The 57,671-nt window shown below is 64.8% G+C and carries 49 protein-coding genes; 24 read left to right on the top strand and 25 right to left on the bottom strand.

Annotation, left to right across the window (positions count from 1 at the left end; all coding sequences use genetic code 11):
* Positions 1-247: 247 nt before the first annotated feature.
* From QSV46_RS34280 to garD, 8 genes are all read left to right on the top strand, one after another.
* A complete protein-coding gene (locus tag QSV46_RS34280; protein WP_314962080.1) occupies positions 248-1,330 on the top strand; it encodes a YbhN family protein in 1,083 nt (360 codons plus the stop codon).
* Between the two features lie 77 nt (positions 1,331-1,407).
* The gene (locus QSV46_RS34275) at positions 1,408-3,360 is read left to right on the top strand and encodes a hypothetical protein (RefSeq protein WP_314962079.1); all 1,953 of its coding nucleotides are present in this window, start codon (positions 1,408-1,410) and stop codon (positions 3,358-3,360) included.
* A 337-nt stretch (positions 3,361-3,697) separates the two neighbouring features.
* Positions 3,698-5,038, top strand: coding sequence for an MFS transporter (locus QSV46_RS34270; protein ID WP_314962077.1), 1,341 nt, complete (start codon positions 3,698-3,700; stop codon positions 5,036-5,038).
* Between the two features lie 125 nt (positions 5,039-5,163).
* Positions 5,164-6,069, top strand: a complete 906-nt coding sequence (locus tag QSV46_RS34265) for a LysR substrate-binding domain-containing protein (RefSeq protein ID WP_314962075.1) — start codon at positions 5,164-5,166, stop codon at positions 6,067-6,069.
* A gap of 129 nt (positions 6,070-6,198) precedes the next feature.
* Complete coding sequence (gene kdgD, locus QSV46_RS34260) at positions 6,199-7,143, top strand: 5-dehydro-4-deoxyglucarate dehydratase (RefSeq protein WP_314962072.1); 945 nt, start codon at positions 6,199-6,201, stop codon at positions 7,141-7,143.
* A 26-nt stretch (positions 7,144-7,169) separates the two neighbouring features.
* Positions 7,170-8,513 carry a glucarate dehydratase gene (gene gudD / locus QSV46_RS34255; protein ID WP_314962070.1) on the top strand — a complete coding sequence of 448 codons (1,344 nt, stop codon included), beginning with the start codon at positions 7,170-7,172 and terminating at the stop codon, positions 8,511-8,513.
* Between the two features lie 19 nt (positions 8,514-8,532).
* Positions 8,533-9,981, top strand: a complete 1,449-nt coding sequence (locus tag QSV46_RS34250; RefSeq protein WP_314962068.1) for an aldehyde dehydrogenase family protein — start codon at positions 8,533-8,535, stop codon at positions 9,979-9,981.
* A 121-nt stretch (positions 9,982-10,102) separates the two neighbouring features.
* Entirely contained in the window at positions 10,103-11,644 is a 1,542-nt protein-coding gene (garD, locus tag QSV46_RS34245; protein WP_314962065.1) for a galactarate dehydratase, read from the top strand.
* 12 nt (positions 11,645-11,656) lie between these two features.
* Here the strand turns inward: garD and QSV46_RS34240 are convergent, their stop codons facing one another.
* Complete coding sequence (locus QSV46_RS34240; protein ID WP_314962064.1) at positions 11,657-12,400, bottom strand: hypothetical protein; 744 nt, start codon at positions 12,398-12,400, stop codon at positions 11,657-11,659.
* Between the two features lie 6 nt (positions 12,401-12,406).
* Positions 12,407-13,300 (bottom strand): MipA/OmpV family protein, encoded by an 894-nt coding sequence (locus tag QSV46_RS34235; RefSeq protein WP_314962062.1) that lies wholly within the window; start codon positions 13,298-13,300, stop codon positions 12,407-12,409.
* 350 nt (positions 13,301-13,650) lie between these two features.
* On the opposite strand from QSV46_RS34235, the gene QSV46_RS34230 reads away from it, so the two are divergent.
* The 3 genes from QSV46_RS34230 to QSV46_RS34220 all read left to right on the top strand — a co-directional run bounded on the left by QSV46_RS34230 (position 13,651) and on the right by QSV46_RS34220 (position 16,153).
* Complete coding sequence (locus tag QSV46_RS34230) at positions 13,651-14,331, top strand: response regulator transcription factor (protein WP_314962060.1); 681 nt, start codon at positions 13,651-13,653, stop codon at positions 14,329-14,331.
* A 62-nt stretch (positions 14,332-14,393) separates the two neighbouring features.
* A complete protein-coding gene (locus QSV46_RS34225; RefSeq protein ID WP_314962057.1) occupies positions 14,394-15,692 on the top strand; it encodes a HAMP domain-containing sensor histidine kinase in 1,299 nt (432 codons plus the stop codon).
* 191 nt (positions 15,693-15,883) lie between these two features.
* Entirely contained in the window at positions 15,884-16,153 is a 270-nt protein-coding gene (locus QSV46_RS34220) for a hypothetical protein (protein WP_314962054.1), read from the top strand.
* A gap of 42 nt (positions 16,154-16,195) precedes the next feature.
* On the opposite strand, the gene QSV46_RS34215 is transcribed toward QSV46_RS34220, so the two are convergent.
* The gene (locus tag QSV46_RS34215; protein WP_314962051.1) at positions 16,196-16,552 is read right to left on the bottom strand and encodes a hypothetical protein; all 357 of its coding nucleotides are present in this window, start codon (positions 16,550-16,552) and stop codon (positions 16,196-16,198) included.
* Between the two features lie 352 nt (positions 16,553-16,904).
* Here QSV46_RS34215 and QSV46_RS34210 point away from each other — a divergent pair, with 352 nt between their 5' ends.
* A complete protein-coding gene (locus QSV46_RS34210) occupies positions 16,905-18,035 on the top strand; it encodes a hypothetical protein (protein ID WP_314962049.1) in 1,131 nt (376 codons plus the stop codon).
* An 84-nt stretch (positions 18,036-18,119) separates the two neighbouring features.
* Here QSV46_RS34210 and QSV46_RS34205 read toward each other — a convergent pair whose 3' ends face one another.
* Positions 18,120-18,725: a DUF2147 domain-containing protein gene (locus QSV46_RS34205; RefSeq protein ID WP_314962047.1), complete on the bottom strand. Its 606-nt coding sequence runs from the start codon at positions 18,723-18,725 to the stop codon at positions 18,120-18,122.
* A 103-nt stretch (positions 18,726-18,828) separates the two neighbouring features.
* Entirely contained in the window at positions 18,829-19,857 is a 1,029-nt protein-coding gene (locus QSV46_RS34200) for an NAD(P)/FAD-dependent oxidoreductase (protein WP_314962045.1), read from the bottom strand.
* A 183-nt stretch (positions 19,858-20,040) separates the two neighbouring features.
* Between QSV46_RS34200 and QSV46_RS34195 the strand changes: the two genes are divergently transcribed.
* Positions 20,041-20,508, top strand: a complete 468-nt coding sequence (locus QSV46_RS34195; RefSeq protein WP_314962043.1) for a thioesterase family protein — start codon at positions 20,041-20,043, stop codon at positions 20,506-20,508.
* Positions 20,509-20,551: 43 nt separating this feature from the next.
* Here QSV46_RS34195 and QSV46_RS34190 read toward each other — a convergent pair whose 3' ends face one another.
* Positions 20,552-20,872 (bottom strand): 2Fe-2S iron-sulfur cluster-binding protein, encoded by a 321-nt coding sequence (locus tag QSV46_RS34190; protein ID WP_314962041.1) that lies wholly within the window; start codon positions 20,870-20,872, stop codon positions 20,552-20,554.
* Between the two features lie 168 nt (positions 20,873-21,040).
* Complete coding sequence (locus QSV46_RS34185) at positions 21,041-21,415, bottom strand: Hpt domain-containing protein (protein ID WP_314962038.1); 375 nt, start codon at positions 21,413-21,415, stop codon at positions 21,041-21,043.
* Positions 21,416-21,809: 394 nt separating this feature from the next.
* Here QSV46_RS34185 and QSV46_RS34180 point away from each other — a divergent pair, with 394 nt between their 5' ends.
* The gene (locus tag QSV46_RS34180) at positions 21,810-27,587 is read left to right on the top strand and encodes a negative regulator of septation ring formation (RefSeq protein ID WP_314962035.1); all 5,778 of its coding nucleotides are present in this window, start codon (positions 21,810-21,812) and stop codon (positions 27,585-27,587) included.
* 296 nt (positions 27,588-27,883) lie between these two features.
* On the opposite strand, the gene QSV46_RS34175 is transcribed toward QSV46_RS34180, so the two are convergent.
* From QSV46_RS34175 to QSV46_RS34165, 3 genes are read right to left on the bottom strand one after another with little or no spacing between them, the layout of a single operon-like run.
* Positions 27,884-28,762: an MlaD family protein gene (locus tag QSV46_RS34175; protein ID WP_314962032.1), complete on the bottom strand. Its 879-nt coding sequence runs from the start codon at positions 28,760-28,762 to the stop codon at positions 27,884-27,886.
* Positions 28,763-28,783: 21 nt separating this feature from the next.
* On the bottom strand, positions 28,784-29,566 hold the full coding sequence (locus QSV46_RS34170) for an ABC transporter ATP-binding protein (RefSeq protein WP_314962029.1): 783 nt from the start codon (positions 29,564-29,566) through the stop codon (positions 28,784-28,786).
* Positions 29,567-29,568: 2 nt separating this feature from the next.
* Positions 29,569-30,702 carry an ABC transporter permease gene (locus tag QSV46_RS34165; protein ID WP_314962026.1) on the bottom strand — a complete coding sequence of 378 codons (1,134 nt, stop codon included), beginning with the start codon at positions 30,700-30,702 and terminating at the stop codon, positions 29,569-29,571.
* A 134-nt stretch (positions 30,703-30,836) separates the two neighbouring features.
* On the opposite strand from QSV46_RS34165, the gene dgcA reads away from it, so the two are divergent.
* Entirely contained in the window at positions 30,837-31,832 is a 996-nt protein-coding gene (gene dgcA / locus QSV46_RS34160) for an N-acetyl-D-Glu racemase DgcA (protein WP_314962023.1), read from the top strand.
* On the opposite strand, the gene QSV46_RS34155 is transcribed toward dgcA, so the two are convergent.
* A complete protein-coding gene (locus QSV46_RS34155) occupies positions 31,802-32,998 on the bottom strand; it encodes an MFS transporter (protein WP_314962020.1) in 1,197 nt (398 codons plus the stop codon). The two genes, dgcA and QSV46_RS34155, sit on opposite strands and share 31 nt — an antisense overlap.
* A gap of 75 nt (positions 32,999-33,073) precedes the next feature.
* Between QSV46_RS34155 and QSV46_RS34150 the strand changes: the two genes are divergently transcribed.
* On the top strand, positions 33,074-34,465 hold the full coding sequence (locus QSV46_RS34150) for a hypothetical protein (RefSeq protein WP_314962017.1): 1,392 nt from the start codon (positions 33,074-33,076) through the stop codon (positions 34,463-34,465).
* A 211-nt stretch (positions 34,466-34,676) separates the two neighbouring features.
* Here QSV46_RS34150 and QSV46_RS34145 read toward each other — a convergent pair whose 3' ends face one another.
* Both QSV46_RS34145 and QSV46_RS34140 read right to left on the bottom strand, forming a co-directional pair.
* On the bottom strand, positions 34,677-35,036 hold the full coding sequence (locus QSV46_RS34145; RefSeq protein ID WP_314962015.1) for a hypothetical protein: 360 nt from the start codon (positions 35,034-35,036) through the stop codon (positions 34,677-34,679).
* A 97-nt stretch (positions 35,037-35,133) separates the two neighbouring features.
* Positions 35,134-35,577: an RbsD/FucU family protein gene (locus QSV46_RS34140; RefSeq protein ID WP_314962013.1), complete on the bottom strand. Its 444-nt coding sequence runs from the start codon at positions 35,575-35,577 to the stop codon at positions 35,134-35,136.
* Positions 35,578-35,741: 164 nt separating this feature from the next.
* Between QSV46_RS34140 and QSV46_RS34135 the strand changes: the two genes are divergently transcribed.
* Positions 35,742-37,562: a caspase family protein gene (locus QSV46_RS34135; protein ID WP_314962011.1), complete on the top strand. Its 1,821-nt coding sequence runs from the start codon at positions 35,742-35,744 to the stop codon at positions 37,560-37,562.
* Positions 37,563-37,798: 236 nt separating this feature from the next.
* Here QSV46_RS34135 and QSV46_RS34130 read toward each other — a convergent pair whose 3' ends face one another.
* From QSV46_RS34130 to thiD, 4 genes are all read right to left on the bottom strand, one after another.
* Positions 37,799-38,782: a threonine/serine dehydratase gene (locus QSV46_RS34130; protein ID WP_314962009.1), complete on the bottom strand. Its 984-nt coding sequence runs from the start codon at positions 38,780-38,782 to the stop codon at positions 37,799-37,801.
* A gap of 62 nt (positions 38,783-38,844) precedes the next feature.
* Positions 38,845-39,765, bottom strand: a complete 921-nt coding sequence (locus tag QSV46_RS34125; protein WP_409997246.1) for a glycosyltransferase family 4 protein — start codon at positions 39,763-39,765, stop codon at positions 38,845-38,847.
* Between the two features lie 121 nt (positions 39,766-39,886).
* Positions 39,887-40,699, bottom strand: coding sequence for a UDP-2,3-diacylglucosamine diphosphatase (locus tag QSV46_RS34120; RefSeq protein WP_314962007.1), 813 nt, complete (start codon positions 40,697-40,699; stop codon positions 39,887-39,889).
* Between the two features lie 216 nt (positions 40,700-40,915).
* The gene (thiD, locus tag QSV46_RS34115; protein WP_314962006.1) at positions 40,916-41,716 is read right to left on the bottom strand and encodes a bifunctional hydroxymethylpyrimidine kinase/phosphomethylpyrimidine kinase; all 801 of its coding nucleotides are present in this window, start codon (positions 41,714-41,716) and stop codon (positions 40,916-40,918) included.
* Between the two features lie 337 nt (positions 41,717-42,053).
* Between thiD and QSV46_RS34110 the strand changes: the two genes are divergently transcribed.
* From QSV46_RS34110 to QSV46_RS34100, 3 genes are all read left to right on the top strand, one after another.
* Positions 42,054-43,997 carry a PAS domain S-box protein gene (locus QSV46_RS34110; RefSeq protein WP_314962004.1) on the top strand — a complete coding sequence of 648 codons (1,944 nt, stop codon included), beginning with the start codon at positions 42,054-42,056 and terminating at the stop codon, positions 43,995-43,997.
* A 95-nt stretch (positions 43,998-44,092) separates the two neighbouring features.
* Positions 44,093-44,338 carry an Lrp/AsnC ligand binding domain-containing protein gene (locus tag QSV46_RS34105; RefSeq protein ID WP_148744076.1) on the top strand — a complete coding sequence of 82 codons (246 nt, stop codon included), beginning with the start codon at positions 44,093-44,095 and terminating at the stop codon, positions 44,336-44,338.
* Positions 44,339-44,431: 93 nt separating this feature from the next.
* The gene (locus QSV46_RS34100; RefSeq protein ID WP_314961999.1) at positions 44,432-44,866 is read left to right on the top strand and encodes a PqqD family protein; all 435 of its coding nucleotides are present in this window, start codon (positions 44,432-44,434) and stop codon (positions 44,864-44,866) included.
* A gap of 258 nt (positions 44,867-45,124) precedes the next feature.
* On the opposite strand, the gene QSV46_RS34095 is transcribed toward QSV46_RS34100, so the two are convergent.
* Both QSV46_RS34095 and QSV46_RS34090 read right to left on the bottom strand, forming a co-directional pair.
* Positions 45,125-45,265 carry a hypothetical protein gene (locus tag QSV46_RS34095; RefSeq protein ID WP_314961997.1) on the bottom strand — a complete coding sequence of 47 codons (141 nt, stop codon included), beginning with the start codon at positions 45,263-45,265 and terminating at the stop codon, positions 45,125-45,127.
* Between the two features lie 434 nt (positions 45,266-45,699).
* On the bottom strand, positions 45,700-45,849 hold the full coding sequence (locus QSV46_RS34090) for a hypothetical protein (RefSeq protein ID WP_314961994.1): 150 nt from the start codon (positions 45,847-45,849) through the stop codon (positions 45,700-45,702).
* On the opposite strand from QSV46_RS34090, the gene QSV46_RS34085 reads away from it, so the two are divergent.
* Entirely contained in the window at positions 45,848-46,528 is a 681-nt protein-coding gene (locus tag QSV46_RS34085; RefSeq protein WP_314961992.1) for a glycosyltransferase family A protein, read from the top strand. The genes QSV46_RS34090 and QSV46_RS34085 overlap by 2 nt on opposite strands.
* Here QSV46_RS34085 and QSV46_RS34080 read toward each other — a convergent pair.
* Together QSV46_RS34080 and QSV46_RS34075 are read right to left on the bottom strand one after the other, a co-directional pair.
* Entirely contained in the window at positions 46,503-48,086 is a 1,584-nt protein-coding gene (locus QSV46_RS34080; protein ID WP_314961989.1) for a nucleotidyltransferase family protein, read from the bottom strand. The two genes, QSV46_RS34085 and QSV46_RS34080, sit on opposite strands and share 26 nt — an antisense overlap.
* Positions 48,087-48,261: 175 nt before the next feature.
* Complete coding sequence (locus QSV46_RS34075; RefSeq protein ID WP_314961986.1) at positions 48,262-49,191, bottom strand: cytochrome c; 930 nt, start codon at positions 49,189-49,191, stop codon at positions 48,262-48,264.
* A gap of 153 nt (positions 49,192-49,344) precedes the next feature.
* Here QSV46_RS34075 and QSV46_RS34070 point away from each other — a divergent pair, with 153 nt between their 5' ends.
* Entirely contained in the window at positions 49,345-49,761 is a 417-nt protein-coding gene (locus QSV46_RS34070; protein ID WP_314961985.1) for a CHRD domain-containing protein, read from the top strand.
* Between the two features lie 67 nt (positions 49,762-49,828).
* Here QSV46_RS34070 and QSV46_RS34065 read toward each other — a convergent pair whose 3' ends face one another.
* The 4 genes from QSV46_RS34065 to QSV46_RS34050 form a co-directional block, all read right to left on the bottom strand.
* Positions 49,829-51,112 (bottom strand): cystathionine gamma-synthase family protein, encoded by a 1,284-nt coding sequence (locus QSV46_RS34065; RefSeq protein ID WP_314961982.1) that lies wholly within the window; start codon positions 51,110-51,112, stop codon positions 49,829-49,831.
* A 329-nt stretch (positions 51,113-51,441) separates the two neighbouring features.
* On the bottom strand, positions 51,442-51,891 hold the full coding sequence (locus tag QSV46_RS34060) for a c-type cytochrome (RefSeq protein ID WP_314961980.1): 450 nt from the start codon (positions 51,889-51,891) through the stop codon (positions 51,442-51,444).
* Positions 51,892-51,983: 92 nt separating this feature from the next.
* Complete coding sequence (locus tag QSV46_RS34055; protein ID WP_314961977.1) at positions 51,984-54,293, bottom strand: xanthine dehydrogenase family protein molybdopterin-binding subunit; 2,310 nt, start codon at positions 54,291-54,293, stop codon at positions 51,984-51,986.
* A 283-nt stretch (positions 54,294-54,576) separates the two neighbouring features.
* On the bottom strand, positions 54,577-54,852 hold the full coding sequence (locus QSV46_RS34050; protein WP_314961976.1) for a DUF1127 domain-containing protein: 276 nt from the start codon (positions 54,850-54,852) through the stop codon (positions 54,577-54,579).
* 431 nt (positions 54,853-55,283) lie between these two features.
* Between QSV46_RS34050 and QSV46_RS34045 the strand changes: the two genes are divergently transcribed.
* Positions 55,284-55,661: a hypothetical protein gene (locus tag QSV46_RS34045; protein WP_314961974.1), complete on the top strand. Its 378-nt coding sequence runs from the start codon at positions 55,284-55,286 to the stop codon at positions 55,659-55,661.
* A gap of 546 nt (positions 55,662-56,207) precedes the next feature.
* Complete coding sequence (locus QSV46_RS34040) at positions 56,208-57,563, top strand: serine hydrolase (RefSeq protein WP_314961973.1); 1,356 nt, start codon at positions 56,208-56,210, stop codon at positions 57,561-57,563.
* The last annotated feature ends 108 nt before the right edge of the window (positions 57,564-57,671 follow it).

Genomic DNA, 57,671 nt, shown 5'->3' with positions numbered 1-57,671 from the left:
AACCACATACCGGCGCGCGAGCCGGGCGGAGGTCTCGACTCATATGCTTAACGCGCCCGATGTGAACCGCATATGACAAAGACGGCCGTCGAACGCACAAGCTATCGTTGTCAAGGGCTGCACAAGTCGGTGTTTTTGCCTTAAATGAGCTACATCATGCCTAGCGATCGAAGCCCATTTCGGGCAGTGATCGCACCGACCGGCCAATGTCTGGCTCGTTGGTTCTTGCCCCCCGCCGGGAGGATGAATGCACGGACTGCTGCCCGCGTTGAAACGCGGCTTCAAGAGATGGATTGGCTGGCGACGGCTCGGCGTAGCCGCGAGCGTCTTCATCATCGCCTTCGCGATCACCACCCTGGTGCGGACCCTCAAGGGCATCGATACCGGTGTCATCCTGACCGCACTGACCGAGATTCCCCGCGGCAATATCGGGCTGGCGGCGATCTGCGTCTTCTTCGCGTTCTGTACGCTGACCTTCTACGACTTTTTTGCACTGCGAACGATCGGCAAGAAGCACGTGCCCTATCGCATCGCGGCGCTCTCCAGCTTCACGTCCTATTCGATCGGCCACAACATCGGCGCCACCGTCTTCACCGGGGGGGCGATCCGCTTCCGGATCTATTCGGATTACGGGCTGAACGCGATCGACGTCGCCAAGATCTGTTTTCTGTCGGGCCTGACCTTCTGGCTCGGTAACATCTTCGTGCTCTCGATCGGAATGGTCATCCATCCGGATGCCGCCTCCGCGATGAACCAGCTTCCAAACGCGATCAACAGGCTGATCGCCTTGGGCGGCCTCGCCGCGATCGGCGCCTATCTGGTCTGGCTCTGCATGGGCGAGAAGCGCCGCGAACTCGGCCAGAAAGGCTGGAAGGTGGTTCTGCCGTCAGCGCCGCTGACGCTGGTGCAGATCCTGATCGGCGTGGTCGATCTCGGCTTCTGCGCACTGGCGATGTACCTGCTGGTGCCGGCCAGTCCGCATATCGATTTCCTGTCGCTCGCCGTCGTCTTCATCCTGGCGACGCTGCTCGGCTTTGCCAGCCACGCCCCGGGCTCACTCGGCGTGTTCGATGCCGCCATGCTGGTGGCGCTGCCCGAATTCGGCCGCGAGGAGCTGCTGGCGACGCTGCTGGTGTTCCGCATCCTCTATTTCGTGATCCCGTTCGGCCTTGCCATCTCCATCATGGGCGCGCGTGAGCTCTGGATGAACGTCGTCGAGCCGTGGCAGGAGCGGCGGCGGCTGGCCGAGGCCTGCGCGCAGGCCAATTTGCCCAAACAGGTGGCGGCGATGGAGCGCGAGCGGTCATTGCGGCAGGCCAACAAGCGGTAAAGGCGGTCAGACAAAGGTTGCAGGCGGAGCAATGCTCTCTTATTTCCGCCTCAACTTTGCCGTTGAACACGCAGGCCATGATCCCTCCATCCCTTCGTACCTTCTCCGCAGGCGCCCTGCTGCTCGTCGGGATTCTGAGCGCTTTGCCGTCCGAGCGCGCAGCCGCGCAGGACGCCGGCGCCATGCAAATCTCCTGGGAGGTACGCAACCGCTTCCGGCTGTTCCGCGAGGAGCGCGACTTCCTGCTCCATGTCGAGAACGCGCGTAACCGCAGCATCCTCGCCGCCGAGCAGTCGCTGGAGCTTCAGAGCGAGGGTCGCGGCTGGGCCCGCAACATGGTCAATCGGCTCTGCATCGACCTTCAGGGCCGGGTCAACCAGCCCTGCACCCGCGACAATGTCAATGAGAACTACCTCACCCCGATCGACCACCCCGTCACCGTGCGCCTGACCGGCTCGGTGCCGGTCGGCGCCACCTGTGCCTGGTCGTTCGACGATGGCGACGGGCCGCAGACCTCCACCTTCGACTGCGCCGAGCCGATCAATCTGCGCGTTCGCTACGGCAAGCAGACGGTCGCGAGCGTCGACGTCTCCTCCGGCTCGAATCCGATCCAGCGCGTCCAGGCCGAGATCCAGGTCCGCGACATCTTCGTTGCGGGCCTCGGGGACAGCATCGCCTCCGGCGAAGGCAATCCGGACCGGCCGCTGGCGCTGTCCGACGAGGGCTTCTGCTTCCGCTCCTATCTCGGCACCGCCGGCGCGCAGTACTATCGGCCGAGCCGCCACGGCTTCAAAGGCGGCCGCGCCTGCGAGGCGCCGGATACGCTCGCCAACTGGCAGCGCTACAGCGCGCTCTGGTTCAATTCGCCCTGCCATCGCTCGCTCTACAGCTATCAGGCCCGCACCGCGCTGGCGCTCGCGGTGCGCTACACCCACGTTGCGGTGACCTTCCTGCCGCTCGCCTGCACCGGCGCCAGCATCGGCGACGGGCTGCTCGGCTCGCAGCGCGCCCGCGAATGCCCGCCCGGCAAGACCGGCGTCTGCAACACCAGCGTGAACGCGCAGGTCGCCGAGCTGCGCGAGGCGCTCACCGCCGCAAAGAAGCGCCAGCCGGACCGCACGCTCGACCTCGTGCTGCTCTCGATTGGCGCCAATGACGTCTACTTCTCCGGCCTGGTCGCCGACGTCATCGTCGATACCGCGACCGAGCGCGCGCTGTTCCGCCGCTCCGGCGTGATGGCGAGCGTCGACGATTCCCGCGACGCGCTGGCGCGCGAGCTGCCGCAGAATTTCGTCAAGCTGCGCGAAGCGCTGAAGCCGCTGGTCGGCGGCGACCTCTCCCATGTGGTCTACGTCTCCTACGCCAATCCCGCGCTCGCGGATGGCGGCGTGCCCTGCCGCGGCGGCCGCGCAGGCTTCGACATCCATCCGTCGTTCAACGCCGATCCGCAGCGCCTCGCCCGGATCTCGACCTTCGTCGACACGGAATTTTTGCCGCAACTAAAGGGCCTCGCCACTTGCACTCGTGGCGCGCTGTGCCGCGATCCCGAAGCCGACCGCATGACCTTCGTGGATTCGCATCAGGCCGCATTCGCCGATCACGGCTTCTGCGCCCATTCGGGCAACGATCCCGAATTCGACCGCACGTGCTTTGCCGAGAACGGCCAGAGCTTCAATCCCGACATCGTCAGCGCGGCGAGCCAGCCGATGCTGTGCGGCCGCGGCGCCTCGGAGTACCGCGCCTATCTGCCCCGCGCGCGCTGGATCCGCGACGCCAATGACAGCTATTTTGCCGCGATGACCTATCCGCAAGGCTTGCCGGCCGCGAGCCAGCCGACCGACATCCACGACGCGACCTGGGGCGTGCTCTCCGCCGTCTATGGCGGCGCGGTGCATCCGAGCGCCGAAGGCCATGCCGCGATGGCGGATGCAGCCCTGCCGGCCGCGAGCGCCGTGCTCGGCCTCGATGCGGCGCCGCCAAACGTGACGCGCGGATTCCTGCCGCAGCTGTTGCCGAACGCGCAGCAGTAGGAGCGAAGACCAACTCTCTCCTCGCCGTCATTGCGAGCGCAGTTCGCGCCCTCCACACTACCGTGTCATCGCCCGCGCGTGGCGCGCGATCCAGTACTCCGTGACGGACGTGATTTAATCGAGAGGCCGCGGCGTACTGGATTCTCCGCCTTCGCAGGGAATGACAGCGGAGAGCGTGGCGAGCGCGTTCGCAATCTCCACGCATCGTTCCCTCCACCTGCCGTTCCATCAATCCAAAAACGGCATCGATCGATACTCCCTTCAACTTGGACACTCTGCCGCGCGCGCCTCTAGGACTCGCGGTGAGGAAACATTTCGAGTTCTAAGGAGGCGCCCGATGAGCGCAGTGGTGTCCGCAACGGACGTGAGGAGGTCTCGCGTCAGGCTGTTCATCGTGACCATGTTGTTCCTGGTCACCACCGTGAATTATGCCGACCGCGCCACGCTGTCGATCGCGGGCCCCGCGCTCTCCAAGGAGCTGCATCTCGATTCCGTCGCCATGGGCTGGGTCTTCTCGGCGTTCGGCTGGTCCTATGTGATCGCGCAGGTGCCCGGCGGCTGGCTGCTCGACCGCTACGGCTCGCGCCTCGTCTATGCCTTCAGCATCATCGTCTGGTCGCTGTTCACGATGATGCAGGGCTGGGTCGGCTTCTTCAGCGCCGGCACCGCCATTGCCGTGCTGTTCGGCTTGCGCTTCCTGGTCGGCATCGCCGAAGCCCCCTCCTTCCCCGCCAATGCCCGCATCGTCGCGGCCTGGTTTCCCAGTAGCGAGCGTGGCACCGCGTCGGCGTTCTTCAACTCGGGGCAGTATTTCGCGACCGTGATCTTTGCCCCGCTGATGGGCTGGATCGCGCACGCCTACGGCTGGCGCTTCGTGTTCTTCGCGATGGGCGCGCTCGGCATCGTCATGGGCCTCGTCTGGATCAAGACCATCTACGGCCCGAAGGAGCACCCCGGCATCAACGACGCCGAGTTCGATTACATCAAGGAAGGCGGCGCGCTGGTCGATCTCGATGCGCCCAAGGACGAGCGCGCGCCGGAGTCCGGCTCGGGGTGGGACCACATCCGCCAGCTGCTCTCCAACCGCATGATGCTCGGCGTCTATCTCGGCCAGTACTGCATCAACACGCTGACCTATTTCTTCCTGACCTGGTTTCCGGTCTATCTCGTCAAGGAGCGCGGCCTGTCGATCCTGCAGGCCGGATTCGTGGCGACGCTGCCGGCGCTGTGCGGCTTCATCGGCGGCGTGCTGGGCGGCATCATCTCGGATGCTATCCTGCGCAGGACCGGCTCGCTGACCATGGCGCGCAAGATCCCGATCGTCGGCGGCATGCTGCTGTCGATGTCGATCATCGCCTGCAATTATGTCGAGGGACAGGCGCTGGTGGTCGGCTTCATGGCACTCGCCTTCTTCGGCAAGGGCATCGGCGCGCTCGGCTGGGCCGTGGTCTCCGACACCTCGCCCAAGGAAGCCGGCGGCGTCTCGGGCGGCCTGTTCAACACCTTCGGCAACCTCTCCTCGATTTCTACGCCGATCGTCATTGGCTACATCCTGGCTGCGACCGGCTCCTTCAACGGCGCATTGCTGTTCGTCGGCGCCAATGCGCTGGTCGCCGCTTTCGCTTATCTCGTCATCGTGGGCAAGATCGAGCGGGTGGTGCTCAAACGTTCCTCCTGAGCACTCCGGACATCGGAGTGGGACAGGCAACTCAACGGCGGCTCAAAAGGCCGCCGTCTTTGTTTTGGGAGTGATCGATGCTAGAAGCCCCGGGGAAACGCCTTATTCATCTAAGGCATGTATCGATGTTCGACCTCAACCAGCTCCGCTGCTTCGTCACGGTGGCCGAAGAACTGCATTTCGGCCGCGCGGCCGCGCGGCTGAACATGACCCAGCCGCCGCTGTCCCGGCAGATCCAGGTGCTCGAGCACATCATCGATGCCCCGCTGCTGGAGCGCACCAGCCGCTCCGTGCGCCTGACACCTGCGGGGCGCAGCTTCCTGCCCGAGGCGCGGCGCATCCTGAAGCTGGCGGAGAGCGCCTCGCAGGTCGCGCGCCGGATCGCGCTCGGCAAGACCGGCTCGGTGAAGATCGGCTTCACGGCGGCGGCCGCCTATGGCTTCCTTCCGGAGCTGGTCGCGGCCTGCCGCGCCAAACTCCCCGAGGTCGATTTCTCGCTGAAGGAGATGGTCTCCGGCGACCAGTTCGAGGCGCTCAGTTCCGGCCAGATCGATGCCGGCCTGCTCAGGCCGCCGATCGCGCGCCCCGAAGTGGCCAGCCGCCGCGTCGTCGCCGAGCCCCTGCTCGCCGCGATCCCGAAAAAGCATCCGCTGGCGAACGCGGAGAGCATCACCATCAAGGATTTCGACGACCAACCCTTCGTGATGTATTCGCCCTATGAGAGCCGCTACTTCCACGACCTCCTGGTGGCGCTGTTCACCCGCGCCGACGTGCTGCCGCGCTATGTTCAGCATCTCAGCCAGATCCACTCGATCCTCGCCATGGTTCGCGCCGGCCTCGGCCTTGCCATCGTGCCGGCCGCGGCGGCCAGCCTGAAGATTGCCGACGTGCGGCTGCGGCCGTTGAAGCTGCGCACGCGCGTCCCGGTCGAGCTGTTCATGGTCTGGCGTCGCGACGACGAGAATCCGCTGCTGTCGGCGCTGATCAAGATCGCCGGTGAATTGTCCTCCGCGGAGACCGTGGAAGATTGATACTGATTTCGCATTGGTCGATATAGGCTTTGGCTTGGACGCGCATCGAACGGTCTCCTAAACAACGGCGCATGGACGCGCGGCTTTCTGCTTGCGTCCTCCACAACACGAGACAAGGGAGCAGCGCCCATGAGCAAGATGACCCCGCAGGAAATGGCCCAGAAGATCGGATCTGGCCTCCTGTCCTTCCCCGTCACGCCGTTCAAGGCTGACTACTCTTTCGACGAGGCGACCTACCGCGCCAACATGGACTGGCTGTGCGGCTATGACGTTGCCGGCCTGTTCGCCGCCGGCGGCACCGGCGAGTTCTTCTCGCTGACCCCGTCTGAAGTCCCGCAGGTGGTCAAGATCGCCGTCGACGAGACCAAAGGCCGCGTGCCCGTGCTCGCCGGCACCGGCTACGGCACAGCGATCGCGCGCGAGATCGCGATCGGCGCGGAAAAGGCCGGCGCCGACGGCCTGCTGCTGCTGCCGCCCTACCTCACCCATTCCGAGCAGGACGGCCTTGCCGCCCATGTCGAGGCGGTCTGCGCCTCCGTGAAGATCGGCGTCATCGTCTACAACCGCGACAACGCCATCCTCCAGCCCGACACGCTGGCCCGCCTCGCCGAGCGCTGCCCCAACCTGGTCGGCTACAAGGACGGCATCGGCGACATCGAGCTGATGACCCGCGTCTACACCAAGCTCGGCGACCGCCTGACCTACGTCGGCGGCCTGCCAACCGCCGAGACCTTTGCGCTGCCCTATCTCGACATGGGCGTGACGACCTATTCGTCGGCCGTGTTCAACTTCGTTCCGGAGTTCGCCACCAACTTCTACGCCGCCGTGCGCAAGCGCGATCATGCGACGATCCATGCCGGCCTGAAGAATTTCATTCTGCCGCTGATCGAGATCCGCAACCGCAAGAAGGGCTATGCGGTCTCGATCATCAAGGCCGGCATGAAGGTGATCGGCCGCGATTCCGGCCCGGTCCGTCCGCCGCTGACCGATCTCACCGAGTCCGAGATCGCGGAACTGACCGCGCTGGTGAAGAATCTGCCCGCCATCCGATCGTCACAACAGGCTGCAGAATAACGGACGACAACACGGAGGAGCGTGCGATGGCCCGGACTGATATCTCTGGCGCACCGGTCGTCACGGCAATGCAGGTGATCCCGGTCGCGGGCCGCGACAGCATGCTCCTCAATCTGAGCGGCGCGCACGCGCCGTTCTTCACCCGCAACATCGTCATCCTCACCGACAATGCCGGCCACACCGGCGTCGGTGAGGTGCCGGGCGGACAGAAGATCTGGCAGACGCTCCAGGACGCCCGCGATCTCGTGATCGGCAAGACCGTCGGTGCGATGAACAACATTTTGGCCGACATCCGCTCCGCGTTCGCCGACCGCGACGCCGGCGGCCGCGGCAAGCAGACCTTCGACCTGCGCGTCATGATCCACGCGGTCACCGCCATCGAGTCCGCTCTCCTCGACCTCCTCGGCCAGCATCTCAACCTGCCGGTCGCCGCCCTGCTCGGCGAAGGCCAGCAGCGCAGCAGCGTCGAGACCCTCGGTTATCTCTTCTTCGTCGGCGACCGCCGCAAGAGCAAGCTCGACTATGTCAGCGGCGAGACCGGCAAGGCGGAATGGTTCAACCTCCGCCATCAGGAGGCGATGACGCCCGAGACCGTGGTGCGGCTCGCGGAAGCCACCCACGACCATTACGGCTTCGCCGACTTCAAGCTCAAGGGCGGCGTGCTGCGCGGCGAGCAGGAGATCGAGGCTGTCACCGCCATCGCAAAACGGTTTCCCAATGCGCGCGTGACGCTGGACCCCAACGGCGCTTGGTCGCTCGACGAGGCCATCAGCCTCTGCAAGGACATGTACGGCATCCTCGCCTATGCCGAGGACCCTTGCGGCGCCGAGGCCGGTTTCTCCGGCCGCGAGATCATGGCCGAGTTCCGCCGCGCCACGGGCCTGCCGACTGCGACCAACATGATCGCGACGGACTGGCGGCAGCTCTCGCATGCATTGCGTCTGGGGGCGGTGGACATTCCGCTGGCCGATCCCCATTTCTGGACCATGCAGGGATCGGTGCGCGTGGCCCAGACCTGCCGGGACAACGGCCTGACCTGGGGCTCGCACTCCAACAACCACTTTGACATTTCGCTCGCCATGTTCACCCATGTCGGTGCCGCCGCCCCCGGCAAGGTCACCGCGATCGACACCCACTGGATCTGGCAGGACGGCCAGGCGCTCACCAAGGAGCCGCTCCAGATCAAGGGAGGCAAGATCGCGGTGCCGGAGCGTCCGGGCCTCGGCATCGAGATCGACCGCGCCGCCATCGAGGCCGCGCATGAGCTCTACAAACAGCATGGACTCGGCGCCCGCGATGACGCTATGGCCATGCAGGACCTGATCCCCGGCTGGACCTTTGACGACAAGCGTCCCTGCCTCGTTCGGTAAGAAACTCTGGAGGAATGAGATGACTGCGATCCTGAAAAACTTCATCGGCGGCGAATGGGTCGACGGCTCCGGCGTCACCAAGAACATCAACCCTTCCAATACCAACGACCTCGTCGGCGAATACGCCAAGGCCGACAAGGCGCAGACCGAGAAGGCGATCGCCGCCGCCAAGGCCGCCTTCCCGGCCTGGGCGCAGTCGACACCGCAAGTGCGTTATGACGCGCTGAACAAGATTTCTCTCGAAATCCTCGCCCGCAAGGAAGAGCTCGGCCGCCTGCTCGCCCGCGAGGAAGGCAAGACCCTCCCCGAGGGCATCGGCGAGGTCGCCCGCGCCGGCCAGATCTTTGCATTCTTCGCCGGCGAGGCGCTGCGGCTGATCGGCGAGAAGGGCGCCTCCGTGCGTCCCGGCCTCGACGTCGAGCTCACCCGCGAGCCGGTCGGCGTCATCGGCATGATCACGCCCTGGAATTTCCCGATCGCCATCCCGGCCTGGAAGATCGCGCCCGCGCTCTGCTACGGCAACACGGTGGTGTTCAAGCCGGCAGAGCTGGTGCCGGGCTCGGCGCATGCGCTGTCCGAGATCATCACCCGGTCGGGTATTCCGGCCGGCGTGTTCAACCTCGTGGTCGGCTCGGGCTCCGTGGTCGGCCAGACCCTGCTCGAGCATCCTGATGTCGCGGCGATCTCCTTCACCGGCTCGGTGCAGACCGGCCGCAAGATCGCGCAGGCCTGCGTGCTGTCGAACCCGATGAAGAAGTTCCAGCTCGAGATGGGCGGCAAGAATCCCCTCGTCGTGCTCGACGACGCCGACCTCAAGACCGCCGTCGAGGTCGCTGTCAACGGCGCTTATTTCTCCACCGGCCAGCGCTGCACCGCCTCGTCCCGCCTGATCGTCACCGAAGGCATTCACGACCGTTTCGTTGCGGCGATGACCGAGCGCTTGAACGGCCTGACGGTGGACGATGCGCTCAAGGCCGGCGTGCATATCGGCCCGGTGGTCGACCAGAGCCAGCTCGACCAGGACCTGCGCTACATCAAGATCGGTCAGGACGAGGGCGCAAAACTCGCCTTCGGTGGCGAGCTGCTCAAGCGCGAGACGCCCGGCCATTACCTCCAGCCGGCGCTGTTCACCGAGGCCAACAACAACATGCGCATTTCGCGCGAGGAGGTCTTCGGCCCGGTCGCCGCCGTCATCCGTGCCAAGAACTACGACGAAGCGCTGGCGATCTCCAACGACACCGACTTCGGCCTCGCCTCCGGCATCTGCACCACCAGCCTGAAATACGCCTCGCACTACAAGCGCAACAGCGAGTCCGGCATGGTGATGGTCAACCTGCCGACCGCCGGCGTCGACTATCACGTGCCGTTCGGCGGCCGGAAGGGCTCGAGCTACGGCGCCCGCGAGCAGGGCTCCTATGCCCGCGAGTTCTACACCACGGTGAAGACGGCTTATACCTTCCCCGGCTAACCACGGGGAAGATATCGTAGGGTGGGCAAAGCGAAGCGTGCCCACCGCTTACGTTCGGTGTGAAGCATGGGCGCGTTGCGCCTTTGCCCACCCTACGATTTCAGCTTCTGAGGCAAAGCGCATGGACCAGGACGTCGCAGCGAAAGAGCAGCCCCGCTACATCAAGCTCAACGAGCGCGACAATGTCGCAATCGTGGTCAATGATTTCGGGCTTCCCGCCGGCTCCCGCTTCGCCAGCGGGCTGACGCTGCGCGCCTTTGTCCCTCAAGGGCACAAAACCGCGCTGGTCGATATCGCGGAAGGCGCACCGATCGTGCGCTACGGCGAGGTGATCGGCCACGCGCTGTCACCGATCCTGGCCGGCGAATGGGTGGATGAAGCCCGCATCCGCATGCCGGACGCTCCCGACCTCGACAAGCTCGAGATCTCCACCGCCGTCCCCGCGCCGCTGCCGCCGCTCGAAGGCTTTACCTTCGAAGGCTTCCGCAACACCGACGGCTCGGTCGGCACCAAAAACATCCTCGGCATCTCCTCCTCCGTGCAATGCGTCAAGGGCACGATGGAATATGCGGTGAAGCGCATCCGGGCCGAGCTCTTGCCGAAGTACCCGAACGTCGATGACGTCGTGCCGCTGACCCATGCCTATGGCTGCGGCGTGGCGATCAATGCCCCTGATGCCGTCATTCCGATCCGCACCCTGCAAAACATCGCGCAGAACCCGAATTTCGGTGGCGAGATTCTGGTCATCAGCCTCGGCTGCGAAAAGCTCGCGCCCGAGCGGCTGGTGCCGGAAGGCGTCAGCGATGCCATCGTGCGCATGCAGGATGAGGCCTTCGACGGCTTTGGCGCGATCGTCGATGCCATCATGACGCAGGCCGAAGCACGCCTGAAGATTCTTAATACCCGCAAGCGCGAGACCTGTCCGGCCTCCGATCTCGTCATCGGCCTGCAATGCGGCGGCAGCGACGCCTTCTCCGGCGTCACCGCCAATCCCGCCCTCGGCTTCGCCGCCGACCTGCTGGTGCGCGCCGGCGCCACCGTGATGTTCTCGGAAGTCACCGAGGTGCGCGATGCCATCCAGCTGCTCACGCGACGCGCCATCAACGAGGACGTCGGCCGCGCGCTGGTGCGCGAGATGGCCTGGTACGACTCTTATCTGGCCCGCGGCGGCGCCGACCGCAGCGCCAACACCACGCCCGGCAACAAGAAGGGCGGCCTCGCCAACATCGTCGAGAAGTCGTTGGGCTCGATCGTCAAGTCCGGATCAAGCGCCATCACCGGCGTGCTCTCGCCCGGCGAGAAGGCGACGCAGAAGGGCATGCTGTTCGCGGCAACGCCCGCATCCGATTTCATCTGCGGCACGCTTCAGCTCGCCTCGGGCATGACCTTGCAGGTATTCACCACCGGCCGCGGCACGCCCTATGGCCTTGCGGCCGCGCCCGTGATCAAGGTTGCGACCCGCACAGAGCTGGCCCGCCGCTGGAAGGACCTGATCGATTTCGATGCCGGCGGCATCGCTACCGGCGAGAAGACCATCGAGGAAACCGGCTGGGACCTGTTCCGCCTGATCCTCGATGTCGCCAGCGGCCGCATCAAGCCGTGGTCGGATCGCTGGGGCATCCACAACGATCTCACGCTGTTCAATCCGGCGCCGGTGACCTGAAGCCGACGGGCTTCACTGGGCCTCGATCAGGTGCATGTCGCCCAGCGTGACCGGCAGGCTGCGCGTGATGAGATCGGCAATGGCCGCGCGCAGCCGTTCACTCGAAGGCGGACCTTCAAACGTCTCGTCGACCGGCCCACTCGGACCGGCAAGCCGCATGGTCCCGGTGTTGTCGAGCGGCGCGGCCGCCCTCTTCTCGATCACGTCGAACGACTTGCCCTCGATCACGCGGACCTCGTAGAGCGCGTGGACCAGACCATAATCTGCAAGCAGCGTGCGATATTGGGCGAGCCCGACGCCCTCGATATTGCGGCCGTTGCCGAGCTTCGATTTCGCGCGGGTGATGACGACATAGGCATCCAGCCCCTGCGGAGCGACATCGCTGCGGACCAGCTCCTTGAAGGGATCGCTGCGCAGCAGATTGACGGGTGCAACCGCCGAGTCCCTGATCGCGGCGAACGCGGCGCGCCGGTAGCTCACCGGCTGCACGCGAAAGCGTCCGCTGAGCAGCTTCGTCGTCTGCTGGACGATCAGCTCGTCTAGTCTCCAGGCGCTGATCGAGATGCTTTGCCCGGTATTGCCAAGCCCGATCAGGCCGGCTTGCGTCAGGCTCATCTCCTCGCCGATGGCCGAGACGATCCCGATGGTCTTGATCGCCTGGAGCCGCGTGGCGCGCGTCTCGAACGCTGCAGCGGCACCGAGAGCGACGGAGACGACCGCGAGGCCGGCCCATAATAAGATGACAATGCGGCGCATGACGACCTATCGAATCCTGAAATCGAACGAATAGGACGCGCCGAGGCCGATCGTCGTCTGGTTCGACGAGCCTCGCAGCTTCACGAGCGGGCTGTCCGCGACGTCGCCGAGCAGCTTCTGGTACTCGACATAGGCGTGGACCTCCCACTGCGGACTGATGCGATAGGAGATCTGGCTGCCAAAGCCGACCGAATGCGCGCCGCCCCTGGCATCGTACCTCGGCAATCCCGACGCCAGTGCCTGCGCGGCGTCGACTCCGAAATACGGCGCAGTCGCCTTGGTGCTTTTCCAGGTGAAGCGCGGGCCGGCCGAGATCGTGAGCCTCTGGATCAGCGGCACGATGACGTCGGCGGAGACATCGGCCACCGTGCCGGTATGCCCGCCCATGCCCTGGCGCAATTCGCTGCGCAGGCGAAGCCAGTCGACCGGATAATACTCGACGAAACCGCCGAGCTCGTATGCGGCCTTGACGTCGCCAAGACCGGTCAGCTCGACATATTTGTCGCTCTTGCGCGAGGCGACGTATTTGAACGCGAGTCCGGCGCGAAAATTACCGACGTCGAGCAGCGCAATGCTGGCGCTGTCGCGGGGCCCGCGAAACTGGTCGATCGATCCGGCGCGGCGGATGGTGAAGATCGGGATCGGAAGGAGCTTGCCGTTTTTCGAACCGACGAAATCCGGCGTATAATCCCCGCCGATGCCGACCATGACGGTCCAGTTGCCGGAGGGCGAAGGCAGCATCGGCACGTCGAACGGCGGCGCCGGCAGCGTGAACGCCGTCTGCGCCGATACCGGCTGAGGGATTGCGAGGATCGCGCCGAGTGCGGCAAGGAAAGCGGTCAGCAAGACCTGCTGCGCCCTCGCCTCGGGTTCGAGAGCGGCGTCGTCAAGATGCTTCATTACGGGGCCCCGGACCGGCCTTGCTGGCCTGGTCGGCTTGTGTTGGTTAGGAGCTCAGCATGTGGCCCGGCAAAATTGCCCCAAGATTGCAAGGCGAAGCAGCAGCACCGGGACATTTCGGCGTGTGCGAAACGCGCGCCCGCACGAGCAACATTGCCCGAACATTGCCGGGCCGCGCGCACACTCGAAACTTCGGCCGCCAGCGCCCTTGAGCATTCTCGGTCCTGCCTTTTATTCGCCAAGCTCGCTGCCTTAATGGGAACCCTGCGCACGAGCCGAGACACCAGACTTCGGCCAGGGAGCGTCACGCTCAGGGATTTGTTGCCCCAGCAGAGTCAAGGACGACGCGCTTGCGCTCCCTCGTGATCGAAGACGAACCGCAGATCGGCGCCTATGTCAGCCGCCTGCTCGGACAATTGCACGGCATCGTCGACCTCGTCGGCTCCATCGCGGATGCCCGTCAGGCGCTGGACAACTTCAAATATGATCTCGCGATCGTCGACCGGATGCTGCCCGACGGAGATGCACTCCAGGTGGTCACGGCGCTGAGCCGGTCGCAGGAACGCCCCGCGATCATCATGCTGACGTCCAAGGATGCCAAGGAGGATGTCGTCGATGGCCTCAACGCCGGCGCCGACGATTATCTCGGCAAGCCGTTCGAGCCGCAGGAATTGATCGCCCGGGTGCGCGCGGTATTGCGGCGCCCCCGGCTGCTCGCGCCCTCGGTGCTGTCGCTCGGCAACGTCGAGCTGCATCTTGGCAGCAACGAGGCGGTGGTCGCCGACACCAGGATCCTGCTGCGGCGGCGCGAGGCGCTGATCCTGGACGCGCTCCTGATGCGCCGCGACCGCGTCATCACCCGCGCCGCCCTGATCGAGGAGATCTACGGCTTCGACGACGAGATCGAGTCCAACACGCTCGAAGCCCAGGTCTCGCGTCTGCGGAAGAAACTGACTGAGCTCGGCGGCGACGTTGAGATCCGCAGCATGCGCGGCATCGGGTACATTCTTCGGCTGGCAACACCGCGATGACATCGATCGCCCGGACGTTTGCGCTGTCGCTCGGCATCGCCGCGACGACCATTTTCCTCATCATGCTCGGCATCTTCATCTGGCGGTACCCGACCCAGGAACGCGAGTTCAGGGCGTGCCGGGTTGTGGCTGCCATTCTCGATCGTGCCGCAGTAGTCGAGGGGAAAAACCTGACCATCCGTTCGACCAGCGCCCTCGAGGAATTGAAAGCGGACAGCCCAAACCTCTGGTACGTCGTGTCCTCGGGCGACCTGGTCAGCGAGTACGGCAGCGAACGCCGCCCTGCCCTTCCCTTCGCATTCCCCTATCACGGTCCGGTCGGCTCTTCCGTTTTCGACACGCTCGACCAGACGAGCACCTTCTGCCTTGCCGTCGTGCAACGAGATTCGTTGCAACTCGCAATGATGGTCGGCCAGCATCAGGTTCGGTTCGGCCGGATCGCGAGAAACCTCCTCTTCCGGAATGCATTTTCGATCGCTCTGGTGGCGCTGGCCTTTGCGGTGACCGTCGCCATCGGCTCGGCCCTGGCCGCACGTTTCGTCTCACGGGGTATCGAACGGGTCACACGTCGCGCGCTCGCGATTGATCCATCGGCGCCGCAGGGCTCGATATCCCTGTCCGGAGTGCCGTACGAGCTCAAGCCCCTCGTGGAGGCCCTGAACCGCGCCTTCGGCGAGATCGACGCCTATATCAGGATGCAGCGCCGCTTTCTCGGCAACGCCGCCCATCAGCTCCGCACGCCGTTGACGCTCTTGCGTGCGAAGATCGAAGATGTGCCCGATCCGGCACTGAAGGTCGAGCTGGTGCGCGACGTCCGCCGCCTCACCTCGCTGGTCTCCGCCATGCTCGACCTGGCGAGGCTGCAGAACCGCACGATCGAAAAACGGCCGATCGATCTTGCCGAGATAACGCTGGACGTGCTCGCCGATTTCAGCCCCTCGGCGCTCGACGCCGGTATCGAGCTTGCGCTCGAACGCACTGACGAAGGTCCGCTCCTGGTGCAAGGCGTGGACGCCGCCGTTCGCAGTGCGCTTGCCAATCTCGTCGGCAACGCACTCATTCACGCGCATGGCGCGCGACGCATCGTCGCCACGCTCGGCCGCGGCAGCATCTCGGTCGACGATGACGGCGCGGGCCTGCCCGATGACGCGGAGCACCGGCTGCTCGAGCCGTTTCAGACCGGCAACAGCGCGGGCGACGGCGCCGGCCTCGGCCTGTCGATCGTCCGCGAGATCATGGCCGCGCACGGCGGCGAGCTGGTCATCTCCTCCGTACCCGGCCTCGGCACGACGATGAGCCTGCGCTTTCCCGAATCTACCGCGACGGCCAAAGCTCCGCAACTCGATCTGCAAGCCCACTGACAAGGCGCTTTGCGCCGCTCCGTTAAACCGTGCGGAAACATTGATGCGAAAAACGTCTTCTTCGTTTCGTCCCGTCGCATCGCGCAACCAAATAGTCCGCCAGCGGCGATCGAATGTTCGTCCACGCGCGAACCTGTCGCGCCATCGCGGCGACCAAACCCCCGATTGATATCTTCAACGGAGATTTTCCAATGCGCGTTCTTTCCATGATTGCCGTTGCCGGCGCCATGATTGCCGGCTCGGCCGGTGCATTCGCCAGCGACCTTCCCTCTTACGAAGTGAGTTCGTTCCCGATCTCGGCGACGCAAGTGCGGGTGCTCGGCGGCGCCGGGGTCGAGGAGCAGTCGGCTGCGCCTGCGATGATCGTCGCCGGCATGCCCGCCTCGCCCGCGCAGGTTTCAGTGCTGTCGTCGCGCGTCAAGCGGCTCGCGAGCGCGACCACGAACAGCGAGGCGCGTTGATCGCCTCATGTCGTTTCCGGGGCGCTGGCCCCGGAGCGACCTCTACGTCATGCTGCCCGGCATGAAGCAGCGCACGCGCGGGTGGCCGTCGATATAGTGCTTCCACACCATGGTACGGCCGATCTTGTTCGGCTCGGTGATCACGGCGCCGTCGGGCACAACGACCCACTCATTGTCGATATGCACGCGGAAATGGCCCTTGTCGGATTCCCAATCGACATCGGCGACTACATAGCCGTCGGCATCCGAACAGCATTGCCCGTATTCGCTGTGCAGGCTCTCGAACCAGGGTTTCAGCGGCGAATTGGCGTAACGCCCGTCGTCGCGGGCCAGCGCCGAATTCGCCAGAACAACCGCCAGCCCCAGCAGCATCGCGGCACACGGTCTTGCAGATCTCATATCGTCTCCGCGCGGTCGAGCATCCCGCGGGGGCAAACGCTGCCGTCCGCCCTCCGCAAGGTGCGCGGCGGGCGTGGAGACGGCGACTCGCTCCCCAGCAGCTTGGCCCACAGCTATGCAAATCCGGCGCCAGCGCGCATTCCGGGGAACTACTGCCGCAGGCTGTTACCCGCGACTGCGCGTGTCCTGCAATGTGTGACGCGTCAGCGATTTGACCCAGCTATTTTCAAGGCTTTCCTTGTCGCGCCGGGACGTGTACGAACATTGCAGCGAACCTCTTCGCGTTGTTTAACCGTATGTTTCGATTTGAGAAATCGGGCGTTGGCGTAACAGGCATCGGATCGTCAGCGCTATGAATTCGAGAGAGTTGCTCCCTGGTCAGCAGGACGCGACCGATCTGCCGGCAAATCACGTGCAGTTCGCGCTGGTGATTTCGCGCATGCTCGACACGGTGAAGCACGACGCGGAAGCCAGGCGGCAGATGGTCTACGATCTCGCCCGCTACAAGCTCCAGGAGCAGTTCACCTACGCCGACGCCAAGGGCATCGACCAGATGAAGCGGGCTCTCGAGGTCGCCATCGGGGAAGTCGAGAAGTTCTCGCGTGGCGAGGCGCCGCTGGAGCGCCTCCCGTCGCAGCAACTCACATCGTCAAAGGAGACCGGCAGCCTTCTGGTGTCCGGCGATGCCACCGTTCTGCGATCAGGGATCGGGACATCCCGCAGCAAGCTGCCCGCGAGCTCGGGCCCGCTTCTACCGGTCATCAAGCGCACGGCGGGCATTCTGCTTGCTGTTGGCGCGGTCATTCTGATCGTCTCGCAGCGAGACAATATCGCTGCGCTGCGCCGGCAGATTTCGTCCCAGACCCCGGAGATCGCGCTGGTCGCGCCAAAGCCGGAGACGTCGATTACGGTCGCCAAGCCGGAAATGGTCACGCCGGCCCCAACGCGCGTGCTGCCGACCGACTACGGCATCTACGCCGTCATCGACGACAAGTCGCTGGCGGAGTTGAGCGCGACCGGCCTGATGGCGCCGGACATGCGGATAGCGATTTCACCGGAGTTCAGGAAGCCCGACCGGCCGCGTCTGCCGAACGGGCGCGTGAGGTTCATCGTCTTCCGCCGCGACGCCGCAAGCTTCATCCCGGAGCGCGTCGAGGTTCGAGTCGTCGCGACAATCGCCAGAGAGTTCTCGACCGACGCCGCGGGCAAGACGCTGGGCGGCGGAGGCGACGTGGGCATCATCCGCAATTTCTCTTATCCGCTCCGGGTGTCTCCCATTCCGGGAAAATCCGAGATGTACGAGCTTCACTCAGGCGATACAGGGCTCGAGCTTGCACCGGGACATTACGTCCTGAGTCTGGGATCTCAGGCCTATTATTTCCAGGTCGACGGCGAGATCATTGATTCCCGGCATTGCCTTGAGCGGGTCGTCGCCGGCAGCGGCACATTCTATGCGCCCTGCAGGAAGGCACGGACGTACTGACACTCTCGTAACGCGGGCGAGCGCAGCGAGCTGTTCCGCATATCGCTTCGCTGATAAGGGCTGCGAGAGAATACGGAAACAGCCCTACTGCTTCGGCGCCGGCGCCATCATCGCGCCGCCCTTTTTCGCGGGCGCTGGCGCGGGCTTTGTCGCGGCAGTCGCCTGTGCCGGGAGATATTTGGCGACGATGGCGGGATCGACCTGGGCGATGTTGGCGTCCGGCAGTCGCGTCCAGGTCTCGTCCTTGCCGAACAGGGAAATGCCGAGGAAGCCGCGCATGGTCAGGGTCTGCCCATCCGGGCTCACCGTCATCTTGGCCTTCCAGATGTTGCCGTCGCGCGGATTGACAACGTTGCCGCCGTCATACTTCAGGCCGTCGCGCTTCATGTCGCGGATGAAGGAGAGCCCGAGCACCGGCGCGTTCTTGCGATCGTCCGTACACTTCGCGCAGACCTCGTTCGGATCGTCGCCGGGACGCGGAAAGGTCTTTGCGATCACGCCTTCGAAGATGCCGTTGTGGTCGATGAAGAGAAACCATCCCACGGTCCTGCCGTCTTCGATCTTCTGCCAGAGACCAGCGGCCGTTGGCTGCTGCGCCTGCGCGGCCGCCGGCCTCACCGCGCCAAAAGCCAGCGCAAGTCCGAGCGTGAGAAGCGACAGCAGCCGAAAGCCGGACAACAGATTCCGCATTATGATCACCTTGCTTTTCGACGACTGGAATGGCCGCAGACTACGGCGATTTCGCGAACGGTTCCAGCACCCAAAACATGGGGCATCGCCCCCCACCCCGCGGTCAGCTGACCCCGAGCTTCTTTTGCAGGCTGGAGGACGAGGTCGTGTACTGGAACACCAGCCGCTTGTCCGGATAGACGTAACGATGAGCTTTTTGCGACATCAGCGCGCCCTCGTGGAAGCCGCACAGGATCAGCTTGAGCTTGCCGGGGTAGGTGTTGATGTCGCCGATGGCGAAGATGCCTGATACATTGGTCTCGAACGCGGACGTCTCGACGGGCACCAGATTGTTCTCAAGCGCAATGCCCCAGTTCGCGACCGGACCGAGCTTCATGGTCAGACCGAAGAACGGCAGCATGGTGTCGCAGGAAATTTCGCTCACGCTGTTGTCGTTGCCCTTGACGGTGGCGCCGGAGAGCTTGCCATCCGCGCCTGAAAGCGCGGTGACCTGGCCGAGCCGCAGATCCATCTTGCCGCCAGCGACCAGCGCGCGCATCTGCTCGACGCTGTGGGGCGCGGCGCGAAAATCGTCGCGACGGTGCAACAGCGTGATGCATTTGGCGAGCGGATGCAGATTGAGCGTCCAGTCGAGCGCGGAATCGCCGCCGCCGACGATCAGCACGTTCTTGTCGCGGAAATTTTCCATCTTGCGCACGGCATAATGCACCGAAGTGCCTTCATAGGCTTCGATGCCCGGCACCGGCGGACGCTTGGGCTGGAACGAGCCGCCGCCGGCCGCGATCACCACCACCTTGCACTCGAATACCTTGCCGGCGTCGGTGGTGCAGCGAAACAGGGGATCGCCGATCTTCTCCACCGTCTCGACCATCTCGCCGAGATGGAAGGTCGGATGGAACGGCTTGATCTGCTCCATCAGTGCTTCGGTGAGACCCTGGCCCGAAACCTGCGGAATGCCGGGAATGTCGTAGATCGGCTTTTCCGGATAGAGCTCGGCGCACTGGCCGCCGACCTTGTCGAGGATGTCGATGAAATGCGCCTTCATGTCGAGCAGGCCGAGCTCGAAGGCGGCGAACAGACCGCAGGGGCCCGCGCCAATAATCAGCACGTCGGTTTTGATCACGTCGCTCATGTCGTCTCTTTGTCGATCGTTATCGGTTGGACGGCGCCCCTCCGGACCGAGGTGACCCTGCCTGTCTAGCCAACGGGAATGGATCAGGGAAGGCATAAAAGCGGTGGCGTCCCGCGGCCGCGCCCACTTGCCGGGTCAGGATAACTGGGCTGTAACGAGCAAGGATATGACGGAGATCAATCGGTGAACGCACCAAGCCGCCTCGATACGACGCCGCGCCTGGAGGACTATCCCTATCGCCTCGGCGACAACGTCCGCTTCGGCGATCTCGATCCGAACCAGCACGTCAACAACGCGGTCTATGCCACCTATTTCGAGACCAGCCGTGTCACGCTGATGAAGAGCGCGGACTACGGCCTGACGCCGCCGGGCCTCGCCTGGATCATGGTGCGGCTCGACATCCATTTCCGCGCCGAGCTGCACTGGCCGAATACGATCGAGCTCGGCCTCGGCGTGGTGAAACTGGGACGGACGTCGGTGACCTTCGAGCAGGTCGTGTTCTCGCAGGGGAAATGCATCGCCTCTGCGACCTCGGTCGGCGTCATGATCGACGAGGCGACGCGGCGACCGGCGCCGCTGACCGCCGAGGTGATCGAGAAGCTGAGACCCTGGCACAAGCGCGGCATCGAGGTCGCGCCGCCGAGCACTTGAAGTGTGTGAGGCGAATGAAGCCTGACGTTTCAGGCTTGACGTTTCAGGCCTGGCGTTCCGGCGTCGCGACGACCAGCCCGTCGAGATCGTCGGAGACCTTGATCTGGCAGGACAGGCGCGAGTTCGGGCGCACGTCGAAGCCGAAGTCGAGCATGTCCTCTTCCATCGGCGTCGGGCTGCCGACCTTCTCGCGCCAGGCTTCGTCGACATAGACATGGCAGGTCGCGCAGGCACAGGCGCCGCCGCATTCGGCTTCGATGCCGGGAATGCTGTTGCGGATGGCGGCTTCCATCACGGTCGCGCCGTTCTCGACTTCCACCGTACGCGTTTCGCCCTTGTGGTCGACAAAGTTGATCTTGGCCATGTGTGCTCGTGCTGCCGCGATGTTGGGAATAAAGGAGGGTCCGGGCTGTCCTATAACGGGTCGGTCCGCTCGGCGCCATAGCGTTTTCGCGCGAAATGGACTCCGGTTCGCGCGAAGAAATCCCGTCAAAACAAGCGACTAGGGCCTGATTTTGAGCGAGTCGAAACCCTAGTGCTTCAGGATCGTCTCGATGGCGGCACGGACCTCGGCCACCGCCTCCTTCAGGGCGGCGAAAGCGTGGGGCCGATTGTGGCCGGTCTGGATCGCAGTCTCCAGGCTGGCAGCGGCGTCCGCTACCGCAAAGGCGCCGATCCCGCGCGCCGAACCCTTGAGCTTGTGGGCGAGTGCGCCGGCCTCCGCCGGTAGCGCCGCCATGGCTGCGATCAGGCGGACTGCCTGCTCGGCGAACATGGCCAGCACTTCCTGTTCCAGCTCGGCATCGCCGAGCGTCATCCGGGAGAGATGATCGAGGTCGAGCGGGCTGTCGATGGGTGCAAGCGGGGGCGAGGGCATCCAGTCCATCCGTTGCAGTTCAGGCGTCATGCGAAGGCCCCGGCATCGCGCGATGGTCCGCCGATCCGGCGGTCAGGTTCCCTCACCCAACCACGAAAACGGTTAACGAAATGTTTGGGCCATTTTACCTAATTCCGCCCGTTTATTGACGAAAAGTTGCCGCAATCTGGCGAGTCCGGTGGAGAATTGTATTTGTTGCTAAGGCGTTACGGCGCGATCCTGTTAACGATGATTAAGAATGTCTTAATCGCGGGCATTTCATTCGCGACGCTCTGCCAATAGGATGTTGCAGAAATTGGCGGACAAGCCGTCCGGGTGGGGACGGCTCGGAAATCCGCGCAAGCGGCATGATCCGGTCTGTGGGCTTGCGTAGCGCGCAGGGCTCGCGGGGGGACGCGTACAAGTAACGAGGGCTCGGACTGACATGGCGAACACTCCGAAAAAGGTCAAAGACCCCACAGAAGTTGCGCTTTCTGCGATCCAGGAAGCCCTGAACATCAGCGACACGGCAGCGGATACCAGCCGCAACGCCTCGATGCGCAACGAAACGTCATCCCAGGGGGCGCAGGCGGGCCCCCCGATGTTCGACGAGCCGAGCTTCGAGCCGCGTCCAGCCGCCAACGAGCGTGCCACAGTGTTCGACACGATCGAGGAGCCGCGCTCGCGCCGTCCCGCCAATGACGACCGCGAGACCATCGGCCAGCTGCTCCAGGCGCTTCAGAAGGGCCGCCCCGCCCGCAGCGTCTATACCTTCGCCACCATCTTCGCCGGTGTCTGGCTCGCCGCCTGCGCCGCGCTGACCGTCGGCTTCCTGCCCTCGATCCAGGCCGCCATGGGCCAGAGCGGCGGCGTGCTCGTCATCGCCGGCCTGGTCGCGATGTTCTTCGCGCCGATCATGCTGTTCTACTTCCTGGCAAGCCTGGTCTGGCGCGGCCAGGAAATGCGCATGATCGCGCAGGCGATGGCGCAGGTCGCGATCCGCTTCTCCGAGCCCGAGGGCTCGGCCTCCGATTCCATGGTCACCGTCGGCCAGGCCATCCGCCGCGAGGTCGCGGCGATGGGTGACGGCATCGAGCGCGCCATTGCGCGCGCCGGCGAGCTCGAGACGCTGGTCGCCAACGAGGTCGCGGCGCTCGAGCGGGCCTATTCCGACAACGAAGTGCGCATCCGCGCCCTGCTGCAGGACATCGCGCATCAGCGCGACAATCTGGTCGGCCAGGCCGAGCAGGTCCGCAGCGCCATTTCCGGCGTGCAGATCGATCTACGCCACGACATCGCGCTGATCTCGGACGCGATCGCATCACGCGTCGACGAGGTCGCCAAGTCCATCACCGGCGCGCTGGAAGAGCGCGGCGCCCACATCACGGGCGCGCTGAGCAATGCCGGCGACAACATGATCCTCGCGCTCGGCGAGCGCGGCGGCGACCTGCTCGACCGCCTCGAGGAAGCCAGCAACGAGACCACGCGCGCCGTGCTCGACGCCAGCGAGCGGCTGACCACCAGCCTCAACTTCAAGACCGGCCACGTCCATGACGAGTTCGTCGACCTCGCCGACCGCGTCCACGAGATGCTGAACGAGCGCATCGACCGCATCACCGGCGAGTTCGAGCAGCGCTCCGCCGCGATCGTCGACGGCATCTCCGAGCGCACCGAGCAGGTGCACGATAGCCTGAAGAATTCGTCGGACTCCCTGCTGCTCGAGCTCGAGCTGCGCTCCAACGATCTCTCCGCCAAGATCGACGACGCCGGCAACCGGCTCGCAAACCAGATCATGACCTCCGGCGACAAGGCCAGCGACGCGCTCGACGCCACCGTCAACACGCTCGTTGCCAAGGTCGTCAGCCAGACCGAGACCGCGCACGACTCGCTGTCGCTGCAGATGAGCGCCTTCGACGAGCTGGTGAAGAACCAGGGCACCGAGCTGGTCGAGAAGTTCGCCCGTGATTCCGGCACCCTCGGCGCGCTGATCACCCGCCACATCTCCGAGTTCGACCGCACCGTGAAGACGTTCGGCGGCGAGATCGTCGAGCGCATGGGCCAGCGCACGCAGGACATCCACGAGTCGCTGAAGACCTATGTCGACAATTTCGACACCCGCTTCACCTCGAACGGCGGGGCGATCACCGCCGTGCTCGACCAGCGCCTGATTCAGTTCGAGACCACGATCGGCGAACGCGTCAGCAATCTCGACGCCTCGCTGAACGGCAAGATCGCCAGCCTCGACGGCACGATCGAAGGCCACATCAGGACCTTCGACGACCGGCTCGTCGGCCGCGTCGCCGCGCTCGAACAGTCGTTCGATACCCGCGCGAAGTCCGTGACCGAGACCATCGACAGCCGCCTCAACTCGCTCTCGACGTCGCTGACCGACGGCGCCGCCCAGGCGATCCAGTCGGTCGACACGCGACTGACGCACCTCACGACAACGCTCACCGGCGGCGCGTCGCAGGCGCTCGAGGTCATCGACTCCCGCCTGACCAACCTTACGACGACGCTCACTGGCGGCGCATCCGAGGCACTCGATGCCATCGAGTCCCGCCTGACCAACCTTACGACAACGCTGACCGACGGCGCATCGCAAACGATCCAGACGATCGATACGCGCCTGACGCACCTCACGACGACATTCAACAGCGGCGCGTCTCAGGCGCTCGAGTCGGTCGACAGTCGCCTCACCTATCTGACGACCGCGCTGACGAACGGCGCCTCGCAGGCGGTGCAGTCGATCGACACCCGCCTCACCCTGCTGACCTCGACGCTCACCGACGGCACCGCGCAGGCGATCGAGGCGGTCGACCGCCGCATCACAGGCGTCGCCGAGATCATCGACGGCCGCAGCATGCATCTGACCGACACGGTCACGGCGCGCTTCCAGGACATCCAGCAGGCCATCGAGACCAAGGTCGGCTCGGTCGCCAGCGACATCGACGTGCGCGTGGCGCAGTTCGAGGACCTGCTCGGCTCGCGTGTCGAAGCCGTCGCCGGCCGCATCGAGAGCAGTGGCCGCCAGGCCAGCGAGGACATGATGTCCCGCGCCGAGATGATCTCGACCGCGATCCGCTCGCATGTCGAGGACGCCGAGCGCTCGCTCACCAACCTCGTGGTCAACACCAGCGAAACGATCCAGACCGGTGCGCGCAGCGCCCAGCAGTCGCTGATGACCGTCTCCTCCGACGTCAACGCCCAGCTCAAGATGACTTCGACCGAGGTCGAGCGCGCGCTGACCGCGGTCGGCACCGGTGCTGCGAACTCGATCCTGACCAGCGCCCGCGAGGCGCAGTCGACGCTCGTTGCAGCCTCCGGCGATGCCTCCAACCAGATCAAGGGGCTGACGGCCGACGTCGAACGCACGCTTTCCGCAGCGGGCTCGGCGACCGCAGCCTCGATCCTGGCCGGCGCCCGCGAGGTGCAGACCACGCTCGTCACCGCCTCGTCGGATGCCGCCAACCACGTCAAGACCCTCACCGCTGACGTGCAGCGCTCGCTCTCGATGGCCGGCTCCACCACGGCGGAATCGATCACCGCCGGCGCCCGCGATGCGCAGAGCGCGCTGATCGCGGCCTCGAGCGAGACCGCCAACCAGATCAAGGCGCTGTCCTCGGACGTGCAGCGCTCGCTCTCGATGGCCGGCACCGCGACCGCCGAAACGATCATGAGCGGCGCCCGCGAAGCCCAGAGCACGCTCGTCAACGCGTCGTCGGATGCGGCGAGCCAGGTCAAGTCGCTCGCGGCCGAAGTGCATCGCTCGCTCTCGCAGGTCGGCCAGTCGACCGCCGAGACGATCACGACCAGTGCCCGCGACGCCCAGAGCACCCTGCTCGCGGTCTCGGCCGAACAGACCAGCCAGGTCCGTTCGCTCGCGGCCGAGATGCAGCGCGCGCTGGCGACCGCCGGCGGCGCCACCATCGAGGCGCTCACCAGCGGCGTCCGCGAGGCCCAGGGCACGCTGATCTCCGCCTCGACCGATGCGGCAAGCCAGATCAAGTCGCTGACCACGGACATCGAGCGCACGCTGACCTCGGTCGGCGCGGACACCGCCTCGACCATCCTCAACAGCGCGCGTGAGGCGCAGACGTCGCTGACGTCGACCTCGGCGGATGCCGCGAGCCAGATCCGCGCGATCTCGACCGAGATCGAGCGCACGCTGAGCACGGCCACCGCGAACGCGACCAACGACATCCAGACCAGCGCGCTCAACGCCCAGAACGCGCTGATCAACGCCTCCAACGAGGCGAGCTCGCGGGTCAAGTCGAGCTCGGCCGACGTCGAGCGCTCGGTGCTCGCCGCCAGCAGCAGCTTCGGCCAGGCCATGACCGGCAAGACCGACGAGATCGTCACCTACGTGCAGCAGCAGTCGGACCGCCTCGCGAACATGATCGACGCCAAGCGCGGCTCGCTCGTGGACGCGATCGGCTCCAAGACCAGCCAGCTGACGCTCGACATCGACCGCGTCACCTCCGACGCGCTGAAGTCGATCGAGACGCGCGGCCACGCGTTCTCTCAGACGATGATGGGCAACGGCTCCGAGGTGGCGCGGACCATCAACTCGGCGAGCGAGATGGCGACGGGTGCCGTCAACAAGTCGCTCAAGGACCTCGAGCAGGCCTCGCGCGCGGCGATCGACCAGTCGCGCCAGGTCTCGATCGCGGCCGTCACCGAGATGCAGGAGACCAGCAAGATCCTGCGCACCGACACGGTCGCCCTGTTCGAGCGCCTGCGCGAAGGCAACATCCTGCTCCAGGAGGTGCTCACCGGTGCGCACGACAACCTCAACTCGCTGGAGCGGGCGCTGGTGACGCGCGTCGCCGACTTCGTCTCGGCGATGAACGACGTCACCTCGCGCAACGGCGCTGCGACGCAGAACCTGGAAGACCAGCTCAACGTCTTCAACAGCAAGACCACGAAGGCTCTGCAGGATCTCGGCGAGCTGTCGACGCAGTTCGACGCCCACGGCAAGGCGCTGGTCGAAGCCGCGCAGGTCGTGGAGCAGAGCAACAAGAACACCACCGCCTCGCTCGCCGAGCGCAAGGCGGCGCTGGAATCGCTCGTCACCACGATCGACCTGCGCACCGCCGATCTGGACCAGCGGCTGTCGCGCTTCACCGGCCTGCTCGATGAATCGCTGGCGGCGGCCGAGGAGCGCGCCCGCGACATCGCCCGTGTCGTCGCGGAGACCGCCGGCGCAGGCTCCGCCGCGATCACACGCCAGTTCGAGGCGGTGCGCGCGGCCTCCGAGGAGGAGCACCGCCAGACCGTCGAGGCCATGCACGACATCTACCGCCAGACCACGGACGAGGCGGATACGATGTTCAAGCAGTCGACCGAGAAGTTCACCAACCTCGTCTCCAGCATGAAGCAGATGGCGTTCGAGATGCACAACGAGCTCGAAGCCACGCGCAACGAGCTGCGCCGCGGCGTGCTCGAGATGCCGCAGGAGGCCGCCGAGAGCACTGCGCAGATGCGCAAGGTGATCGTCGACCAGATCGAGGCCCTCGCCGAGCTCAACCGCATCGTCGCCCAGCACGGTCGTGGCCTCGACGTCTCGACGGCGGGCCGCGCTTCTGTCGCCGTCCAGCGCCAGGAAGAGCCGATGATGGCAACTGCGGGCCCTCGCGGTACCGAGACCCGCATGCGCGACACCGGCAGCGCCTCGACGCTGCCGCCGCCGGACCTCGGCATGCCCGCGCCCTCACGCCGCACCGAAGCGCCGCCGGTTGCGCCTTCCAGCAACGACCAGGGCCGCGACGGCTGGCTGTCGGACCTGTTGAACCGCACGGACGCCAATCAGGGCGCCCCGAACGGCCGTGAGGCTCCCCGTGGCCGCCAGGCGCCTGGTCCGCAGCCGCAGGCTCCGCAGGCCAGCAGCAATCCGCTGGAATCGCTGTCGCTCGACATCGGCCGGCTGATGGACCGCAATCTCGCGGCCGAGATGTGGGACCGCTACCAGCGCGGCGAGAACAAGGCCTTCACCAAGCGCCTCTACACGCCCGCCGGCCAGAAGGCCTTCGACGAGGTCGCCCGCAAGTACCGCGCCGACCGCAACTTCAAGGGCACGGTCGACCGCTACGTCGCCGAGTTCGAACGACTGCTCGACGAAGTCGCCCGCGACGGCCGCGGCCCGCAGGAGCTGCGCAACCACCTGACCTCGGAGACGGGCCTGGTGTACACGCTGCTCGCGCACGCGGCGGGCCGGCTGGGGTGAGCGGCTAGCGACAACCAATAGCGAATGAAAACGGAGGCCTTGCGGCCTCCGTTTTGGTTTGTGGTGTCGTTGCGAGGATGACATAGAGAACGCGCACGCATCATTCAGCGCTCTCGTGCCCCGGACGCAGCGCAGCGCCTCTTCGGCGGTGCGCTGCAGAGCCGGGGCCCATGTCGCAGCATTGTAGCGTGTTGCGTTCTGGGTCCCGGCTTTGCGCAGCAGCGTTGCACGCTGCAGCGCGTCCGGGACACGAGACCTGGCGTCGCAATGACGGAGAGAGGCCCGGAGATAAACGCCTACTGCCGCCTGCGCTCGGGTGTCGCTGCCGGCCTCGGCGGTTCGGGCGGCGGGGCGGCGGCCGGCGCGCTGTTGCTGGCGCCGAACAGGACACGGGTCGGGTTGCGGTCGAAATTGTTCACGGCGCGGCTGATGTCGCCGAGGGTGCGGCGGCCGTCGGTCATCAACGCGCCGGAGCGCTTGTCGAAATCCTCGGCCAGTTCGCGGATCGACTTCACCGCCAGCAACAGCTCGCCGCCATCCTTGCCGCCGGCGAGCGTGTTGAGGCCGAGCATCAGGCTGTCGGCCTTGAGCATGACGCCGTCGACCTTGGCCATCACGCCGTCGATCTTCTCGGAGTTGCGCGCGAGCGAGTTGGTGAAGGTCTCGAGATTCTTCAGCGAGTTCTTCACCGACTCCTGATTGTCGGCGACGATCTTGTTGATGTTCTGGAGCGTGCCGCGGATCGCCTCGGTCACATCCTGGAGCTTGTTGGGATCGGCCGTCAGCGTCGGGATACCATCCTGGTCGAGCGGCGGGCCGGGAGCCGCCTCCTCGCCGCCCTTGAGCGAGATCGCGGCAACGCCCGTCAGGCCCTGGAATTCGAGGCCGACCAGGGTGTCCTTGCGGATCGGGGCGTTGTTCTCGATCATGGCGAGTGCGACAACCCGCCGCGGGTTGTCCAGCTTCACCGAGACCACCTCACCCACCCGGATACCATTGAAATTGACGCTGCCGCCATTGCGCAGGCCCGCCGCCGGGCCCTCGAACACGACGCGCAGGGGGCTGCGCTGCTTGGTGGTGTGCAGTGACTGAAACCACAGCACGAAGCCGATCGCCGCGGCGATCACCGCCAGCGTGAACGATCCGATCAGTACGTAATTCGCCCGCGTTTCCATATCAGCTGCTACTCCGGCACCTCAGCCCATCACCGCGCGAGCGCGCTTGCCATGGAAATATTGCCTCAGCCAGGGATGCTGCGAGGCCTGCATGTCGGCGATCGACCCTGCCGCAATGATCTTACCGTTCCCTAAAACGGCGATGCGGTCGCAAGCTGTGTAAAGGCTGTCGAGATCGTGCGTTACCATGAAAACGGTCAGCCCCAAAGTACGCTGAAGCGTCCGGACCAGCTCGTCGAAATCGCCGGCGCCGATCGGATCGAGGCCGGAGGTCGGCTCGTCCAGGAATACCAGATCAGGATCGAGCGACAGCGCGCGCGCCAGCGCCACGCGCTTGATCATGCCACCCGAGAGCTCCGAGGGAAAGCGATCCGCGACTTCCGGCTTGAGGCCGACCATGGTGAGCTTGGCCATGGTGATCTCGTCCATCAGCCGCTGCGAGACACGGAGGTATTCGCGCATCGGAAACTGGATGTTCTGCCGCACGGTCAGCGAGGAGAACAGCGCGCCCTGCTGAAACAGCACGCCCCAGCGCCGCTCGACGTTGCGGCGCTGCGATGTGCTGGAGGAATCCAGGTCGACGCCGAACACCTCGATGGAGCCCGCGACCTTCGGCACGAGGCCGATGATGGTGCGCGTCAGCACCGACTTGCCCGCGCCCGAAGGGCCGACGAATCCCAATATCTCGCCGCGCTTGACGTCGAGGTTGAGGCCGTCGAGCACGCGCGTCGTGCCGAACTGCACGGTGATGCCACGGACGCGGATGATGGGGTTTTGAATCTCGCTTTGAGCTTGCTGCGCCATCGTCACATCCCGATCGAGGCGAAGAAGATGGCGAACACGCCGTCCATGACGATGACGAAGAAAATGCCTTTCACCACCGACGCCGTGGTGTGCTGGCCGAGCGATTCCGCGCTGCCCTGCACCGCGAGGCCCTCGACGCAGGCGACGATGCCGATCACCGCGGCCATCACCGGCGCTTTCACGATGCCGACGATGAAATGGTCGATCGAGATGGCATCGCGTAGGCGCAGCAGGAAAGCTTCGGGCTCGACCCCGCCATAGAGCCAGGCGACGAGCCCGCCGCCATAGAGCGCGGCCATCGCGCCGAGGAAAGCCAGGATCGGCAGCGCCAGCACCAGCGCGAGCATGCGCGGCAGCACCAGCACCTCGATCGGGTCGAACCCCATGGTGCGCAGCGCGTCGATCTCCTCGCGCATCTTCATCGAGCCGAGCTCGGCGGTATAGGCGCTGCCCGAGCGGCCCGCGACCATGATCGCGACCAGCAGCACGCCGATCTCGCGCAGCACCAGCACGCCGAGCATGTCGACGACGAAGATGTCGGCACCGAAGCGGCGGAAATGGAAGATGCCCTGCTGCGCGATGATACAGCCGATCAGGAAGGTGATCAGGACGACGATCGGGACCGCGCGCCAGCAGACCTGCTCCATGTGATGCACGGTCGAGGTCAGACGGAACGAGCGGGGGTGGATCAGGATGCGCGCGCCCGCCGCAAGCACCGCGCCGAGCATGTCGACGAGGCCGGCGACCGTGCCGGCAATGCCGGCCACGGTCCGGCCGATCTGCTCCAGCATGCCGGTGATGGTGATGGTGCTGCCGTCGGCCACCGGGTTCGCCCGGACCCGGCGCACCTCGTCCACGAGGCTCGAATAGTTCGCCGAGAGCCCCGCGATCTGCGCCTCGACGGCGCCGTGGGTCAGGCTGCGGCGCAGCCGCTCGATCAGCCAGGCACCGAAAGTGTCGAGCTTGGCGACGTCGGAGACGTCGATGAAGATGCGTTGCGAGCCGCCGGAAAGCTTCTCGGCGTCAGCCACCATCCGCTCCAGCACCGGCGCGAAGCTCGCGGTCCAGGTTCCGGTGGCGCAGAGTGCCAGCGCGTTGCCCCTGGCAATCCGTTCCAGCTTTGGACCGCCGCTCAAGGTATCCGCTCCCGTGCCGGGGCGGAGAAAATCAGATGGTTGCGCACGCGCCCTTACCCAGAGAAGGTATCCCCAACTGGTTAACGTTAGTTGCTAGAGGTAACTAGCAGGTTCAGATTTCGCCAGAGTTCAAAATGACTTCCATGAAACTTGTCTCCCTGGCGGCGCGTATCGAGCGCTTTCCCATCGCCGGCAGTTTTACCATCAGCCGGGGCGCCAAGACCGAGGCCGTGACCGTCGTGGCCGAGGTCAGGCGGGACGGCCTGACCGGCCGCGGCGAATGCGTGCCCTATCCCCGCTATGGCGAGACGCCCGAGGCGACCTTGGCGGCCATCCAGGCCATGCAGGCGGGTGTGGCCGGCGGGCTCACCCGGCGGGCCCTGCAAGCCGCCATGCCGCCCGGCGCGGCCCGCAACGCGCTGGATTGCGCCCTGATCGACCTTGAGGCCAAGGCGGCCGGCCTGCGGGCCTGGAGCCTGCTCGATCGGCCGGTGCCCGGCGAGCGCACCACCGCCTACACGATTTCGTTAGGGCCCCCCGAAGCCATGGCGGCAGCGACGGCCAAGGCGGCGCACCGGCCGCTGCTCAAGATCAAGCTCGGCGGCGACGGCGATCCGGAGCGGATCACCGCGGTGCGCAAGGCCGCCCCCGAATCCGAGCTGATCGTCGATGCCAACGAATCCTGGACCGAGGCCAATCTGGAACACAATCTCGCCGCCTGCGACGCCGTCGGCGTCACCCTGGTGGAGCAGCCGCTGCCGGCCGGCAAGGACGCGGCGCTGGCGCGGATCAAGCGGCCGCTCGCGGTCTGTGCCGATGAGAGCGTGCACAACCGCTCTTCGCTGGCCCCGCTCCGCGACCGCTACGACGCCGTCAACATCAAGCTCGACAAGACCGGCGGCCTCACCGAGGCGCTTGCGATGACTGATGCCGCGCAGGCGCTCGGCTTCGAGATCATGATCGGCTGCATGGTCGCGACCTCGCTGTCGATGGCGCCCGCAATGCTGGTGACGCCGCAAGCGCGCTTCGTCGATCTCGACGGCCCGCTGCTGCTGGCGCGCGATCGCGATCATGCCCTGCGCTATGACGACAGCCTGGTCTATCCGCCGGATGCCTCGCTCTGGGGATGAGCGATCAGCCGGTGCCGCGCCGACCAGATGACGAGCGCACCTAGCGCGGCCATCGCCGCCATGACGTAATACAGGCCGTCGCCGATGGCTGCGTAGATCGCGCCTGACGCGATCGAGGTCGCAGCGCCCAGCAGTCCGTTGCATGCCGCATAGTAGCCCTGCCCCCGCGCGATCTGGTGAGACGGCACACGCTGTACCAAAAGATTCATCGTGCCGATGATGGTCATGCCGAAGCTGAGGCCGTGGCCGAGCTGCACGATCGCGAGCAGCGCGAGCGGCGGCTCGTTGGCGGTGACGATCCAGCGCACCACGGCGCTCAAGCCCCCGATCGCGACCAGCGTGGACGGATGCAGCGAGAAGCGCGGCGACAGCGCGAACACGACGATCTCGGCGACCACGCCCAGCGTCCACAGCCCCGCGATCGTCAGTCCGCCGAGGCCATGGAGCTGCCAGTTGATGGCCGAGAAGGTGTAATAGGCGACGTGGCTGCCCTGGATCAGCGCAGCCGAGGCGATGACGGCCCAGAAGCCGCCGTCGCGCAGCAGCGCCTTGCCGGGATGCGTCTGTGTCGCCCTTCGCCCGACATCGTCGAGCGGCTGGAGCAACAGGCTGGCTCCGACCGCAACCACGGCCCATGCGACGATGACCCAGATCAGATCGCGCGCCGCGATGTGATCGACGAGATAGCCGCAGGCGAGCGAGCCCGCAGCGAACGCCGCCGAACCCCACAACCTGAGAGGTCCGTAGTCGAGCCCGTAGTGGGCGACACCGCGCATCGCGTAGGCGTCGGTCAACGGGGTCGTCGGCGTCCACATCATGCAGGTCAGCGCATAGACCAGGAACAATGCCATCGGCTGTTGCAGCAAGCCGACGGCCACAAACCCGATCGCTGTCGCCAGCACCGACACCATCATGGCGGCGCGAATGGCGCGTCGCTTTTCGGCAAAGGCCGTGATCTGCGGCAGCGTCGTGAAGCGCGTGATCGCCGGCAGCGCGTTGATGAGGCCGATCCAGGCCGCGTCGATGCCGATCGCCTTCAGCCAAACCGGAAAGAACGGCAGATGCGTGCCCGAGACAGCGAATACGGCCGAATAGAACAGCGCGAGGCTCACGGCGAATCGCCGCTTCACGGATGCTGCGATGGGGATTTGTGATTCGCCTGCCATCAAACCAATTGCGATTCGGTCGATATCGTGGTGATCGTTACAGTAACGCGTACTGATTTGCGCGACGAGATTGTCATGGCCAACGAAGCATTCGCCCTTTCGCCCATGTCTGCCCGCGCGGCCGAGCCGAACGAGCAGGATTACGACGCGATCCGCGAAGCCTTCATGGAGACCGCGCGCGGCCGCTGGTTCCTCGGCGAATATGCCAAGCGAAACCGCAATGCCGACACCGCCATGGTGCTCGACGCGGTCGCGAAAATCGAGGAAACCCTTGCGGCACAGCGGCAGCCCGTCGTCGAGGACCGCCTGCCCGAGGCTCTGGTCGAGATCCGCCGCGCCATCCGCGAGGCCGAGACCATCGCGATCGCGGCGTTCGATCCGGCGGCGATCGAGGCGAGTCTCGCGGCGATCCCGCGCGGGGTGCGCATCATCAAGGAGATCTCCTGGCGCTGGCGCGAGATCGGCGCCGACGGGCGAATCTGCGACCTCATTGATTCGCAGCTCGCTTCCATCGAGGCCGCCTGCGGGCAGATTTCAACCATCGACCCCCGCGTCGAGCTCAAGGCCGCCTTCGATCTGCTCAGGGATCGGGTCGAGCAGCTCGATGCTGACGGCGACACCGTGCCGCAAGCAGCGGTGAATCCCGCCCCGGCGCCGGTGCAGGAAACGCCGCCGCCCGTTGCAGAAGCAGCACCTGCCGAGACCGCGCCGGCCACGATGGCGAGCGAAGCCCCCGTGGCTTTTACGGAGGCGCCGCAGGACGTCGCCGCAGTTCCTGAGCCCGAAGCGGCCGGTACCGCCGAAGCACTTGCCGTTGCCGAGGAGACGGTGGACGTCGCCGTCGAACCGCAGATCGTCGCCGAAGATCATACCGCTTTCGAAAACGTCGCACCGGAAGAGGGGATCGCGGAGCCCGCCGCCTTCGCCGAGGTGACCGACGAGTTCTCGCTCGACGCCGCCGCGGAAGCCGAGGACGAAGCCATACTCGAGGCCATTGCCATGGAGATGGCTGCGCCCGATCCGGAGTTCGACGAGATTATCGAGCCTGTCGCGATCGAAGCGGCCATTCCGGAACCGATCGCCGCGGAGATCGCAGCCCCGATTGCGCCAGAGATGCCGGAGCCGATTGCGCCGGAGCCTGTCGCCGAAGCGACCGTCGAGGAGCCCGCAGAGGAAGCGCCGATCGCGATGGAATCGCTGGCGCGCCTCACCAATGCCATTGCCGAGGCCGCCGCCGAAGTGATGGAGCAGCCCGTCCCCGCCATGGCGGCCACGGCAACATTCGGCGCAGCACCGGCCGCGACGCTGCCGATGCCCTCGCCGTTGGCGGCGTCCTCGCCCGAGGCCTCGCTCGGCGCCACCATCCTCGCCAGCGGCATTTTGCAACGGCCGCGCGCGGCGGCGAACGATCCCATGGCGCCAATCCGCCGCATGACCCAGGCCGAAAAGATCGCGTTCTTCTCGTAAGCGCGTGCGAGGTCCTTACGCCACTCTCACGCTTGTGTCCCGGACAAGCGAAGCGCGATCCGGGACACAGGAGCCACGGCCTCCTTGGCTACATGGGCCCCGGCTCTGCAGCGCACCGCTGAAGAAGCGCTGCGCTGCGTCCGGGGCACGAGAGCCAGACGTCGCGCAGCTTTCTCCGCATCGTCATTGCGAACGCAGCGCACTCGCCTGATCACCCGCAATTCCAGACCGCGCCGATCGGCGTGCGCGTCCAGCACGGCCCAAAACTGCCGCCGTTGTAGCGGCCGCCGCCGAAGCCGGGCCGGCCGAAATAGCGCCATTCGCCATCCCAGCCGTAATATTGAGGAACCGGGTCGATGTACCAGTGGCGCCGGTCGGCGCGCGACATGCGGCGCATCGCGTCCTTCTGCTTGTAGAGCGGAATGCTGTTGCTCAGCGGCTGGCGATAGCCGGGCAAAAAGCCATAGCCATGCCAGGCCTGCTTGGGGCGTTTTTGAATGGACGCAGCCGGCGCGACCGCCGGCAGCAGCGACAGGACGACAGCAACGAATAGACACATGAGGCGCGACATGGAGAGACGATAGACAGGCGGATGCGAGAGGGCCACTCAAATTCGAGTGCGGACTGCTGTGAGCGTGACGGTCAGATAGAAGAATGCAAAACGTCCGCTAGCTGATCACGCCCTTGCGGATCAGGAAGCAACCGTAACCCCTGCTATCTCCGACCTGCACGACGCCAAATCCCGCCGCTGCCGCGCGATAGAAATCGGGGCGCGCGAGCTTGCCGGGAGTGACGGCGCGGCCAACAGCGCGCTCGATCTCCGCCAGCACCGCGCGCTGCACGTCGGGGACGCGGTCGGGATCGTCGACCGGCATCATCACGCGCACCGGATCGGGATCGAAATCGTCGAGCGGATAGACCGACATGATGGCGCGGGCGGCCACCTCCATGCTCATGCACGGCAGCTGGATCAGGCGCTGCGAATTCGTGGTCTGCGCGATGCGAGCCGCGGGATGGTTGGCATCGACGAACACGAGGTCGTCGCCGTGGCCCATCGAAGCCAGCAGCCAGAGCAGGTCGGGCGTGAGGATCGGATCGATCGATTTCAGCATGTGACGGACTGTCCTCCTATCGTGCCCCCACCTTAGCAGGTTCCAAGCGTGATTCAGATCACGCAATCTACCATGGTGATGGCGATCACGGACCTCGAACTCGAACGCGGGCAAGCTTCCTCGCAACCAATCTCGCATCGAGATCAGTGCCAGAGGAGCACGCCATGTTCCGCCTAAAACCTTTCCTGATGACGGCTAGCCTGCTGGGAAGCCTGTTCGGCTTCGCCTGCGGCCCTGTTTCCGCGCAAGTCGCCCCGGTCCAGCCTGCCCCGACCGCGCTGCAAGGCCCGGAACAGCGGGTTGCGCTGGTGATCGGCAATTCGAACTACCAGAACGCCCCGCAGCTCGCCAACCCCGACAACGACGCGGAGTCGATGGCGCAGTTCCTGAATTCGGCCGGCTTCGAGGTGGTCGCCGCAACCGACCTGACCCAGAACGACATGCTCCGCGTCGTGCAGGACTTCTCCGCCAAAGTCGCTTCGCGCGGTCCGAACACGGTGGCGATGGTCTACTACGCCGGTCATGGCGTGCAGCTCGCCGGCGAGAACTATCTCGTTCCCGTCGACGCCAAGGTCTCGAGCCAGACCGAGCTCGTCAACAATTCGGTGCGTCTGGTCGACGTGATGTCGACGCTGGAGACGATCCCGAGCCGCATGCGCATCGTCATCCTCGATGCCTGCCGCAACAACCCGTTCCCGAACGTCAATGACGCCGGCCGCGGCCTCGCCATCGTCGATGCGCCGAACGGCTCGATCGTCGGTTACTCGACCGCCCCGGGCGCGGAAGCGCAGGACGGCACCGGCGGCCACAGCCCCTATACCCAGGCCTTCCTGAACGTCGCGCGCGAGCCCAACGTGCCGATCGAGCAGCTGTTCAAGCGCGTGCGCCTTCAGGTGAACCAGACCACCAGCGGCGCGCAGATCCCGTGGGAGAGCTCGTCGCTGACCTCGGACTTCACCTTCTTCGGCGACACCGCGGTTGCTGCGACCCGCGCGCCGGTGAATGCGCCGGTGGTGCAGATGGCGTCCAATTTGCCCAGCCGCTCGACGCGCCAGGCCTATGACTACGTCGTGTCCGAGGGCCGGCCGGAGTACTATCAGGAGTTCATCCAGATGTACCCGCACGACCCGCTGTGCGATCTCGTCCGCTGGCTGCTCAACAACCTGCTGCTCTCGCAGGCCTGGCACAAGACGGTGCTGGTGAACTCGCCGCACGCCTACAAGAGCTTCTACGACAGCTACGGCAACAGCCCCTATGCCCAAGTCGCATTGAAGCTGCAGGCGCAGCCGAAGCAGATCCCCTTGATGCAGGCGACCAGGTTCCTGGCCCCGCAGAACGTGATGCCGAGCTTCAAGATCGGCAATCTCGGCCAGCCCAAATACATGCCCCTGCAGCAGGGTAACGGTGGCAGCCAGATCAACGGCAACCTGCCGATCGTCCAGAAGCTGGGCGACAACAATGGCATCGGCAAGCTCGGCAATGGCGGCCACATCGTCAATCTGCCGGCGGGTCATAACCAGCCGAACCAGCAGAACGGCACGCCGTCGCAGAACCCGGGCAAGATCGTCACCCTGCCTGCGCCGACCAACACGACCAACAACAATGGTAATGGCGGCATCGGCAAGATCGTGACCCTGCCTGCGATCAACAATAAGAATGGCGGCATCAACAATGCCGGCACGACCAGCGGTACTCCCGGCAAGATCGTGAGCACGCCGGTGAATGTCGGCAAGGGCGGCGCGACGATCGATGCCAAGCCGGTCGTTCAGACGCAGAACCACCCGATCCGCGTCAATAACGGCGTGAAGATCGTCAACACCCCGGTGAGCAAGGTGCAGGTCCAGAACAGCCAGCAGAACAGCCGGCCGCAGTTCAATACGACGAGCCGCATGGTCAACAACGGCAACAACAACTTCCGCCAGTCGATGAACCAGGCGCAGGGCATGAACGGTGGCGGCAACAATCGCCGGAGCTTCATGCACTGATGCCTCGAAGAAGGTGCGCTCCCTCCCCCGCTTGCGGGAGAGGTTGCACCGACCAAGCGGCAAGTTCGAACCCAACAAACATAAAGAAGGGGCAGAGCGGACACGCTCAGCCCCTTCCAATGTCAGCTCACAAACGTCGTCATTCCGGGATGCGCCGGAGGCGCAGGCCCGGAATCCATAACCACGATCGGGAGTATGGATTCCGGGCTCACGCTTCGCGTGCCCCGGAATGACGGTTAGGCCACCAGCTCGGAAAACAGATCCGCATCGACATTGCCGCCGGAAAGCACGATGACGACGTTCTTGCCGGCAACATCAAGTCGCCCAGCAAGCAGCGCGGCCAGACCCACCGCTCCGCCCGGTTCGACCACGAGCTTCAGCTCGCGATAGGCAAACGCCACCGCCGCGCCGACTTCCTTGTCCGATGCAGTGACGCCGCGCGCCAGCAGCTTGCTGTTGATCGCAAAGGTCATCTCGCCGGGGATCAGGGCCATCAGCGCGTCGCAGATAGTGCGGCCTGCGGGCCCATGCGGCTCGCGATGGCCTGCGGTCAGCGAAATGCCGTGATCGTCGAACGACTCGGGCTCAGCCACGACGATCTGGGCCAGCGGATAACGCGCTTTCACCGCCGTCGCGACGCCCGCGATCAGGCCGCCGCCGGAGGCCGGCGCCACCACGATGTCGGGGCTAAGGCCGAGCGCGGCCATGTCTTCCGCAATCTCGCGGCCGGCCGTGCCCTGCCCCGCGATCACGAAGGGATCGTCATAGGGCCTGACCAGCGTCGCGCCGCGCTTCTCGGCGATACCGCGCGAGATCGCCTCGCGGTCGTCATTGTAGCGGTCGTACAGCACGACCTCGGCACCGTAGGATTTCGTGCGCTCGCGCTTGGACAGCGGCGCATCCGCGGGCATCACGATGGTCGCCTGCATGTCGAGGATCTTGGCCGCGGCCGCCACGCCCTGGGCGTGGTTGCCGGAGGAGAACGCGACGACGCCGCCGGCGCGCTTGTCCTGCGGGATCGAGGCCACCTTGTTGAAGGCGCCGCGGAACTTGAAGGAGCCCGTGCGCTGGAGCATCTCCGGCTTCAGGAACACCTTTGCACCGACGCGCTCGTTGAGCACGGGAAATGACAGCAGCGGGGTGCGGACAGCGAAAGGCGCGATCACGCGCGCAGCGGCATCGATATCGGCAGGGCCGATCGGGAGGAGCTGTTCGGTCATGGTTGACCTTATCGCGGCCGATGAGGCGCGGGCAAGACTCTCCGCGCGAGGATTTTCTTCCCTCAGGCGACGAAACGTGGCTGTTCCACGCCATTCCGGCCTGGCAGAAGCGCGCCGACCGCCAGAATGCTATCCACAAACGCCCTCGCCGAGGCTTCCCAGGTGTAGTTCGAGGCGAACTCGACACAGTCCTGCCGGGACATGTCGAGCGCTGCGAAACAGGCGCTGCGCAGATCGTGATCGAGGGCACCGACCGGCGCATCGCCGATCACGTCGCGGGGTCCCTTCACCGGGAAGGCCGCAACCGGCAGGCCGCTTGCGAGCGCTTCCAGCAGGACCAGACCGAATGTGTCCGTCTTGCTGGGAAACACGAACACGTCGGCGGCAGCATAGATCTCCGCCAACGCCTCGCCGTGCTTCTCGCCGAGGAAGATCGCGTCGGGATAGGCGTCTTCCAGCGCGGCACGGGCGGGGCCATCGCCGACGATGACCTTGGTGCCGGGCAGGTCGAGGTCGAGGAAGGCCTCGAGATTCTTCTCCACGGCGACCCGGCCGACCGATAGGAACACCGGCGCCGGCAGGCAGAGATCGATCGCACGGGGATGGAACAAATGGGTGTCGACCCCGCGTGGCCACAGCACGACATTGTCGAAGCCGCGGTCGGTCAGCTCGCGGGCGAGCGCAGGCGTTGCCGCCATCACGGCGCGGCTGGGGCTGTGGAAACGGCGCAGCGCCCGCCAGATCAGGGATTCCGGCACCGGCACGCGGGCGCGGACATATTCGGGAAAGCGGGTGTGGAAGCTGGTCGTGAACGGCAGCTTGCGCTGACGGCAGTAGCGGCGAACCATCAGGCCGATCGGCCCTTCGGTCGCGATATGGATGCTGTCCGGGCGCCCTTTTCGATCAGCCTCGCGATCCGCGCCGGGCGCGGCATCGCCAGCCGCACGTCGCGATAGCTCGGCATCGCGAAGGTGCGGAACGATTGCGGCGTCAGGAACATGAACTCGACGCCGAACCCCTTGGCGGCGTCAGCAAGCTTGGTCAGCGTCCGAACCACACCATTGACTTGCGGGTGCCAGGCGTCGGTCGCGACCAGGATGCGCATCAAGCAGCCCTTGCTGCGACCTGCGGGACCTGCGCGGGCTTCTGCACATGATCCGCCCAGGTGATGATCTCGAAATGGCCGTCGTCGTGCTCGACCAGCGCCGTGCAGCTTTCGACCCAGTCGCCACAGTTCATGTAGCGGATGCCGCCCTCGTCGCGGATCACGGCGTAGTGGATGTGGCCGCAGATCACGCCGTCGGCGTCGTGGCGCCGCGCCTCTGCGGCGAGCGCCTGCTCGAACGCACCGATATAGTTGACGGCGTTCTTGACCTTCTGCTTGGCCCATTGCGACAGCGACCAATAGGGCACGCCGAACAGCCGGCGGAAGAAGTTGACGAAGCGATTCATCTGGATCGCGAAGTCGTAAGCCTTGTCGCCGAGATGGGCGAGCCAGCGCGCGTTCTGCACCACGAGGTCGAAGATGTCGCCGTGGATGACGAGGTAGCGCTTGCCGTCCACGCCGGTGTGGACGGTGTTCTCGACCACATCGATGCCGCCAAAATGCGTGCCGTAATAATTGCGCAGGAACTCGTCGTGATTGCCGGGAATGTAGATGACCTTGGCGCCCTTGCGCGCCTTGCGCAGCAGCTTCTGGACCAGGTCGTTATGCGATTGCGGCCAGTGCCAGCTCGATTTCAGCGCCCAGCCATCGACGATGTCGCCGACGAGATAGATCGTGTCGGCATCGTGGTAGCGCAGGAAGTCGAGCAGAAGGTCGGCTTGAGAACCGCGGGCTCCGAGATGAACGTCGGAGATGAACAAGGTGCGAAAGCGCCTTTCCGGGCTCTCGTCACTCACATCGTAACTTCCCATGCGCCAGCCTGTAACAATGTCCCGTGACAGGGGGATGACCGGTTGAACCTTTGAGGCACCTTCAGATACGAATCACGCCTTGCCTCGCCTTCCCTGCGAATATCAGCCGCATGCGACAATCAGGCGACACGGCGCCGCAGCGGTTGCCCGCAAAAGCCCGGTCCCCCGCCGCCTATTGATTAACGGCGGCATCCGTCGCGTAGCGCGAAGCCGGCGTCAGTAAAACGTGTGGAAATGATGGATCGGTCCGTGGCCGTGGCCGACGCTGAAGCGGTCGGCCGCCGCAATCGCCGCGCTGATCCAGGCCTTGGCGTTGCGCACGGCGCGCTCGATATCCTCGCCCTTGGCGAGCCCCGCGGCAACCGCCGAGGACAGTGAGCAGCCGGTGCCATGGGTGTTGCGCGTGGCGACGCGCGGCGCGGCCAGCGTAATCGTGCTCTGGGCATCGACGAGATAATCGATGCTCTCGGCGCCCTCGCCGTGCCCGCCCTTGATCAGGACCGCACGGCAGCCGAGCGCCAGCAGGCGGCGCCCCTGATTCTCAATCTCGGCTTCACTCACGGCGACGGGCTCGTCGAGGAGGGCCGCGGCCTCCGGCAGATTGGGCGTGATTAGCGAGGCCAGCGGGATCAGTTTGGTGCGCAACGCCTCGACGGCTTCGGGCGCCAGCAGGCGGTCGCCGGAGGTTGCGACCATCACCGGATCGAGCACGACGTGCCGCGGCTTCCAGCGCGACAGCGCGGCCGCGATCGCATCGATGCTGGGGGCCTGCGCCACCATGCCGATCTTCACTGCGCCGATGTCGAGGTCGGAGAACACCGCGTCGATCTGCGCGGTAACGAATTCGGCCGGCACCGCGTGAATGCCGGTGACGCCACTTGTGTTCTGCGCCGTCAGCGCCGTGATGGCGGAGGCGCCATAGACGCGGAGGGCGGCGAAGGTCTTGAGATCGGCCTGGATGCCGGCGCCGCCGCTCGAATCGGAGCCAGCGATGGTGAGCGCCACGGGCGTCGTCATCGCCGGATACAGTCGCTTGAGAGGGACATCGCCATGGCCTGTCCTAGCGCGACCATGGTACGCCAGCAAGCCGGACCGGCGAGGTTTCCCGACCCGGCCAGCCATCCGCGAATCAGGCGGTCGCAATCCGGGCGGCGCCGTCGCCCCCAATCGTGCACAGCCCGCAAAATTACAGCCCGATAAAGCCTTGTAGAGCCTTGGCTCTTGGCGTCCGCATCAATGAGTGAGACGTTGGCGCTGGAACATTCAACGACACCGATTGCGGGCTGCCCCAGGCTCGCAAGTCTCCCGGGGTGGAATCATGTGGGCTTACTTCGAACGTCTCCTCGATTCATCGATGCTGTCACCGCACGGCATCTGTCTGCTCTGGGAACCCGAGCTGATCTGGCTCCACGTCGTCTCCGATGCCTTGATCGCGGCCGCGTATTTCTCGATTCCATTTGCGCTTGCGATTCTCGTCACCAAGCGGCGCGACCTCAACTTCGGCTGGGTCTTCTGGGCGTTCGCGGTCTTCATCATGGCGTGCGGCCTGACGCATGTGCTGTCGATCTACACACTCTGGGTCCCGATCTACGGCATCGAGGGCATGGTCAAGGCGGCGACCGCGATCGCCTCGGTCGTCACCGCCGGCGCGCTCTGGCCGCTGCTGCCGAAGATCCTGACCATCCCCTCCCCGTTCGAGCTTCAAAAGGTCCAGGCCGCGCTCGAGCAGGAGGAGACCAAGAACCGGGATGCGGCCCAGCTCCTAGGCCAGGTCCGCGAAGCCCAGCGTGCGCTGCGCGAGAGCATGACGCGCCTCACTGCCGTGGTCGAGACCGCGGTGGACGGCGTCATCCTGTTCGACGCGCAGGCCCGCATTCTCCTGTTCAACCCCGCCTGCGAACGGCTGTTCGGCTATCGCGCCGACGAGGTCATGAATCTCGACATCGGCATGCTGATGTCCAACCAGGAGAGGCCCTCATCCACCGGACGGACGGGGCGCTTCGCAACCGGAGAAGCCGCCGGCCTGCGCAAGGACGGATCGACCTTTCCGATGAATCTGTCGGTGGGCCAGGCGTGGCAGGATGGCGAGCTGATCTATGTCGGCATCGTCCACGATTTGACCGCGCGCAAGCTGACCGAGCAGCAGCTGCAGCAGGCACAGAAGATGGAGACGGTGGGCCAGCTCTCCGGCGGCATCGCCCACGACTTCAACAATCTGCTCACGGTCATCATCGGCAACGCGGAATTTCTCGGCGACCAGCTCAAGGCCCGTCCCGACCTCAAGCGTTTCGCCGACGACATCTGTTTGTCGGGCGAACGCGGCGCGGAGCTGACGCAGCGGCTGCTGGCGTTCAGCCGCCGCCAATTGCTGCAACCACGGTCGATCGAGTGCCGCGACCTCCTCGAGTCCATGCACAAGCTGCTCAAGCGTACCTTGCGTGAAAACATCGAGATCAAGACCGCGTTCGGCCCCGGGTCCATACTCGCGTTCGCCGACCGCGCCCAGCTCGAATCCGCGGTCCTCAATCTCGCGCTTAACGCGCAGGACGCCATGCCGTCAGGCGGGCATCTCACACTCAGCACCGAGCTCACCACGATCGACGAGGAGTATCGCGCCCTTCACCCGGAAGTCGCGTCCGGCAGCTACGCCCTGATCTCCGTCACCGATGACGGCGAAGGCATGGCGCCTGATGTCATCGAGCATGCTTTCGAGCCGTTCTTCACCACCAAGGAAGTCGGCAAGGGCTCGGGCCTCGGCCTCAGCATGATCTACGGCTTCGCCAAGCAATCCGACGGCCACGTCGCGATCTATAGCGAGCTGGGCCTGGGGACGACGGTCCGGATCTACCTGCCGCGCGCCGGCGCCGGACAATCCCCGGCCGAATTGATGGAGAGCGAGGAGGCGGCGCCGCGAGGGTACGAGACGATCCTGATCGCGGAAGACGATCCGTTCGTGCGCTCCTCGGCCATCCGCAGGGTGGAATCTCTTGGATATCGCGTCGTCGCGGCCATCAACGGCAAGGAGGCCTTGCAGCGGCTGCGCACCGATCCGGGCATCGACATGCTGTTCACCGATATCGTGATGCCCGGAGGCATGAGTGGCTGGGAGCTTGCCGAGCAGGCCCGGCAGATTCGCCCCGGTCTTCCGGTCCTGTTCACCTCCGGCTACGCGCTGGAGACCCTGGTCGAGCAGGGCCGGACGCATGCGCAGGCGATCGTGCTGACCAAGCCCTACCGCAAGGTCGAGCTCGCACAACGGCTCAGGGATGCTTTCGCTGCGGCAACCGTGACCTCCTGAGCGCCGGACCGGCATCTGGCGGCCGGCGAGTCCGCTTGCTAAATCCGGCCGGGTTTGGCCTATTAGCGACCAGATACGCCTTCGGAGTGACTGCAATGGTTCCCTTTTTCGTCCAGATCAAATGCAAGCTCGGCCAGTCCTATACGGTCGCCAATGCGCTTGCCGAAGCCGAGATCGCCTCCGAAATCTACTCCACCGCCGGACAGTACGATCTTCTGGTGAAGTTCTACGTCGACAAGGACACCGACATCGGTCACTTCGTCAACGAGAGGGTGCAGGTGCTGCCGGGCATCCAGGACACCCTCACCATCATCACCTTCAAGGCGTTCGGCGCGAGCTGACTGCCCGGAATTGGCGCACGCAGCATGGTTGCGCAGCCGGACGCCTGTGCTAGCGTCCGGCGTTGGATTTGAACTGAGTACCGAGCAAGTCTTATGGCTTTCACCACGTCGGTGCCGCTGCTGATCAGCCAGCAATTTGATAGTGAAGTGGTGCTCGCCAACTATCAGAACGGCGTCTACTACAACCTCGACGGCAGCGCCGCGCAGGTCTGGCTCGGCCTCAGGGCCAACCGAACGGTCGAGGAGATCGCCAGCGCCCTCGCCGCCGCGAGCGGCAGCGATGCGGCCTCCATCACACAACAGGTGCAGGCCTTCGTCGACAGCATGCTTGCCGAGGGCCTCATCGCCGAGGGCGCCGGCGATGCGCGCGTTGAGACCTCCATGGAGACTTGGGCGCCGGTGCTCTCGGGCGCATTCGCCGCCCCGGAATTCCAGCGCTTCGACAATCTGCGGGAGCTGTTGCTGATGGATCCCGTGCACGATGCCGGCGAGGAAGGCTGGCCGCTGCGCGAGCCTCATGAAAGCTAGCGGGTTCATCCGGCGGGAGATCGCGAAGGTCTTCACCAGGGCAGCGCCGGTCGAAGCGCACGCCCGCTGCGGCCCGTTCTCCCCGCGCCTCGGATTCGCCTCGCAAGAACTGGCCGGCGCATTCCTGCCCGCCTACATCCAGAGCACGCTCAGCGACGTCGATCTCGACCTCCGCTTCATCGCCGCTGACCACCACGATCTCTCCGCGCTGGTGCCGGACGCTGCCGAGAAGCCGCGCCTCCTGATCGAGGACGGCATCTATTCGGTGTGGCAGCCCGCCGTCATTCCCGTGCTGTTCGCGCTCGACCTTTCGGCAACGCGCGGCATCGCCTGGATGCCGAAGGGCGAGGCGCCGCCCTGGATTCGCAGCCGCCCGGCGATCTCGCTGATCCACGCCATGATGCACGACACGCCCTGGTGCGCCGTCCATGGCGCAGCCGTGGGAAACGATGCGGGCTTCACGCTGCTGGCGGGCGAAGGTTACAGCGGCAAGACCACGGCGGCGCTGGCCTGCGCGAAGGACGGCTGGCTTTATGCGGGCGACGACTTCGTCGCTGTCAACAGCCAGACCGGACAGATCGAGCCGCTGTTCTGCTCGGCACGGCTGCGCCCTGCCCTGGTCGATACGTTCGAAAGCTTCATCGGCGAGGCCACGCCGGTCTCGGACTTCAACGGCGAGCCGCGGCACGAGCTGAGCCTCGCCGGTCTCGGCGACCGGATCGGCGGCGGCAGGTTGCGCGCGACCTTCATTCCGCGCCGGCGGGGCGCTGCGACGCCCGAATCACACCGGCGCGGCAGTCGGATGCATTTCGCGCGCTGCTGCCGACCACGGCCTATGAGCTGCCGGGATGGCCGAACGAGATCGCCGACAAGGTGGCGCGGATCGCGGGCCTTGCGCCGGTGTTCTTCGCCGACACCGGCACTGCGCCGACGGAAATTCCCTTGGCCTTCGCCCGCCAGCTCGACCAGATCTGAGGCCGCATGCACGTCTCCGTGGTCATCGCCGCCTACAATGCCGAGGCCTACCTCGCCGAGGCGATCGAGAGCGTGCTCGGCCAGACCGTTCCACCCTTCGAGGTCATCGTCATCGACGACGGATCGAGCGACGGCACGCGCGGCATTCTGGACAGGTTCGGGGGCCGCATCATCGCACTCACGCAAACCAACAGCGGCCAGGCCGTCGCCGTCAACAGGGCTCTCGCGACGGCACGCGGCGAGCTGATCGGCTTCTGCGATGCGGACGACCTCTGGACCGAGCGCAAGCTCGAGATGCAGCTGTCCCTGCTCGAAGGCGACAGCGATATCGAGGCCGCCTTCGGCAAGGTGCAGCAATTCGTCAGCTCCGACGTGCCGGAGGCGCACCGCGCGCGCCTCGCACCGGCGGTCGAGATCATGCCGGGCGAGCTCAAGCAATGCATGCTGATCCGGCGCACCTCGCTGATGCGGATCGGTCCGTTCGACGAAACGCTGCCCGCGACCTTTTTCATTGCATGGCTCGGCCGCGCCAAGCAGAGCGGGCTGAAAATCGCCCATGTCGACGACATCGTGGTCCGGCGCCGGCTGCATCTCGGCAATGGCGGCCGCACCAATACCGAGGCGCAAAACCTTCAGACCCTGCTGGCGCTGCGCCAGGCCATCAAGGCACGGCGCCCGCAGGAGTGAACACCGCCACGCCGTTAATCGACACCGATGTTACGAACAGCCCGAGCAGGCGGTGATCGATGGAATGGCCGATATCCATGGGACGCCTGGTATCCAGCATCCGCAGCGCCACGACGATTTTCCGCTCGTCCTTGCCGACGATTGCCGCGTTGAGCGTGAACTTGAACGGCATCGGATCGTTGCGCCCCGCGCTCATCTGCAGAGCCTCGCCGATGCCGGCATAGGCCGCAAAGCGAAAGCTCTGGGTGTCCGGCGGCAGGAACGGGATCACCGTGACCTCGACGGTCGCATGCGAGCGTCCGTCGGTCGCAGCTTCGATGACCGCGAACTGACGGTCGGTCCACCGCCCCTCGTTCTCCGGAATCGAAAACCCCTGCCCGAACCAGACGTCCCGTCCGCCTAGCGGATGCGTCGCGCTCACCGCCTGCTGCCAGACCCGCTTCAGGATGGTTTCGCGAAACAGAGGAAAGTGCACGACACTGGCATCGAACGCGGCGATGGCCGCACCGGGCAGCTTCAACCAATCCAACAAGCGAAACGGCGCTTTGAACTGCGCGCGCATCGCGGTGAAGAAGGCGACCCAGAACTGCTGCCATGGCGTGCGTTGCACCCGCGGCACGGCGCGCAGGGCGAGCTCGATCGATTTCCCGGGCGGAGCGTAATCCCACAATTGCCCGATCAGGCCGGCAGGCACGAGCTCAGGCATCTCCCCGGCGACGACGCCGAGCAATTGCGCGGCGAACAGGCTGCCATTGTAGCGCGTCACGATCGCGCGAAAGCAATCCCAATCGACCTTGGCGCCGGCGTGCTGCAAGACGTGAACCACCTCGAGCGCCCGGAACACCATCTCCTTCTGGTCCGCAGGTTCCGGCCGCATCGCCGCGATCGCGAGATGCTCGGCAAGGCCGGGGATCAGCACCTGGTGCGTCAGCAAGCTCGCCGTCTCGGCGGTGCTGAACAGCTCCTCGGTAAAGCTCGCGTCGTCGAGCCAGTACAGCGCCCGCCAGTGCAGGTCGATCGCGCGGCTGAGGCCGGCGCGCGACATCGCGACAGCATGGATGTCGCGGTCGAAGTCGGATTTGGAGAACAGCTCGACCTTCATGCCGTGGCTGCGGAATTCGGCCTGCCGCAGCACCTCGATCGCGCGCGGCGCCTCCGCGCGCCGGACCAGGAGATCGTAGTCCCCGGTCATGCGCTTGGCCATATAGCTGGCATCGCGTGCAAACAGCGCGCCCCCTTTGATCAGCAGCGACGCGATGCCGGCGGCCTTCAGTGCCCCGCAGGCCTCGACGACATCGCGGACCCGCGTCGCGTTCGACAGCCACACATGCTTGACGACGCCGCGCATCCGCCTGATGTCGGCGTCGGTAATCCCGGCCTTGTCGGCGGTGGCGACGAGCAGCGGCATGGTGCGGTAGACGACTTCGTCCGCCGCATCGAGCGGCTCGGAGGCGCGCCAGGCCTGATAGGCCTCGATGGCGCCCTGGCCCTGACCGAGCGCGGCCCGGAACAGCATCAGAAAGCGCGGCTTCAGAGCGGAGGGAAGCTTTGATGTCATCTCAACCGAACGGTTGAGACGCGAGGTCGGCTTTCGCTCCGGCAAAATCACCGGTCGAAACGATCAGCCGCACTCGCGCAAGAACCAGACACCCCATTGCGACGCACTTCCCATTCCCGACCGGCAGCAAAGGATGCGGGCGCACTCCCTGCGTGTCAATTGGAAAGGGCCTGCGTCAGCCACCGGCCTGATTGCGCTTGGGCGGCGTCGGACCGTCCACCGGTGGCAGCGACTTGAGGTAATCCGCCATCGCCGCGAGATCCTCGTCCGGCAAATGCGAGGTGTTCTTGATCACGCGCGTCATCGCACCGCCGACGCTGTCGCCTTCGGGCAATTCGCCGGTCTTGAGCAGATAGGCGATATCCTTCACGCTCCATTCGCCGAGGCGCTTTTGCGTGATGTTGGGCACCCAGCCCTCGCCTTCCGGATTGGGGCCGCCGGCAAAGCGTTCGCCGGAGATGATGCCGCCAAGCGCATTGCGCGGGCTGTGGCATTCGGCGCAATGGCCAAAACTGTTGACCAGATAGGCGCCGCGATTCCATTGCGGCGACTTCGCTCCGTCGGCAACGAACGGCTTGCCGTCCATGAACAGGAATTTCCAGATGCCGACGTTGCGCCGGATGTTGAACGGAAAGCCAACGTCGTGATCACGCACTTTGCCGCTAACGGCCGGCAGCGTTTTCAGATAGGCGAAGAGATCGAGCACATCCTCGCGCTTTGCGTGCTGGTAGGAGGTGTAGGGAAAGGCTGGAAAATAGTGCCGTCCGTCCGGCGAGACCCCGCGCATCACCGCGTTGACGAATTCGGCATCGCTCCATTTGCCGATGCCGTCGGTCGGATCGGAGGAGATGTTCGGCGCGTAGAACGTTCCGAACGGCGACTTGATCGCGACCCCGCCGCCGAGCCTCGTACGATCAGGCTGGTCGGGAACGGCATGGCAGGAGGCGCAGCCGCCGGCGTTGAACATCACCTCGCCATTGGCAAGGTTCGCCGCATGGCCGGGCGCGGTGCCGGCGGCTGCCACCACCGGCGCGCTGAGCCACCAATAGACAGCGGTGGCCATGACCGCGGCGAGCAAGGCCGCAAGAATCGTTCGTCGCAACATTCCCATCCATCCACGCGCTGGAACGAACCTATGACCGATGTCCCCGCGGCTCCAGCCACGAAGAATTTAGTCCGCCCCTATCGGGAACGGGAATAAACTGAAAGCGCCATTGTTGGAAGTGTGGCAGGCCACCGAGGCCTCAGGGAGAATGTCATGAACAAGACCGTCATCGCCATGGTCGCGCTCGGCGCCGCCGCTTTTGCAGGCTCCGCCAGCGCCGAAAAGCTGAAAGCAACGCTCGACGGCAAGTCCGAGGTGCCCGCCACCACCACCAGCGGCACCGGAACCGCCGATCTGGACTATGATGCCGCAAGCAAGAAGCTGTCCTGGACCGTCACCTATTCCGGGCTGTCCGGCCCTGCGACCGCCGCGCATTTCCACGGTCCGGCCGAGGCCGGCAAGAACGCCGGCGTCGCGGTGCCGATCCCCGGCGCCGCCTCCAGCCCGGTCAAGGGCGAGGCAACGTTGACCGACGCGCAGGCCGCCGATCTCGTCGCCGGCAAGTACTACATCAACATCCACACCGCGGCGAACCCGGGCGGCGAGATCCGCGGCCAGGTGACGAAGTAGCCTCGCAGCGGCGCAACAAGAAAAGGGCGGCCGCTGACGCGACCGCCCTTTTGATTTCAGATGGCGCTCAGGCCGCACTCAGCGCGTGCGCGAGATCGGCGATCAGGTCCGACGGGTTTTCGATGCCGATCGACAGCCGGATCGTGGAATCGAGGACACCGATTTTTTGGCGAATGTCGGCGGGAACGCCGGAATGGGTCATGGTTGCAGGCAGGCTCGCAAGCGATTCCGTTCCGCCAAGGCTGACCGCTAGCTTCAGGATTTGCAGCGCGTTGAGGAATTTGACGGCCGCTTCCTTGCCTCCGACGATGTCGAACGAGAACGTCGATCCCGCCCCGAGGCATTGCCTGGCGAACACGATCCCGGCCGGCGACGCCTCCTCGTGATGACCGAGGTAGTGGACCTTGGCCACCTTGGGGTGATCACGCAAATAGGCCGCCACGAGGCGCGCGTTGCTGTCAGCCTTCTCCATGCGCAGGCTCAGCGTCTCGAGCGACCGGTTGATCATCCAGCAGGAATGCGGATCGAGCTGGGTGCCGATGGCGCCTCGCAGCGCCTTGATGCCCTTCATGAGCACCTTCGAGCCGAGCGCGGCACCCGCGATCAGGTCGGAGTGACCGCCGACATATTTGGTGAGCGAATATAGGGAAATATCAGCACCATGCTCGATCGGCCGCTGAAACACCGGTCCGAGCAGGGTATTGTCGCAGGCGATGATCGGTGTATGCCCCTGGGTCTTTCCGATCGCGTCGGCGATGCGGCGAATCATCGCGATATCGACCAGGCCGTTGGTCGGGTTGGCCGGGGTTTCGATCAGGATCATCGAAACCCGCCCCTTGCCCACGGCCTCATCCGAGGCCTGCTTGACCAAGGCTTCATCAACGCCGTCGGCAAAGCCGACCGCGCCGATCGACAGACGCGCCAGCGTGTTGGTCAGCAGGGTTTCCGTCCCGCCATAGAGCGGCTGGGAATGCAGGATGACATCGCCGGGGCGGACGAAGGCCAGGATCGTGGTTGCGATGGCCGCCATGCCGGACGAGAACAGCGCACACTTCTCGGTGCGCTCGTAAATTGCGAGCCGGTCCTCGACGATTTCGCTGTTGGGGTGATTGAAGCGCGAATAGACCAGGCCTGCGCCCATCCCTTCCGGCGGCTCACGCCGGCCGGCGACGAAATCGAAAAAGTCCTGCCCGTCGTCTGCGGTTTTGAACACGAAGGTCGAGGTCAGGAAGACCGGCGGCTTGATGGCGCCTTCCGACAGTTGCGGGTCATAGCCATAGGTCAGCATCAGCGTCTCGGGATGCAGCATATGGTTGCCGATGTGCGTCTTCGACGGGAACGGTTTTGCCATGGCCTGTCTCGCTGTTTTGCTTCGGGTGTGCTCGCCGCGTTTGAGCTTTCGCGACGATGAAGCAATCTGAAGCGGATGCGCTGGTTCCGACAGCTCACGTCAACGCCGCCGCGGTTGGCGTGAAGATAGCTGCTCCAAGGGCGATCCGTCAGGGCTTGCGAGCAGAATTTCCTGGTGGTGACCACCCGTCTTGACTGCAGTAGCCCGGATGGAACGATCTGTCCGCCGCTCGGAGAGCGAAGGCGGAAGCGCAATCCGGGACGGACGATCAGTTCGGATAGACTCCCCGGATTTCGCTTTGCTTCATCCGGGGCTACGAAGCGCAGCCGCTACTTCAGCTTGACCCGATAGGTCTCGTGGCAGTCGTTGCAGCGGTCGTTGATGCTGGTGTAGGCGGCCCTCAGGCTCGCCACGTCGGTGATCTTGCCCTTGACGTCGGCGATCGCTTTCTGCACCGGCGGAATCTTGGCGTCGAAATCAGCCTTGTTCTGCCAGATTTTTGACGATGCGCCATAGGTCGCGTTCACGACGTCCTGCTTGGGATTGATCTCGAAGGTCTTTGCGATCTTGGCGACGTCGGCCTCGATGCTCGCGATGGCCTGATCGACGGCCTTCTGATCGTAGGGGATATCGCCCTTCGTCATCTTCTGGATGACGCCGTACTGGTTCTTGGCGATCGAGCGCATCAGATTGTCCTGCTGAACGGCAATCTCCTGCTGCGCCACCACGGCGCCCGCACCCAGCAACAGGGTGCTCACGACAATCATCGTCCGTTTCATCGGCTTGTTTCTCCGGCTCGTAGAGGTTTGGGGGCGCCATCATCGATAGAACCCGGCGGCGGGCGTTTATTCCCGCCGCGGAAGATCGCAGCCTACAGGCTGTGACGGCGATGGTGCTCATTGATCGCGATCCACACCCGTTCCGGCGTTGCCGGCATGTCGATGTGGTCGATCTTGTATTCGCGCCAGAGCGCATCGACGATGGCGTTGACGACGGCCGGACAAGAGCCGATCGCACCGGCCTCGCCCGCGCCCTTTACGCCCAGCGGATTGGTCTTGCAGGGAACGTTGGCGGTCTCGAATACGAAAGCCGGACCGTCCGCCGCACGCGGCAGCGCGTAGTCCATGAAGGTCGCGGTGATGAGCTGGCCGTCGCCCGCGCCATAGACCACCTGCTCCATCAGAGCCTGGCCGATGCCCTGCATGGCGCCGCCATGCACTTGTCCCGCCAGCAGCAGCGGATTGAGCGTCTTGCCGAAATCGTCGACGATCACGTAGTTGACGATTTTGATGATGCCGGTGGCGGGATCGATCTCGACTTCGGCCAGATGCGTGCCGTTGGGATAGGTGCCGTCGGCGCTGGCGAAGGTCGCGCTGCCGTTCAGCTTCGACGGATCGGCTCCCGGCCGCTTGGCGAGATCGGCGAACGAGATCGAACGGTCGGTGCCGGCGATGCGGATCGCGGCGCCCGAAATCTCGAGGTCGCCGGCGCTGGCCTCCAGCGCCTGCGCCGCGATCTCCTTCATCTTCTTGCCCAGCTCGCCCGTGGCACGCTCCACGCAGACGCCGCCTGTCGGAATCGAGGCCGAGCCGCCGGTGCCGAGCCCGGTCGCGATCTCTCCGGTGTCACCCTGGCGGACATGAACGCGCTCCGGCGGCAGGCCGAACTGCTCGGCAACGATCTGGGCATACGCGGTCTGATGACCCTGCCCGCTCGACTGCGTGCCGATCAAAACGGTGACGTCGCCGTTGGGATCGAGCCTGACATTGGCGGTCTCTTCCCCCATCACGCCGCAGATCTCGACATAGCTCGCCAGGCCAATGCCCCGGATCAGACCGTTCTTCTTGGCCAGCTTGGCGCGCTTTCCAAACTCCTTCCACTCGGCGATCTCCATCGCGCGCTTCAGATGCGCGGCGAAGTCACCGGAATCGTAGACCTTGCCGGTCGCCGTCTTGTAGGGCAGCGCCTTCGGCTGAATGAAATTCTTGCGGCGGATCGCATCCGGCGTCATGTCGAGCTTTCGCGCGCAGGCGTCGACGAGGCGTTCAATGACATAGGCCGCCTCGGGCCGGCCCGCGCCGCGATAGGCATCGACCGGCACGCTGTGGGTGAAGATGGTCCGCACCCGGCAGTGGAAGGCCTGGATGTCGTAGAGGCCCGGCAGCATGCCGGCGCCGCCGTGGGGAATATAGGGCCCGAAGGTCGACAGATAGGCGCCCATGTCGCCCATCAGGTCGCAATCCATCGCGAGGAATTTTCCGTCCTCGGCGAGCGCCATCCTGGCGGTGGTGACATTGTCGCGCCCCTGCGCGTCGCCCATGAAATGCTCGGTGCGGTCGGCCGCCCATTTCACCGCCTTCTTCAGCTGCCGCGCCGCGACCGCCATCAGAGCGTATTCCCGGTACGGAAACAGTTTTGTGCCAAAACCGCCCCCCACGTCGGGGCAGATCACCCGCATCTTCTCGGTGGGGATATTGAGCACGTTCTGGCAGAGAATGTCGCGCAGCCGGTGGCTGCCCTGACTGCCGACGGTGAGCGTCAGATGATCGTTCTTGGCGTCGTATTCGCAGACCGCGGCGCGCGTCTCCAGGAAGTTCGCGACCACGCGCGGATTGACGATGGAAATCTCGGCCACCGCATGCGCTTTTGCGAAGGCGGCTTCGGTCGCCTTCTTGTCGCCGATCGAGACGTCGAACAGCACGTTGCCGGGCTTGTCCGGCCAGACCTGCGGCGCGCCTTTCTTGACGGCATTGACGACGCCGGTCACCGCCGGCAGCGGGCTCCATTTGACGTCGATCGCCTCGATCGCGTCGCGAGCCTGGTCGATGGTCTCGGCGACGACGAAGGCGATGGAATCGCCGACATGGCGCACTTCGTCCCTGGCGAGGATCGGGTATGGCGGGCCGGTGAACGGATCGGTCTCCAGGTTGAACAGGCACGGCAGATTGCCGAGATCCTTGACGTCATCGGCGGTCAGGATCAGCGCAATGCCGGGCAGCCCACGGGCGCGGCTCACATCGATGCTGTATGTGGCATGCGCGTGCGGCGAGCGCAGCATCAGGCAGCGAAGCGCAGCCTGCGGCGCGTAATCGTCGGTATAGCGGCCCTTGCCGCGGATCAGCGCGTCATCTTCCTTGCGCAGTACGCTTTGGCCAACGCCGAACTTGATGGGAGCCGCCATTGTCTTGTCCCGTTCTCATGGTTGTTTTGCCGGCATATTGCCGTGGAAAAACTGGCAAGGCAAACGGGTTTAGACGGGCACGGTCCGCGAAAATTGTCCGGCATCCTTGCGTTTCAAAGCGGATGGGACCGAAGGCCGCAGCTCGGTCATCTCACTGTGAAGATCGATCCGGTTGCTGGCATGATAGTTGCCGCACCCCCGCCGCAATGCACGCATGCGAACAAGCAGCCGCGCTGACCGCCGCTTGTTCGCAAAGCGCATGTCCACGTCGACGGTTGATCACTTACATCACCCCTCGGCCCCATGGATCCATGGCGCGATCTCTCAGCCTATAGATCGCGCGTTCGGGCGCGAAATAGTCGACCTCGCCGCGCGTCAAGCCGATATCCATCAGCTCCCGGTCACTCAGGTCCTGCAGCGTGACTCGTGAGCGGTGGCGCCGCTCCTGAACCGCCCGCCAATATCGCTTGAGCCGACTCAAGACGATGGAGAGGTCGAGGCGAAGCCTCGCGGTATCGCGCTCTATCCCGGATGAGATGTTCGCCTGTTGAGGTGGCATCGGATGCTCCTGCTGTCGTGCCGGCAGGGAGCGTGGCCAAACAAAAGGCCCCGTCCGATGCCGGCGGGGCCTGGTGGAAGAGATGTCGCGTCGAATTCCTAGCGCACGACTCCTCCCACGGCCCAGCCGAAGCGGGTCATGTGCATGAAGTTGATTTTGCGCACGGATTTAATCATGAGCCACAGATACCACGGCAATCGTGCAAAATCAAGAGATGTGCGGAGGTCGGTTACATCCTGGGGGCGAGCCCCCCCCCCCTTAGGGCGTGTACCCATAAACGTCGGCTTACCAATCCAAAGCGGAAGTCTCCCACATTGCGTGTGATCGGCGGCCTGTGACCCGAAGCGGACATTTGCAGGCCACGACCAGGTGCTACAGTGACACGATACCGACGGTGTCGTGCTGCGCGCTTCCGGCGAAGGAATCTTTAGATGCTTCGTAATCTGATTGGCGTGATAACCGTAATTTCGGTAATCGGCATTTCGTTCGCGTCGTTTTATCTGAGTATCGAAATGGCGAAAAGACAGGTGGCGGTCTGGAGAAGGGGATCGACTTACATGTTTGTTCGTTCGAATGGCATGGACGGGATTCAGCGAAGAGCGCGTGAAGTCTGGATCAAGCAACTCGGATACGACGAGCCCGAAGCAGCCATGATCGCAAGATATCAGTCACGCGCAGTGCTGACAGCCTTTGTGGGGTGCGCGCTATTATTCTTAGTCATGGGAGCCGTACTTCAACATTTCGATCCCGCCTGCACCGGTTGTGGTAGTACCCGAGGGGAAAGACCCGCGACGACTCCTGGTCGCTAGCGTTGGGGCCTTCATCTTGGCGCCCACACCAACAGTTCCTCGAAGAACCAAGGAAGAAACAAGACTTCGACCAGGATGGCGCAGCGTCGATACCTTCTGCCTTGTTCGCTGTAGGCGGACGGGTCGCGCCAAAGGGCGGGGCGGCGCCCCTCAAGGCGCCAATCTGAATACCCCTTAAATTGAGCCAATCCGGGCGCCAGATTTCGGCGCATCTTCCGGATGAGCCAAGCGTCCGCAAAGCTTAGACTCGTCATGCCCAACGGCCAAATTGAAAAGATCGCGTTTGAGGCGAACGACATCACGACCTCGTATCTTTCGGAAGTTTAATCTTAGCACGCCAAGGCAGTGATGTCGCCTTCTGACCCCAGAACGGACATTTCGCGATTTGCATCTCTCATCGTCTTGGTAAGACTGCCAACATCATCGGCCCACCAAACAACCACGGCAAACCGGGATGTCAGGTGCATGTCAGGAACTGCTCTCAATATCTTGTGCGCTCACCTAGGGGCGGCCTCCTGATTGGATTTACCTCGAGAGCGGGGACGCATGCGTCTTGTTCTGAAATTGTTCAAGTTTCTTGTCGCGATCTTGCTTCTCGGGATTCTAGGGTTCACCAGCTGGCTGACCTTCAGCCCACCCAATGGACTGGTATCCGCCTCGGCTTATGCGGCCAAAATGGTTTGCTCGAATGTGTTCATTGCCAAACGTGATGCGGATGCGGTGATCAAAACCGACCTCGCGTTAACACATCCACGTATTGTCGAACGTCTGAAGATCAACGTCGACACCGCCAACCAGCGTGTCGAGGCGGCATATCGAGGCCTGTTCGCCAAACGCTATGCCCAATATGAGGAAGGACGTGGTTGTACGCTGGTGTCTAAGGACGAAATCCCCGACCGTGCCGCGCCGCCCTCACTACCCGGAAAGCCTAATGCGCTCTGGCCGGTCGGCGAGAGTGCTAAATTGTCTGACGATAAGCACTTACTGGCGGCGCTGAACGACCCGGCTCTCCAGGGGCCGGGCATGCGCGCGATCGTCGTGGTCCAGGACGGGCGCATCATCGGTGAAGCCTACGGCGGAGGCTTCAACGCTTCGACGCCCTTGCAGGGCTGGTCGATGACGAAGACCGTGAACGCTGCCTTGGCTGGCATGGCGATCAAGGACGGAAAGCTCTCGCTGGATCAGAAAAATCTATTTCCGCAGTGGGCCGGCGACGCGCGAGCGGATATCTCGGTGGCCGATTTGATGGCCATGACAAGCGGATTGAAATGGAGTGAAGACGGTGACTCTCCCGACCCCGACGGATTGGAAAATCTCGCACATGATGCGGCGGCTTTCGCGCGGGACCGTCCGCTTGTCGCCCCGCCTGGAACGAAGTTCAACTATTCCGGGGGTTCGTCCGTCCTGTTGGCCCGGGTCTGGCAGAACGCGGTTGGAGCGGACGCGCGAGCGTATCCGCAGGAGCGATTGTTCAAGCCTTTGGGCATGACCAGCGCTGTTCTTGAGGCTGACCCTTCAGGCACATTCCTTGGCGAAGCCTTTCTCTTCGCCAATGCGCACGATTGGGCGCGCTTCGGCGAATTCCTGCGCATGAACGGAGAGTGGAACGGTGCTCAGCTTTTGCCGCCGGGCTTTGTCGATTACATGCGCTCGCCTGTGCCAGCGTCCGATGAGGGACATGGCCCGGTCTACGGTCGCGGACAGCTTTGGTTGGGGCCGGGCCAGGGATTCCGACTCCCAACCGACACGTTCATGTTGCAAGGGCACCTGCGCCAAGTGATTGCGATCATCCCCTCGCGTAAACTGGTGATCCTGCGCATGGGTTTAACGCGGGAAGATATCGGGTACAGCGTCGCGAAACTACTGTACGCGATTGTCGCGGCGCGCCGATCCAATGAATGAGCGATTACTTCCGCTGGTGGCCCAACTCGGACCTAAAGCGGGATGAGTTTAGTCTGAATCGATTTGGGATTCCCAAATCAGTGTATTTCTGATTCACCATGCTGGCTG

Origin of the sequence: Bradyrhizobium cosmicum (genome assembly GCF_032290525.1) — a bacterium.
In the GTDB taxonomy this organism is placed as follows: domain Bacteria; phylum Pseudomonadota; class Alphaproteobacteria; order Rhizobiales; family Xanthobacteraceae; genus Bradyrhizobium; species Bradyrhizobium cosmicum_A.
The sequence above is the reverse complement of the archived record's forward strand: the minus strand, read 5'-3'. Positions and strand labels throughout refer to the sequence as shown.

Bases quoted from the DNA above. Each gene is read 5' to 3' on its own strand.
- QSV46_RS34280 (WP_314962080.1), top strand. From the start codon at position 248: ATGCACGGACTGCTGCCCGCGTTGAAACGCGGCTTCAAGAGATGGATT.
- QSV46_RS34275 (WP_314962079.1), top strand. From the start codon at position 1,408: ATGATCCCTCCATCCCTTCGTACCTTCTCCGCAGGCGCCCTGCTGCTC.
- QSV46_RS34270 (WP_314962077.1), top strand. From the start codon at position 3,698: ATGAGCGCAGTGGTGTCCGCAACGGACGTGAGGAGGTCTCGCGTCAGG.
- QSV46_RS34265 (WP_314962075.1), top strand. From the start codon at position 5,164: ATGTTCGACCTCAACCAGCTCCGCTGCTTCGTCACGGTGGCCGAAGAA.
- kdgD (WP_314962072.1), top strand. From the start codon at position 6,199: ATGAGCAAGATGACCCCGCAGGAAATGGCCCAGAAGATCGGATCTGGC.
- gudD (WP_314962070.1), top strand. From the start codon at position 7,170: ATGGCCCGGACTGATATCTCTGGCGCACCGGTCGTCACGGCAATGCAG.
- QSV46_RS34250 (WP_314962068.1), top strand. From the start codon at position 8,533: ATGACTGCGATCCTGAAAAACTTCATCGGCGGCGAATGGGTCGACGGC.
- garD (WP_314962065.1), top strand. From the start codon at position 10,103: ATGGACCAGGACGTCGCAGCGAAAGAGCAGCCCCGCTACATCAAGCTC.
- QSV46_RS34240 (WP_314962064.1), bottom strand. From the start codon at position 12,400: ATGCGCCGCATTGTCATCTTATTATGGGCCGGCCTCGCGGTCGTCTCC.
- QSV46_RS34235 (WP_314962062.1), bottom strand. From the start codon at position 13,300: ATGAAGCATCTTGACGACGCCGCTCTCGAACCCGAGGCGAGGGCGCAG.
- QSV46_RS34225 (WP_314962057.1), top strand. From the start codon at position 14,394: ATGCTCGGCATCTTCATCTGGCGGTACCCGACCCAGGAACGCGAGTTC.
- QSV46_RS34220 (WP_314962054.1), top strand. From the start codon at position 15,884: ATGCGCGTTCTTTCCATGATTGCCGTTGCCGGCGCCATGATTGCCGGC.
- QSV46_RS34215 (WP_314962051.1), bottom strand. From the start codon at position 16,552: ATGAGATCTGCAAGACCGTGTGCCGCGATGCTGCTGGGGCTGGCGGTT.
- QSV46_RS34210 (WP_314962049.1), top strand. From the start codon at position 16,905: ATGAATTCGAGAGAGTTGCTCCCTGGTCAGCAGGACGCGACCGATCTG.
- QSV46_RS34205 (WP_314962047.1), bottom strand. From the start codon at position 18,725: ATGCGGAATCTGTTGTCCGGCTTTCGGCTGCTGTCGCTTCTCACGCTC.
- QSV46_RS34200 (WP_314962045.1), bottom strand. From the start codon at position 19,857: ATGAGCGACGTGATCAAAACCGACGTGCTGATTATTGGCGCGGGCCCC.
- QSV46_RS34190 (WP_314962041.1), bottom strand. From the start codon at position 20,872: ATGGCCAAGATCAACTTTGTCGACCACAAGGGCGAAACGCGTACGGTG.
- QSV46_RS34185 (WP_314962038.1), bottom strand. From the start codon at position 21,415: ATGACGCCTGAACTGCAACGGATGGACTGGATGCCCTCGCCCCCGCTT.
- QSV46_RS34180 (WP_314962035.1), top strand. From the start codon at position 21,810: ATGGCGAACACTCCGAAAAAGGTCAAAGACCCCACAGAAGTTGCGCTT.
- QSV46_RS34175 (WP_314962032.1), bottom strand. From the start codon at position 28,762: ATGGAAACGCGGGCGAATTACGTACTGATCGGATCGTTCACGCTGGCG.
- QSV46_RS34170 (WP_314962029.1), bottom strand. From the start codon at position 29,566: ATGGCGCAGCAAGCTCAAAGCGAGATTCAAAACCCCATCATCCGCGTC.
- dgcA (WP_314962023.1), top strand. From the start codon at position 30,837: ATGACTTCCATGAAACTTGTCTCCCTGGCGGCGCGTATCGAGCGCTTT.
- QSV46_RS34155 (WP_314962020.1), bottom strand. From the start codon at position 32,998: ATGGCAGGCGAATCACAAATCCCCATCGCAGCATCCGTGAAGCGGCGA.
- QSV46_RS34150 (WP_314962017.1), top strand. From the start codon at position 33,074: ATGGCCAACGAAGCATTCGCCCTTTCGCCCATGTCTGCCCGCGCGGCC.
- QSV46_RS34145 (WP_314962015.1), bottom strand. From the start codon at position 35,036: ATGTCGCGCCTCATGTGTCTATTCGTTGCTGTCGTCCTGTCGCTGCTG.
- QSV46_RS34140 (WP_314962013.1), bottom strand. From the start codon at position 35,577: ATGCTGAAATCGATCGATCCGATCCTCACGCCCGACCTGCTCTGGCTG.
- QSV46_RS34135 (WP_314962011.1), top strand. From the start codon at position 35,742: ATGTTCCGCCTAAAACCTTTCCTGATGACGGCTAGCCTGCTGGGAAGC.
- QSV46_RS34130 (WP_314962009.1), bottom strand. From the start codon at position 38,782: ATGACCGAACAGCTCCTCCCGATCGGCCCTGCCGATATCGATGCCGCT.
- QSV46_RS34120 (WP_314962007.1), bottom strand. From the start codon at position 40,699: ATGGGAAGTTACGATGTGAGTGACGAGAGCCCGGAAAGGCGCTTTCGC.
- thiD (WP_314962006.1), bottom strand. From the start codon at position 41,716: ATGACGACGCCCGTGGCGCTCACCATCGCTGGCTCCGATTCGAGCGGC.
- QSV46_RS34110 (WP_314962004.1), top strand. From the start codon at position 42,054: ATGCTGTCACCGCACGGCATCTGTCTGCTCTGGGAACCCGAGCTGATC.
- QSV46_RS34105 (WP_148744076.1), top strand. From the start codon at position 44,093: ATGGTTCCCTTTTTCGTCCAGATCAAATGCAAGCTCGGCCAGTCCTAT.
- QSV46_RS34100 (WP_314961999.1), top strand. From the start codon at position 44,432: ATGGCTTTCACCACGTCGGTGCCGCTGCTGATCAGCCAGCAATTTGAT.
- QSV46_RS34095 (WP_314961997.1), bottom strand. From the start codon at position 45,265: ATGGCGTGGATCAGCGAGATCGCCGGGCGGCTGCGAATCCAGGGCGGC.
- QSV46_RS34085 (WP_314961992.1), top strand. From the start codon at position 45,848: ATGCACGTCTCCGTGGTCATCGCCGCCTACAATGCCGAGGCCTACCTC.
- QSV46_RS34090 (WP_314961994.1), bottom strand. From the start codon at position 45,849: ATGCGGCCTCAGATCTGGTCGAGCTGGCGGGCGAAGGCCAAGGGAATT.
- QSV46_RS34080 (WP_314961989.1), bottom strand. From the start codon at position 48,086: ATGACATCAAAGCTTCCCTCCGCTCTGAAGCCGCGCTTTCTGATGCTG.
- QSV46_RS34075 (WP_314961986.1), bottom strand. From the start codon at position 49,191: ATGTTGCGACGAACGATTCTTGCGGCCTTGCTCGCCGCGGTCATGGCC.
- QSV46_RS34070 (WP_314961985.1), top strand. From the start codon at position 49,345: ATGAACAAGACCGTCATCGCCATGGTCGCGCTCGGCGCCGCCGCTTTT.
- QSV46_RS34065 (WP_314961982.1), bottom strand. From the start codon at position 51,112: ATGGCAAAACCGTTCCCGTCGAAGACGCACATCGGCAACCATATGCTG.
- QSV46_RS34060 (WP_314961980.1), bottom strand. From the start codon at position 51,891: ATGAAACGGACGATGATTGTCGTGAGCACCCTGTTGCTGGGTGCGGGC.
- QSV46_RS34055 (WP_314961977.1), bottom strand. From the start codon at position 54,293: ATGGCGGCTCCCATCAAGTTCGGCGTTGGCCAAAGCGTACTGCGCAAG.
- QSV46_RS34050 (WP_314961976.1), bottom strand. From the start codon at position 54,852: ATGCCACCTCAACAGGCGAACATCTCATCCGGGATAGAGCGCGATACC.
- QSV46_RS34045 (WP_314961974.1), top strand. From the start codon at position 55,284: ATGCTTCGTAATCTGATTGGCGTGATAACCGTAATTTCGGTAATCGGC.
- QSV46_RS34040 (WP_314961973.1), top strand. From the start codon at position 56,208: ATGCGTCTTGTTCTGAAATTGTTCAAGTTTCTTGTCGCGATCTTGCTT.